The sequence below is a fragment of the Rhodanobacter koreensis genome, assembly GCF_054782855.1.
Genome location: NZ_BAAGRR010000012.1, coordinates 572,666 through 625,517 on the forward strand (window position 1 = coordinate 572,666; position 52,852 = coordinate 625,517).

62 protein-coding genes and 1 pseudogene (2 of these 63 cut by a window edge) are annotated in these 52,852 nt (G+C 64.6%); 31 read left to right on the forward strand and 32 right to left on the reverse strand.

Features of this window, described 5'->3' with window-relative positions; genetic code table 11:
- Positions 1-372: the final stretch of a cytochrome c oxidase assembly protein gene (locus ACYVKM_RS16165; RefSeq protein WP_460878636.1), read on the forward strand. Its footprint begins 507 nt before the window's first position; only the last 372 of its 879 coding nucleotides appear in the window; its start codon lies off the left edge, out of view; the stop codon is at positions 370-372.
- Positions 373-391: 19 nt separating this feature from the next.
- Here the strand turns inward: ACYVKM_RS16165 and ACYVKM_RS16170 are convergent, their stop codons facing one another.
- On the reverse strand, positions 392-844 hold the full coding sequence (locus ACYVKM_RS16170) for a copper chaperone PCu(A)C (protein ID WP_460878637.1): 453 nt from the start codon (positions 842-844) through the stop codon (positions 392-394).
- On the reverse strand, positions 841-1,458 hold the full coding sequence (locus ACYVKM_RS16175; protein WP_460878638.1) for an SCO family protein: 618 nt from the start codon (positions 1,456-1,458) through the stop codon (positions 841-843). Before ACYVKM_RS16175 ends, ACYVKM_RS16170 begins: the two co-directional genes overlap by 4 nt.
- A 79-nt stretch (positions 1,459-1,537) precedes the next feature.
- Here ACYVKM_RS16175 and ACYVKM_RS16180 point away from each other — a divergent pair, with 79 nt between their 5' ends.
- Both ACYVKM_RS16180 and ACYVKM_RS16185 read left to right on the forward strand, forming a co-directional pair.
- Positions 1,538-1,933, forward strand: a complete 396-nt coding sequence (locus tag ACYVKM_RS16180) for a DUF423 domain-containing protein (RefSeq protein WP_460878639.1) — start codon at positions 1,538-1,540, stop codon at positions 1,931-1,933.
- 51 nt (positions 1,934-1,984) lie between these two features.
- Complete coding sequence (locus ACYVKM_RS16185; RefSeq protein ID WP_460878640.1) at positions 1,985-2,347, forward strand: hypothetical protein; 363 nt, start codon at positions 1,985-1,987, stop codon at positions 2,345-2,347.
- 10 nt (positions 2,348-2,357) lie between these two features.
- Here ACYVKM_RS16185 and ACYVKM_RS16190 read toward each other — a convergent pair whose 3' ends face one another.
- The 5 genes from ACYVKM_RS16190 to ACYVKM_RS16210 form a co-directional block, all read right to left on the reverse strand.
- On the reverse strand, positions 2,358-3,137 hold the full coding sequence (locus ACYVKM_RS16190; protein ID WP_460878641.1) for a CPBP family intramembrane glutamic endopeptidase: 780 nt from the start codon (positions 3,135-3,137) through the stop codon (positions 2,358-2,360).
- The gene (locus ACYVKM_RS16195) at positions 3,134-3,427 is read right to left on the reverse strand and encodes a DUF3887 domain-containing protein (protein WP_460878642.1); all 294 of its coding nucleotides are present in this window, start codon (positions 3,425-3,427) and stop codon (positions 3,134-3,136) included. The genes ACYVKM_RS16190 and ACYVKM_RS16195 overlap by 4 nt, the downstream gene beginning before the upstream one ends.
- 121 nt (positions 3,428-3,548) lie before the next feature.
- The gene (locus ACYVKM_RS16200) at positions 3,549-3,743 is read right to left on the reverse strand and encodes a DUF4177 domain-containing protein (protein ID WP_460878643.1); all 195 of its coding nucleotides are present in this window, start codon (positions 3,741-3,743) and stop codon (positions 3,549-3,551) included.
- Between the two features lie 22 nt (positions 3,744-3,765).
- On the reverse strand, positions 3,766-3,957 hold the full coding sequence (locus tag ACYVKM_RS16205) for a type II toxin-antitoxin system antitoxin (protein ID WP_460878644.1): 192 nt from the start codon (positions 3,955-3,957) through the stop codon (positions 3,766-3,768).
- Between the two features lie 50 nt (positions 3,958-4,007).
- Entirely contained in the window at positions 4,008-4,877 is an 870-nt protein-coding gene (locus ACYVKM_RS16210; protein ID WP_460878645.1) for an SPFH domain-containing protein, read from the reverse strand.
- Positions 4,878-5,026: 149 nt separating this feature from the next.
- Between ACYVKM_RS16210 and purT the strand changes: the two genes are divergently transcribed.
- Positions 5,027-6,208, forward strand: a complete 1,182-nt coding sequence (purT, locus tag ACYVKM_RS16215; protein WP_460878646.1) for a formate-dependent phosphoribosylglycinamide formyltransferase — start codon at positions 5,027-5,029, stop codon at positions 6,206-6,208.
- A 75-nt stretch (positions 6,209-6,283) separates the two neighbouring features.
- Positions 6,284-7,804 carry an FMN-binding glutamate synthase family protein gene (locus ACYVKM_RS16220; protein WP_460878647.1) on the forward strand — a complete coding sequence of 507 codons (1,521 nt, stop codon included), beginning with the start codon at positions 6,284-6,286 and terminating at the stop codon, positions 7,802-7,804.
- An 82-nt stretch (positions 7,805-7,886) separates the two neighbouring features.
- Here ACYVKM_RS16220 and ACYVKM_RS16225 read toward each other — a convergent pair whose 3' ends face one another.
- The 4 genes from ACYVKM_RS16225 to ACYVKM_RS16240 all read right to left on the reverse strand — a co-directional run bounded on the left by ACYVKM_RS16225 (position 7,887) and on the right by ACYVKM_RS16240 (position 10,659).
- The gene (locus ACYVKM_RS16225; protein ID WP_460878648.1) at positions 7,887-8,594 is read right to left on the reverse strand and encodes an arginyltransferase; all 708 of its coding nucleotides are present in this window, start codon (positions 8,592-8,594) and stop codon (positions 7,887-7,889) included.
- A gap of 141 nt (positions 8,595-8,735) precedes the next feature.
- Positions 8,736-9,128, reverse strand: coding sequence for a hypothetical protein (locus tag ACYVKM_RS16230; protein ID WP_460878649.1), 393 nt, complete (start codon positions 9,126-9,128; stop codon positions 8,736-8,738).
- A gap of 35 nt (positions 9,129-9,163) precedes the next feature.
- Entirely contained in the window at positions 9,164-10,030 is an 867-nt protein-coding gene (locus ACYVKM_RS16235) for an acyl-CoA thioesterase (RefSeq protein ID WP_460878650.1), read from the reverse strand.
- Between the two features lie 68 nt (positions 10,031-10,098).
- Positions 10,099-10,659: an N-acetylmuramoyl-L-alanine amidase gene (locus ACYVKM_RS16240; protein ID WP_460878651.1), complete on the reverse strand. Its 561-nt coding sequence runs from the start codon at positions 10,657-10,659 to the stop codon at positions 10,099-10,101.
- Between the two features lie 104 nt (positions 10,660-10,763).
- Between ACYVKM_RS16240 and ACYVKM_RS16245 the strand changes: the two genes are divergently transcribed.
- The 5 genes from ACYVKM_RS16245 to egtD all read left to right on the forward strand — a co-directional run bounded on the left by ACYVKM_RS16245 (position 10,764) and on the right by egtD (position 16,431).
- Positions 10,764-11,288: an alpha/beta hydrolase gene (locus ACYVKM_RS16245; RefSeq protein ID WP_460878652.1), complete on the forward strand. Its 525-nt coding sequence runs from the start codon at positions 10,764-10,766 to the stop codon at positions 11,286-11,288.
- The gene (rlmKL, locus tag ACYVKM_RS16250; RefSeq protein WP_460878653.1) at positions 11,285-13,471 is read left to right on the forward strand and encodes a bifunctional 23S rRNA (guanine(2069)-N(7))-methyltransferase RlmK/23S rRNA (guanine(2445)-N(2))-methyltransferase RlmL; all 2,187 of its coding nucleotides are present in this window, start codon (positions 11,285-11,287) and stop codon (positions 13,469-13,471) included. Before ACYVKM_RS16245 ends, rlmKL begins: the two co-directional genes overlap by 4 nt.
- Before the next feature lie 63 nt (positions 13,472-13,534).
- A complete protein-coding gene (locus tag ACYVKM_RS16255) occupies positions 13,535-13,942 on the forward strand; it encodes a hypothetical protein (RefSeq protein ID WP_460878654.1) in 408 nt (135 codons plus the stop codon).
- Positions 13,943-14,194: 252 nt separating this feature from the next.
- Positions 14,195-15,445: an ergothioneine biosynthesis protein EgtB gene (gene egtB, locus ACYVKM_RS16260; RefSeq protein ID WP_460878655.1), complete on the forward strand. Its 1,251-nt coding sequence runs from the start codon at positions 14,195-14,197 to the stop codon at positions 15,443-15,445.
- On the forward strand, positions 15,442-16,431 hold the full coding sequence (gene egtD, locus ACYVKM_RS16265; RefSeq protein WP_460878656.1) for an L-histidine N(alpha)-methyltransferase: 990 nt from the start codon (positions 15,442-15,444) through the stop codon (positions 16,429-16,431). The genes egtB and egtD overlap by 4 nt, the downstream gene beginning before the upstream one ends.
- Positions 16,432-16,486: 55 nt before the next feature.
- On the opposite strand, the gene ACYVKM_RS16270 is transcribed toward egtD, so the two are convergent.
- Positions 16,487-17,992: a S10 family peptidase gene (locus ACYVKM_RS16270; protein ID WP_460878657.1), complete on the reverse strand. Its 1,506-nt coding sequence runs from the start codon at positions 17,990-17,992 to the stop codon at positions 16,487-16,489.
- An 84-nt stretch (positions 17,993-18,076) separates the two neighbouring features.
- Positions 18,077-18,520, reverse strand: a complete 444-nt coding sequence (gene trxC / locus ACYVKM_RS16275; protein WP_460878658.1) for a thioredoxin TrxC — start codon at positions 18,518-18,520, stop codon at positions 18,077-18,079.
- Positions 18,521-18,621: 101 nt separating this feature from the next.
- Between trxC and ACYVKM_RS16280 the strand changes: the two genes are divergently transcribed.
- Positions 18,622-19,110, forward strand: coding sequence for a hypothetical protein (locus ACYVKM_RS16280; RefSeq protein WP_460878659.1), 489 nt, complete (start codon positions 18,622-18,624; stop codon positions 19,108-19,110).
- 98 nt (positions 19,111-19,208) lie between these two features.
- Here the strand turns inward: ACYVKM_RS16280 and ACYVKM_RS16285 are convergent, their stop codons facing one another.
- The 6 genes from ACYVKM_RS16285 to ACYVKM_RS16310 all read right to left on the reverse strand — a co-directional run bounded on the left by ACYVKM_RS16285 (position 19,209) and on the right by ACYVKM_RS16310 (position 25,950).
- On the reverse strand, positions 19,209-19,928 hold the full coding sequence (locus ACYVKM_RS16285; RefSeq protein WP_460878660.1) for an SH3 domain-containing protein: 720 nt from the start codon (positions 19,926-19,928) through the stop codon (positions 19,209-19,211).
- A 115-nt stretch (positions 19,929-20,043) separates the two neighbouring features.
- Complete coding sequence (locus ACYVKM_RS16290; RefSeq protein ID WP_460878661.1) at positions 20,044-21,348, reverse strand: amino acid permease; 1,305 nt, start codon at positions 21,346-21,348, stop codon at positions 20,044-20,046.
- Positions 21,345-22,448 (reverse strand): aromatic ring-hydroxylating oxygenase subunit alpha, encoded by a 1,104-nt coding sequence (locus ACYVKM_RS16295; RefSeq protein WP_460878662.1) that lies wholly within the window; start codon positions 22,446-22,448, stop codon positions 21,345-21,347. Before ACYVKM_RS16295 ends, ACYVKM_RS16290 begins: the two co-directional genes overlap by 4 nt.
- A gap of 130 nt (positions 22,449-22,578) precedes the next feature.
- The gene (locus tag ACYVKM_RS16300) at positions 22,579-23,391 is read right to left on the reverse strand and encodes an SH3 domain-containing protein (RefSeq protein WP_460878663.1); all 813 of its coding nucleotides are present in this window, start codon (positions 23,389-23,391) and stop codon (positions 22,579-22,581) included.
- A gap of 121 nt (positions 23,392-23,512) precedes the next feature.
- Entirely contained in the window at positions 23,513-24,115 is a 603-nt protein-coding gene (gene msrB, locus ACYVKM_RS16305; protein ID WP_460878664.1) for a peptide-methionine (R)-S-oxide reductase MsrB, read from the reverse strand.
- 113 nt (positions 24,116-24,228) lie between these two features.
- Entirely contained in the window at positions 24,229-25,950 is a 1,722-nt protein-coding gene (locus ACYVKM_RS16310) for a cytochrome c biogenesis protein DipZ (protein WP_460878665.1), read from the reverse strand.
- A gap of 126 nt (positions 25,951-26,076) precedes the next feature.
- Between ACYVKM_RS16310 and ACYVKM_RS16315 the strand changes: the two genes are divergently transcribed.
- Both ACYVKM_RS16315 and ACYVKM_RS16320 read left to right on the forward strand, forming a co-directional pair.
- A complete protein-coding gene (locus ACYVKM_RS16315; RefSeq protein WP_460878666.1) occupies positions 26,077-26,742 on the forward strand; it encodes a sigma-70 family RNA polymerase sigma factor in 666 nt (221 codons plus the stop codon).
- Between the two features lie 5 nt (positions 26,743-26,747).
- Positions 26,748-27,401 (forward strand): NrsF family protein, encoded by a 654-nt coding sequence (locus ACYVKM_RS16320; protein WP_460878667.1) that lies wholly within the window; start codon positions 26,748-26,750, stop codon positions 27,399-27,401.
- Positions 27,402-27,405: 4 nt separating this feature from the next.
- Here ACYVKM_RS16320 and ACYVKM_RS16325 read toward each other — a convergent pair whose 3' ends face one another.
- The gene (locus tag ACYVKM_RS16325; protein ID WP_460878668.1) at positions 27,406-27,888 is read right to left on the reverse strand and encodes a YajQ family cyclic di-GMP-binding protein; all 483 of its coding nucleotides are present in this window, start codon (positions 27,886-27,888) and stop codon (positions 27,406-27,408) included.
- Between the two features lie 96 nt (positions 27,889-27,984).
- On the opposite strand from ACYVKM_RS16325, the gene ACYVKM_RS16330 reads away from it, so the two are divergent.
- The gene (locus ACYVKM_RS16330; protein ID WP_460878669.1) at positions 27,985-29,202 is read left to right on the forward strand and encodes a BaiN/RdsA family NAD(P)/FAD-dependent oxidoreductase; all 1,218 of its coding nucleotides are present in this window, start codon (positions 27,985-27,987) and stop codon (positions 29,200-29,202) included.
- A 91-nt stretch (positions 29,203-29,293) separates the two neighbouring features.
- Complete coding sequence (locus ACYVKM_RS16335) at positions 29,294-30,184, forward strand: NAD(P)-dependent oxidoreductase (RefSeq protein ID WP_460878670.1); 891 nt, start codon at positions 29,294-29,296, stop codon at positions 30,182-30,184.
- A 47-nt stretch (positions 30,185-30,231) separates the two neighbouring features.
- Here the strand turns inward: ACYVKM_RS16335 and ACYVKM_RS16340 are convergent, their stop codons facing one another.
- Positions 30,232-31,110, reverse strand: coding sequence for a PhzF family phenazine biosynthesis protein (locus tag ACYVKM_RS16340; protein WP_460878671.1), 879 nt, complete (start codon positions 31,108-31,110; stop codon positions 30,232-30,234).
- A 207-nt stretch (positions 31,111-31,317) separates the two neighbouring features.
- On the opposite strand from ACYVKM_RS16340, the gene ACYVKM_RS16345 reads away from it, so the two are divergent.
- The 5 genes and pseudogenes from ACYVKM_RS16345 to ACYVKM_RS16365 all read left to right on the forward strand — a co-directional run bounded on the left by ACYVKM_RS16345 (position 31,318) and on the right by ACYVKM_RS16365 (position 34,418).
- Complete coding sequence (locus tag ACYVKM_RS16345; protein WP_460878672.1) at positions 31,318-31,923, forward strand: rhomboid family intramembrane serine protease; 606 nt, start codon at positions 31,318-31,320, stop codon at positions 31,921-31,923.
- A gap of 135 nt (positions 31,924-32,058) precedes the next feature.
- Positions 32,059-32,406 (forward strand): annotated as a pseudogene (locus tag ACYVKM_RS16350) (histone H1-like repetitive region-containing protein); the annotation flags it as partial.
- A 117-nt stretch (positions 32,407-32,523) separates the two neighbouring features.
- A complete protein-coding gene (locus tag ACYVKM_RS16355; RefSeq protein ID WP_460878938.1) occupies positions 32,524-32,763 on the forward strand; it encodes a hypothetical protein in 240 nt (79 codons plus the stop codon).
- Positions 32,764-32,890: 127 nt separating this feature from the next.
- Positions 32,891-33,277, forward strand: a complete 387-nt coding sequence (locus ACYVKM_RS16360) for an LptM family lipoprotein (RefSeq protein WP_460878673.1) — start codon at positions 32,891-32,893, stop codon at positions 33,275-33,277.
- Between the two features lie 94 nt (positions 33,278-33,371).
- The gene (locus ACYVKM_RS16365) at positions 33,372-34,418 is read left to right on the forward strand and encodes an aminopeptidase (RefSeq protein ID WP_460878674.1); all 1,047 of its coding nucleotides are present in this window, start codon (positions 33,372-33,374) and stop codon (positions 34,416-34,418) included.
- A 1-nt stretch (position 34,419) separates the two neighbouring features.
- Here the strand turns inward: ACYVKM_RS16365 and ACYVKM_RS16370 are convergent, their stop codons facing one another.
- Positions 34,420-35,229 (reverse strand): c-type cytochrome, encoded by an 810-nt coding sequence (locus tag ACYVKM_RS16370; RefSeq protein WP_460878675.1) that lies wholly within the window; start codon positions 35,227-35,229, stop codon positions 34,420-34,422.
- Positions 35,230-35,597: 368 nt separating this feature from the next.
- Between ACYVKM_RS16370 and pncB the strand changes: the two genes are divergently transcribed.
- Positions 35,598-36,782 (forward strand): nicotinate phosphoribosyltransferase, encoded by a 1,185-nt coding sequence (pncB, locus tag ACYVKM_RS16375; protein ID WP_460878676.1) that lies wholly within the window; start codon positions 35,598-35,600, stop codon positions 36,780-36,782.
- Positions 36,783-36,786: 4 nt separating this feature from the next.
- On the opposite strand, the gene ACYVKM_RS16380 is transcribed toward pncB, so the two are convergent.
- The 3 genes from ACYVKM_RS16380 to ACYVKM_RS16390 form a co-directional block, all read right to left on the reverse strand.
- A complete protein-coding gene (locus tag ACYVKM_RS16380; protein ID WP_460878677.1) occupies positions 36,787-37,578 on the reverse strand; it encodes a MetQ/NlpA family ABC transporter substrate-binding protein in 792 nt (263 codons plus the stop codon).
- Positions 37,579-37,796: 218 nt separating this feature from the next.
- Entirely contained in the window at positions 37,797-38,474 is a 678-nt protein-coding gene (locus ACYVKM_RS16385; protein ID WP_460878678.1) for a methionine ABC transporter permease, read from the reverse strand.
- A complete protein-coding gene (locus tag ACYVKM_RS16390; protein WP_460878929.1) occupies positions 38,471-39,481 on the reverse strand; it encodes a methionine ABC transporter ATP-binding protein in 1,011 nt (336 codons plus the stop codon). Before ACYVKM_RS16390 ends, ACYVKM_RS16385 begins: the two co-directional genes overlap by 4 nt.
- A 102-nt stretch (positions 39,482-39,583) precedes the next feature.
- On the opposite strand from ACYVKM_RS16390, the gene ACYVKM_RS16395 reads away from it, so the two are divergent.
- The gene (locus ACYVKM_RS16395; RefSeq protein ID WP_460878679.1) at positions 39,584-40,069 is read left to right on the forward strand and encodes a glutathione peroxidase; all 486 of its coding nucleotides are present in this window, start codon (positions 39,584-39,586) and stop codon (positions 40,067-40,069) included.
- Positions 40,070-40,088: 19 nt separating this feature from the next.
- Here the strand turns inward: ACYVKM_RS16395 and dacB are convergent, their stop codons facing one another.
- Positions 40,089-41,636 (reverse strand): D-alanyl-D-alanine carboxypeptidase/D-alanyl-D-alanine endopeptidase, encoded by a 1,548-nt coding sequence (gene dacB, locus ACYVKM_RS16400; protein WP_460878680.1) that lies wholly within the window; start codon positions 41,634-41,636, stop codon positions 40,089-40,091.
- 119 nt (positions 41,637-41,755) lie between these two features.
- On the opposite strand from dacB, the gene ACYVKM_RS16405 reads away from it, so the two are divergent.
- Positions 41,756-42,238, forward strand: coding sequence for an FKBP-type peptidyl-prolyl cis-trans isomerase (locus ACYVKM_RS16405; protein WP_460878681.1), 483 nt, complete (start codon positions 41,756-41,758; stop codon positions 42,236-42,238).
- An 82-nt stretch (positions 42,239-42,320) separates the two neighbouring features.
- Here ACYVKM_RS16405 and ACYVKM_RS16410 read toward each other — a convergent pair whose 3' ends face one another.
- Both ACYVKM_RS16410 and ACYVKM_RS16415 read right to left on the reverse strand, forming a co-directional pair.
- Positions 42,321-43,415, reverse strand: coding sequence for a phospholipase A (locus ACYVKM_RS16410; RefSeq protein ID WP_460878682.1), 1,095 nt, complete (start codon positions 43,413-43,415; stop codon positions 42,321-42,323).
- A gap of 147 nt (positions 43,416-43,562) precedes the next feature.
- Entirely contained in the window at positions 43,563-43,958 is a 396-nt protein-coding gene (locus ACYVKM_RS16415; RefSeq protein WP_460878683.1) for a hypothetical protein, read from the reverse strand.
- Between the two features lie 191 nt (positions 43,959-44,149).
- Between ACYVKM_RS16415 and ACYVKM_RS16420 the strand changes: the two genes are divergently transcribed.
- Complete coding sequence (locus tag ACYVKM_RS16420; protein ID WP_460878930.1) at positions 44,150-45,397, forward strand: winged helix-turn-helix domain-containing protein; 1,248 nt, start codon at positions 44,150-44,152, stop codon at positions 45,395-45,397.
- A 21-nt stretch (positions 45,398-45,418) separates the two neighbouring features.
- Here ACYVKM_RS16420 and ACYVKM_RS16425 read toward each other — a convergent pair whose 3' ends face one another.
- The gene (locus tag ACYVKM_RS16425) at positions 45,419-45,889 is read right to left on the reverse strand and encodes a hypothetical protein (RefSeq protein WP_460878684.1); all 471 of its coding nucleotides are present in this window, start codon (positions 45,887-45,889) and stop codon (positions 45,419-45,421) included.
- 357 nt (positions 45,890-46,246) lie between these two features.
- Here ACYVKM_RS16425 and ACYVKM_RS16430 point away from each other — a divergent pair, with 357 nt between their 5' ends.
- The 6 genes from ACYVKM_RS16430 to ACYVKM_RS16455 all read left to right on the forward strand — a co-directional run bounded on the left by ACYVKM_RS16430 (position 46,247) and on the right by ACYVKM_RS16455 (position 50,341).
- A complete protein-coding gene (locus ACYVKM_RS16430; protein ID WP_077553745.1) occupies positions 46,247-46,456 on the forward strand; it encodes a cold-shock protein in 210 nt (69 codons plus the stop codon).
- Between the two features lie 264 nt (positions 46,457-46,720).
- On the forward strand, positions 46,721-46,930 hold the full coding sequence (locus ACYVKM_RS16435; RefSeq protein ID WP_077438969.1) for a cold-shock protein: 210 nt from the start codon (positions 46,721-46,723) through the stop codon (positions 46,928-46,930).
- Between the two features lie 80 nt (positions 46,931-47,010).
- Positions 47,011-47,967 carry an alpha/beta hydrolase family protein gene (locus ACYVKM_RS16440; protein WP_460878685.1) on the forward strand — a complete coding sequence of 319 codons (957 nt, stop codon included), beginning with the start codon at positions 47,011-47,013 and terminating at the stop codon, positions 47,965-47,967.
- Between the two features lie 52 nt (positions 47,968-48,019).
- Positions 48,020-49,081, forward strand: coding sequence for an NADH:flavin oxidoreductase/NADH oxidase (locus ACYVKM_RS16445; protein WP_460878686.1), 1,062 nt, complete (start codon positions 48,020-48,022; stop codon positions 49,079-49,081).
- A 16-nt stretch (positions 49,082-49,097) separates the two neighbouring features.
- Positions 49,098-49,967: a pirin family protein gene (locus ACYVKM_RS16450; protein ID WP_460878687.1), complete on the forward strand. Its 870-nt coding sequence runs from the start codon at positions 49,098-49,100 to the stop codon at positions 49,965-49,967.
- Positions 49,968-50,038: 71 nt separating this feature from the next.
- Positions 50,039-50,341, forward strand: a complete 303-nt coding sequence (locus ACYVKM_RS16455) for an Mpo1-like protein (protein ID WP_460878688.1) — start codon at positions 50,039-50,041, stop codon at positions 50,339-50,341.
- A gap of 46 nt (positions 50,342-50,387) precedes the next feature.
- Here ACYVKM_RS16455 and ACYVKM_RS16460 read toward each other — a convergent pair whose 3' ends face one another.
- On the reverse strand, positions 50,388-50,777 hold the full coding sequence (locus ACYVKM_RS16460) for a cytochrome c (RefSeq protein WP_460878689.1): 390 nt from the start codon (positions 50,775-50,777) through the stop codon (positions 50,388-50,390).
- A gap of 192 nt (positions 50,778-50,969) precedes the next feature.
- Here ACYVKM_RS16460 and ACYVKM_RS16465 point away from each other — a divergent pair, with 192 nt between their 5' ends.
- Positions 50,970-51,755 (forward strand): tRNA threonylcarbamoyladenosine dehydratase, encoded by a 786-nt coding sequence (locus ACYVKM_RS16465; RefSeq protein WP_460878690.1) that lies wholly within the window; start codon positions 50,970-50,972, stop codon positions 51,753-51,755.
- 165 nt (positions 51,756-51,920) lie between these two features.
- Here the strand turns inward: ACYVKM_RS16465 and phbB are convergent, their stop codons facing one another.
- Together phbB and gluQRS are read right to left on the reverse strand one after the other, a co-directional pair.
- The gene (gene phbB / locus ACYVKM_RS16470; RefSeq protein WP_460878691.1) at positions 51,921-52,661 is read right to left on the reverse strand and encodes an acetoacetyl-CoA reductase; all 741 of its coding nucleotides are present in this window, start codon (positions 52,659-52,661) and stop codon (positions 51,921-51,923) included.
- Positions 52,662-52,774: 113 nt separating this feature from the next.
- Positions 52,775-52,852: the 3' portion of a tRNA glutamyl-Q(34) synthetase GluQRS gene (gene gluQRS / locus ACYVKM_RS16475; RefSeq protein ID WP_460878692.1), read on the reverse strand. Its footprint extends 789 nt past the window's final position; only the last 78 of its 867 coding nucleotides appear in the window; the start codon falls outside the window, past its right edge; the stop codon is at positions 52,775-52,777.

The following is a 52,852-nucleotide window of genomic DNA, read 5'->3' on the forward strand; positions in this document are numbered from 1 at the left end:
TTCGCTTACTGGTCGCTGGTGCTCGATCACCGGCCACATCCGCCGGGACGGATGACAGCCGGCCTGCGCGTGCTGTCGCCTGCGGTCACCATGACGCCGCAGATCCTCGCCGGCGCCATCGTCACGTTTTCCAAGACCGATCTTTACCCGATCTTCGAGATCTGCGGTCGCGCGTTTACCTTCAACGTGCTGACCGGGCAGCTGATCGGTGGCGTGATCACCTGGGTGCCGGCAGCCCTGATCGAGTCGATCGGCGGACTGCTGGCGCTGCGCCAGTGGCTGCGGTTGTCGCGCAATGGGCGTCTGCCGCGCCGCCCATTGTGCCGACCGGCGCTGCGCTCGTCGGCGACCACCAGCCCATTCGCGGAATGAAGCAAGGCCGCGGTGTTTTTCAGTGGCTGTCGTCCACGGCATTGGCCGGGCGCGCGAGAAAGTCGGTGGCCACGGTGCTGCCGTCGGTGAACTGGAGGATCAGCCTGATCGAGTCGCCGGGCTTCACCGGCCGCGTCGGCTCCATCAGCATCAGGTGGTAGCCGGCCGGTGCCAGCACGGCCGAACCATGGGCCGGAATGCCCAGCGAGTCGACCATCGCCATGCGGCTCATGCCGCCTTCGCTGGAACTCTGGTGCAGCATCACGTCACCGTATGCCGCACTGCTCGCGCCGCTCAGCGTGGCCGCCTTGTCGCCATCGTTTGCCAGCGTGACATAGGCGCCCGCAGGCAGGTTGCCAGGCAGCACGCGGATCCAGGCGTGGCTGGCATGGACGTGTTCGGCAACGCCGGCATGCGCACCGCCGGTCAGCAACAGGCCGGCGAACAGAAACGACAAGGGGTGTGGTCTCATGGCGCGGCTCCGGTGTCGAGCAGCAGATGCAGGTCATGAACGATGTCATCCTGCGAGGCTGCAGGGGTGGCCAGTGCGCGCGCGTGGCCGTCACGGTCGAACAGATAGATGGCCGAGCCGTGGCTGACCTCGTAGTTGCCGCCGGTGCTGGCCGGCTCGCGGGTGAATGACGAGCGATAGCGCTTGACCAGCGCCTCCACCATGCGCGGGTCGCCGGTGAGGCCGACTGCGCGCGGGTCGAACGCATTGACATAGGTACGCATCACGTCCGGCGTGTCGCGGGCCGGATCGACGCTGACGAACAGGATGCGTGCGCCATCGGCCAGTGGCCCGAGTCGCTGCATCACCACGTGCAGGTGCGCCAGGGTCAGCGGGCAGACATCCGGACAATGGGTGTAGCCGAAATACAGCACCACCACCTTGCCGCGATAGTCGGCGCCGGTAACTGTCTTGCCGTGGTCGTCGGTGAGTTTGAAATCGAGATCGGGCATGTGACCGCTGACATCGGTCAGCCGCAGCGGAAGCGGCTCGCTGCGCTGGCAGCCGCCCAGCAGAAGGCCGAAGGCGAACAGCAGTAACAGCAGGGCGACGCGCGGCGGGTGATGGAACTTCATGCGAGAATCCGGGCTCTTCAACCCGTCAAGCATACGACAGCGGCTGCAATGCCGGGTTCGACAACCGGAGAATTCACCCATGCTGCGACAACCTGTCAGTACCCGGGGCATGTCGACAATGGCCGGTCTGCTGATCGGTTTGGCGGGTGCCAGTGCGGTGCTGCTGGGCGCATTCGGTGCACATGCCTTGCGTGGTGTACTCGACGCACGCGGCAGCGAGCTGTGGCATACCGCCGTGAATTACCACGCCTTGCATGCACTGGCGCTGGTGCTGGCGGCAGGTATGGGTCAGGGCCGAAGCGGGCGCGTGGCGATCGCTGCGTTCGCGATCGGCATCGTGCTGTTCAGCGGCAGCCTGTACGCACTTGCGCTGGATGCACCGCGTTGGGTCGGCATCATCACTCCGTTTGGCGGCGTGGCTTTCATCAGTGGCTGGATCGCGCTGGGCCTGTCGCTGCGTACACACACGGATTGACCACGGCGAATTCGTCATTCGCCTGTCATGCCGCTGCGTCAGCATGCCGGCATGAATCTCGCCACGATCCTGCGCACCCATCCGTGGTTGGCCGCCGCCGGCATGCTGGCGGGGCTGTTCGTGATTGTGCTGAACGGTTTCGGTCTGGTTCGCCCACTGCCGGGTTCCGGCTCGCTGATGCGCTGGCACGACGCAAGCCACGACTGGCTGCTGGTTGCCGATGACCAGGCCAATCAGCTGACCGTCTACGACGCCACCGATGGACGGCCGTTGCATCGATTCGGAGCAGGAGCCGTGGGCGATGTCGCGACGCTGGCGCAGCGTGATGGCCATCTGTTCATTATCGACGATGACGGTGCGCGCAATGAACTCAAGTTGCCGCAACTGCAAAGGGTCGCTTCCAGCAATCCCTGAGGCATGACGCTCAGAGGCTGGCCGCCAGTGGCAATGCCACGTGCAGTACCAGGTCCGCGCAGAAGTGCGCCAGCATCGCGTGCTCCAACCCGTATTTCCAGAACAGCGTGCCAGTCACCAGTCCGACCAGTGCATTGAGCAGCACGATGCGGGCGATCACGAGTGGCGCATGCGCCATGCCCATCGCAAACGCGGTCGGCAAGTGGCCGGCACCGAACAACAGCGCCGCCAGCACTATCGCCACGACGAACATCCATGAGCGCGCCTGTCGCCGGTTGAGCCACGCCAGCAGCCACACGAACAGGCTGACCAGCAACAGGCGGCATTCGGTTTCTTCGACGATGCCGCCGTAGAACGAGGCCAGCGCACCGCGCCACGCCGAGCCAAGGGCGGTATCCGTGCCGATGGCATGCCAAGGTGAGCCGACCCGCTGGATGCCGATCACCAGCAGCGCTGCCAGCACACCGAGCAGGGCGGCCAGCCACCAGCGTACCTGCCGGGTGGGATCGCGCGGTCGGCGATAGACCCACGCCCGCAGCCACGGTGCATCGAGACCATGGCGTGCGCCGAGAAACAGACCCAGCCAGCCGAGCAGCAGGCACAGCACGCCGGTCTGCAGCGCTTGAGCCGGCAGCAGCATCCACAACGGCAAGGGCGATTCGGCCAACTTCAGTGGCATCAAGGCGACGAGATAGGGACTTAACGCCAGCGTTGCCAATATCCCGGCGACACCAAGCAGCAGTGCCAGTTTTAGATGATGGCCGCGTACCGGCTGCTCATGTTGTGTCATGGCATCGTTCCGTGATGCGGCTTGATGTAGAACCCGCCGATCCTGCCGTCTGCATCGCAGGACACCCGCACATCGATCAGGCGCTGGCCGTAATGCAGCGGAGTGACCACCAGGGTACGGCCGTCTTTCTGACTGAGCTGCGGCCGTTCGCGTGCGCCGCGCGTGCCGAACTGTTGCGAAACGGCCGGCCAGATTCTGGCTAGGCGGTCGGCGCCGAGGTCGACTTTCATGCTGTCATCGAAGTCGGCAGTGGCGCCTGCGTAGTCGCCTTGGTCCAGATGATCGAGCATCCTGGTAGATGTGGCTTGGCAGTCAGTGCCTGCAGCGTGTGTCAGGCCGACTCCGAGACCAAGTGCGATACAGATGGCGCAGGCAAGTTTCAGCATGGCGATTCCTCCTGGATATGGCTGTTCAGCGCGGGCGCTTGAGGTACAGCACCGTCGGTTGGGATGGCCCGACGCAGACGGCGTTGACCAGCTCCCAGCCCAGCGCGCCCTCACGGTTGAGTGCCGCGATGGCCTCGTCGTCGGTCGGCGTCAGGCTGAGCTTGAGGCCGCCACCACCGTGTTTCAGCGTCACGACCTTGTATTCCCATGTTGCAGCCATTGGATTTTCTCCCAGGATCGATTCAGTGGTTGTCGTCATCGATGGGTGGTGCGGTCTTTTCGGGCTTCAGGCGTCCGCTCTTGCGCAACGCTTCGCGCAGCACGTATTCGATCTGTGCATTCACGCTGCGCAGCTCGTCGTCGGACCAGCGCTGCATCGCGTCGAGCACGGCAGCGCTGATGCGCAGCGGATAGGCTTTTTTCTCGGCAGCCATGCGGTCTCAGTATTGCCGTGGTTGGCTGGCGGCGTGGCTGATGGCGTCCATCAACCGCTGTACAGCGTGCCGGTATTCAGCACCGGCTGGCTGCCGCGTTCGCCGCACAGCACCACCAGCAGGTTGCTGACCATCGCTGCCTTGCGCTCTTCGTCCAGCTGCACCACGCCACGCTGGCTGAGCTGATCGAGTGCCATCTCGACCATGCTCACCGCACCTTCGACGATCTTGGTGCGCGCGGCGATGATGGCGCCGGCCTGCTGGCGTTGCAGCATGGCCTGGGCGATTTCCTGGGCGTAGGCGAGATGGCTGATGCGTGCCTCGATGACTTCTACGCCGGCCTTGCCGAGACGGGTCTGGATCTCGTCGCGCAGATGCGTGTTGATCACGTCGCCGTGGCTGCGCAGCGACGGGATGCTGTCGTCGTGCGAGTCGTAGGGATAGCTCTGCGCCATCTGTCGCAGTGCCGACTCGCTCTGGATGTGCACATAGTTCTCGTAGTCGTCCACGCAGAACACGGCCTCGGCGGTATCCACCACCTGCCACACCACCACCGCGGCGATCTCGATCGGGTTGCCGTCGCTGTCGTTGACCTTCAGCTTGCTGCTCTCGAAGTTGCGCACGCGCAGCGAAAGCCGTTGCTTGCTGTAGAACGGGTTGGTCCAGCGCAGACCCGCCTCGCGCACGGTACCGACGTACTTGCCGAACAGCTGCAACACCTGACCTTCATTCGGCGCCACCTGGAAAAAGCCCTTGAGCATGAAGGCCTCGATGAACAGCGAGGCGACGGCGCCAAGCACACGTCCCGCGGGCGCACCCGAGTCGGGTGAGAGCAGCAGCACGATGCCGATGCCGGCCAAGACAATGCAGAAACCAATGACGGGAATGCCTGCGAAGGAAAAACCATTGCGTTCGTTCATGGTGCTGTCTCCCTGAGATGCGCAAAGTAGATATCAAAAAGATATCATATGCAAGTGCCTCCCATGAGCTGCCTGATCAGGCGGCTCATGGTGGCCTGATCGGCATGCGAGCCGCATACAATGCCGTTTTGCCTGCGCCGGAGAACCCGATGAAGCCGTTTGGTACGCCCCATTCCGATCACGCCCTGCGCGTCCTGTTGCTGGGTGCCGGCGAACTGGGCAAGGAGGTGGCGATCGAGTTGCAGCGCTACGCGGTGGAGGTGATCGCGGTGGACCGCTACGCCAACGCCCCGGCGATGCAGATCGCCCATCGCAGCCACGTGATCGACATGCTCGATGGCAAGGCATTGCGCGCGGTGATCGAGCTGGAAAAGCCCGACCTGGTGGTGCCGGAGATCGAGGCGATCCACACGCCCACCCTGATCGAGCTGGAGAAAGAGGGGCAGCGGGTGATCCCGACCGCCCGCGCGGCATGGCTGACGATGGATCGTGAAGGCATCCGCAAGCTGGCCGCGGAGGAACTGAAACTGCCGACCTCACCCTACCGCTTCTGCGACGACGAGACGCAATATCGCGAGGCGGCGGCCGTGATCGGCTACCCGTTCGTGATCAAGCCGGTGATGAGTTCATCCGGCAAGGGCCAGAGCGTGGTGCGCAGCGCGGATGAATTGCAGCATGCGTGGGATTACGCGCAGTCCGGCGGCCGCGCCGGCAAGGGACGGGTGATCGTCGAGGGTTTCGTGGATTTCGATTACGAGATCACCATGCTGACGGTACGGCACGCCAGCGGCGTCAGCTTCTGCGCGCCGATCGGCCATCGCCAGGAGGACGGCGACTATCGCGAGTCGTGGCAGCCGCAGCCGATGAGTGCGGTTGCATTGGCCGAGGCGCAGCGGCAGGCCGCGGCGGTGACCGGTGCGCTCGGTGGCTGGGGCGTGTTCGGTGTGGAGTTCTTCGTCAAGGGCGACGCGGTGATCTTCTCCGAGGTCAGTCCGCGGCCGCATGACACCGGCCTGGTCACGCTGATCTCGCAGGAGTTCTCGGAATTTGCGCTGCACGCGCGCGCCATCCTCGGCCTGCCGATTCCGGTGATCCATCAATACGGACCATCAGCCTCGTGCGCCGTGCTGGTCGAGGGTGACGGCAGCGGACCGCGCTATCACGGTGTGGCGGAGGCACTGGCCGAACCGGATACCCAGTTGCGCATCTTCGGCAAGCCGGCAGTCAAGGGGCGTCGCCGCATGGCGGTGACACTGGCGCGCGCCGATACGCTGGAAGCTGCGGTGACCAAGGCGGTGAGTGCTGCAAAATGCCTGCGCATCGAGCTGTGAGCACCAGCATGGATCTCGGTACGATGCGCTAGCCTGACTGCCGCAAGGCGATTGAACCGCTAGAGAGGAAACAGCATGGAATCGACGGGATTTGCACACTGGCTGGTCGTGGTGGTGGAACTCTGCACGGCACTCGCGCTGCTTTTGCTCGCACTGGCGGTGGTGATCGTGCTGGCGACCTGGGTCGCCGACCGCAACCAGACCGGCAATGCGGTGCTGCGCAACTTCCCGGTGATCGGCCACTTCCGCTACTGGTTCCTGCATCTGGGCGAATTCTTCCGCCAGTACCTGTATTCCAGCGACCGCGAGGAGATGCCGTTCAACCGTGCGCAGCGCACCTGGGTGTATCGCGCCGCGAAGGACGTGGACAACACCAACGCGTTCGGCTCCAGCCGCGACCTGCGCGCCGAGGGCGTGCCGTTCTTCGTCAACGCGCCGTTTCCGGACCTGGGCATGGACCATGTGAAACCGGTGCCGGTGATGATTGGCCCGTATGCACGCGAGCCTTACAGTCACGCGCCGTTCTTCAATATCTCGGCGATGAGCTTCGGTGCGCTGTCGGCGCCGGCGGTGCGTGCGCTGTCGCGCGGCGCGGCCAAGGCCGGGATCTGGATGGATACCGGCGAAGGCGGCCTGGCGCCGTATCACCTCGAGGGTGGCTGCGACATCATCTTCGAGATCGGCACAGCCAAATACGGCGTGCGCACGCCCGACGGCAAGCTCGACGACGGCAAGCTGCTGGCGATCTGCGCGCATCCGCAGGTCAAGATGGTCAGCATCAAGCTGGGGCAGGGCGCCAAGCCGGGCATGGGCGGCCTGCTGCCCGGCGCCAAGGTCACCGCGGAGATCGCGGCAATCCGCGGCATTCCGGTCGGCGAGGATTCGCAGAGTCCGAACCGCCACCTCGACATCGGCAACGTCTCGCAATTGATGGACAGCATCCACCATATCCGCGAGCTCACCGGCAAGCCGGTGGGCTTCAAGGCGGTACTCGGCGGCGTGGAGTGGATCGGCGAACTGTGCGACGAAGTGCATCGGCGCGGCATCGAGAGCGCCCCGGACTTCATCATCGTCGATGGCTCCGAAGGCGGCACCGGCGCGGCACCACAGACGCTGATGGAAGGCGTCGGCCTGCCGCTGCACGAGGCGCTGCCGGCCCTGCTCGACATGCTGATCGTCAAGGGCCTGCGCGAGCGCATCAAGGTGGTCTGCTCGGGCAAGTGCATCACCGCTTACGACGTTGCGTGGGCACTGTCGCTTGGCGCGGATTTCGTCAACTCCGCGCGTGGCTTCATGCTGGCGCTGGGCTGCATCCAGTCACTGCAGTGCAACCGCAACACCTGCCCCACCGGCATCACCACGCAGAACCCGAAACTGCAGCGTGGCCTCGTCGTCACCGACAAGAGCGAGCGCGTCTACCACTACGCCACCAACGTGATGAAGGAAGTCGGCATCATTGCGCACAGCTGCGGTGTCAGCGAGCCGCGTGAGCTCAACCGCAGCCATTGCCGCGTGGTGGGCGATGACGGATTGTCGATACCGCTGGAGAAGCTGTATCCGTATCCGCAGGTGGCGAAGCCGACCGAAGCCGCATGACGGAAGTGGAGGTCAGGATCAGCGAGGGCGAACCCCAGAGGCGGGCGCGGAGAAGTCGTGATTCGCTGTGCTCGTCATCAACCTACGCCATCTCCACCCAGCCCTCGGCCGTGCGGATCTGCAGCGGTTTGAAGCGTCGCTTGTAATCCATCTTCGGATGGCCGTCGATCCAGAAGCCCAGATACAGCCACGGCATGCCGCGGCGCCGGGCCAGTGCCAGCTGCTGAAGGATCGCGTAGGTGCCGAGGCTGCGCGCGGTTTCGTCGGGGTCGTAGAACGTATAGACGGCTGAAACCCCGTTGGTGCAGACGTCGGTGACGGCCACGGCGAGCAGGTGCTCGCGCCGACGCAGTTCCAGGAACAGCGTGGGACTCCACGGTGCGGTGAGGAAGCGGCGGAAATCGCTGGCTTCGGCATCGTCCATGCCGCCGCCGGCATGGCGGCTGTGCAGGTAGCGTTCGTACAGGCCGTGGCGCTCGCGGTTGTAGCCGGGGACCGACTCGCTGACGACGAGGTCGGCATTGCGCTTCAGGCAGCGGCGTTGCGCGCGGTCCGGCTGAAAGTTCGCCACGTCGATGCGGCAGGGCGTGCAGGCGCGACACTGCGGGCAATGCGGGAAATACAGGTGACCGCCTGCTCGCCGGAAGCCGCGCTCCAGCGCTGCGCCGTACAGCCGGTCGAGATGGGGTGCTGCCGGATCAAGCACCAGGTTCTGCGCCGTGCGCTCGGCGTAGTAGCCGCAGGCATGAGGCAGCGTCTGGAACAGGCGGACAGGGTCGGAGCGTCGCATGGCCCCGATTCTATGCTTGACTGTCGCAACACGCACGGCGCTGTTTTCGGGCCAGAGATCGCTCGCGCGAATCGAGCACGGCTGTGCCGGATCCGGCACCCTCAGGCAGGTCCAGGAGGGACTTGCCCGAAGTCTTCCGGACTAGACCACGTGCATGTAGCGCAGCACCACCATCGCGCACGCAGCGAGCACCACCAGCATCACGATGCGGCGTACACGGGCCACGGTGCGCTCGCGGCGCATTTCCGGTGTGGGGTTGCGGGCGGCGGCGAGTTCCTCGCCGTGGCGGATCACCGGCTCGATGCCGATCTCGCGCAGCAGTTCACGCGCTTTGGTGTAGTCGTCGGCATGGGTGATCCACACCTGCGCCCAGCTGTCGCGGTCGCCCTGCCGCTGCTGGTAGCTGAAACGCTGCCAGCTCTGTCGGTTGTAGTTGGATCGGTTGGCCACGCTGGCCTCGATGCCGTGTTCGGCCATCAGGGCGACCACACGATCGATGTTTTCCGGCCGGGGTGAGGTATAGATCTGGCGCATGCGCGCAGTTTACGCGATCGGACCTGGGCAGGCTCTCAATCGCCACGTACCCGGATCAGCCCTTCCTGCGCGGTGGAGGCCGCCAGCCGGCCGTCGCGGCTGAAGATCTGCCCGCGCGCGAGCCCACGGCCGCCCTGTGCCGTCGGGCTGTCGAACGAATACAGCAGCCATTCGTCGACGCGGAACGGGCGATGGAACCACAGCGCATGATCGAGGCTGGCCATCTGCACGTTGTGGGTCAGGTAGGAAATGCCGTGCGGCAACGTCGCGGTGCCGATCAGGTGGAAGTCCGAGGCATAGGCCAGCAGCGCGCGATGCAGGATCGCCGAATCGCTGATCGGCGAAGTCAGCTTGAACCAGATGTGCTGGATCGGTGGACGCTTGGCCGGATGACGCTCGTCGCGTGGCCACACCTGGCGGAACTCGAACGGACCGTCGATGCCCAGCCAGCGCTGCAGCTTCACCGGCAACCGTGCCAGTTCGTCCGGTGGCAGCGGATGCAGCGGCTCGATGTCTTCCGGCGCCGGTACTTCCGGCATCGATGTCTGGTGCTCGACGCCACGCTCGGGCACCTGGAACGAGATCGAGCCATTCAGGATCGGCTGGCCGTGCTGGATCGCCACCACCCGCCGCGAGGAGAACGTGCCGCCGTCACGGGTGCGCTCCACGCTGTACACGATCGGTGCCTCGATATCGCCGGCGCGCAGGAAATAGGCGTGCAGCGAATGCGCCTCGCGCACCGGGTCCACCGTTTCCTGCGCCGCCGCCAGCGCCTGCCCGAGCACCTGGCCGCCGAACACGAAACGGGTGCCGATGTCGCGGCTCTGGCCGCGGAACAGGTTGTCCTCCAGCCGTTCAAGCTGCAGCAGCTCGACCAGTTCGGTGACGTGGTTGGGTGACATGGAGGCAACTCGTGGCAACGACGAAGGCGCGATTATAGAGGCTGCCGGCCCGGATCCATGCCGTGTGGCTAGTGCGCAGCGATTCGTGTCAGGCCGCTACCTTCCAGCACCGCGGACCAGGGAAACAGCGGGCCGGGATCGAGTTTGCGGTGAATTTCCTTCGCCGGATCGTCGCTGGCCGGCATCAGCGCGGTATCCAGGTGCTCGTGGCCGGCAATCTGGCGCAGGCCGGGAAAGTCCTGGCGCAGCTGGGCCAGCAGGGCACGCAGCGCATCGATCTGGGCGGCGGTGTATGACTCGGTCATCTGCTGGTGATGCGAATCCCACCAGTGTGGGTAGCGGCCGAGATTCACCAGTTCGATGCCGATCGAGTTCGGGTTGTGCCCGCGCACATGATTCGCAACACGGGTGCCGGGCACGTAGCGATATACCGCGCCGTCGCGGTCGATGTAGTAGTGACCACTGTTGCCGCTGCCGTTGTCGTACAGCGCCTTCTCGCCGTAGCTGCGGGCTGTGGCCAGGTCCGGCAGCTCGGTGCAGTGGATCACCACCAGCTCGACGGCGCCGGCGGGGCGCTCGGGCAGGTGGGCGACGTAGGGCAGTGGCTGGTCATGGATGATCAGTGGCATCGCTCAAGTCTCGCACGTGGCAAGGCAGGGCGCACAAGGCCGATCGGACAAGGCCGCCTGTTACCATGCACGTCTTGCTTTTCGAAGTTTTCACGGAGACCGCCATGCGCGGCCAGATCATTCTCTCGCACGGCTCGGATTCCGGCCCGGACGCCACCAAGGTCAGCGCGCTGGCTGCACTGGCCGACTCACTGGGCTGGCGCACGCAGCGGCCGGATTACCGCGCCGACGATGCGCGTGGCCATGCGGGCTCGGTGGCGCCGCGGATCGCCCGCCTGCGCGCCACCATCGAGGCGCTGGATGCGCCGCCGCTGCTGGTCGGCTCCAGCATGGGCGCGTTCGTGTCCGGTCTGGCATCGCTGGATGTGCCGGTGGCTGGTTTGCTGCTGCTGGCCACGCCCAGTGCAATCCCCGGCTATCCGCGCGCGTTCGACCTGCGCCGCGAAGTGCCGGCCATGTTGATCCATGGCTGGCGTGACGAGGTCTGCCCACTGGCGGGCATCCATGCGTTCGCGGCACAGCATCGGCTGCCATTGCTGGTGCTGGACGATGACCACCGGCTGGGTGCCAGCATGGACGTGATCGCTGCGCAGTTCCGCCAGATGCTCGATCGGCTGGCCGCCGCATGAGCCACTACTTCGCCACCTGTCCGAAAGGGCTGGAATATCTGCTGCGCGATGAGCTGATCGCGATGGGCGCCACGGACGTGCGCGAGGCGCTGGCCGGCGCGCATTTCTCGGGTGCGCTGGAAACCGCGTATCGCGCCTGCCTGTGGTCGCGCCTGGCCAGTCGCATCCTGCTGCCGCTCGCCGAATTCGATGCGGCCGATGACGACGCGTTGTACCGCGGTGTGCAGGAGCTCGACTGGAGCCAGCATCTGGCCGCACACGCCACCTTCGCGGTGGATGCCGGTACCGCGATGAGCAAGCTCACCCACAGCCAGTTCATCGGCCTGCGCGTGAAGGATGCGGTGGTCGACCAGTTCCGTCAGCGCGATGGCACGCGGCCCGGCATCGACACCGACGAGCCGGACATCCGCATCAACGTGCGCCTGCGCCGCGACCGCGCGACCGTGTCGCTCGATCTCGCCGGTTCCCCACTGCATCGACGCGGCTGGCGCGAAGTGCAGGGCGAGGCGCCGCTGAAGGAAAACCTCGCCGCCGCGATGTTGCTGCGTGCACGCTGGCCGGAGGTGTATGCCGCGGGCGGCGCCTTGCTCGATCCGATGTGTGGTTCCGGCACGCTGCTGATCGAAGGCGCGTTGATGGCGGCTGACGTGGCCCCCGGCCTGCGCCGCGAATATTTCGGCTTCCTCGGTTGGCAGCAGCACGACATCGCGTTGTGGCGAGGCCTGCTGGATGAGGCGAGGCAGCGTGCCGAAACCGGCCTGCGCGGATTGCGCAGCGCGTTCTTCGGCAGCGATGCCGACCCGCGCATGGTGCAGACAGCCAAGCGCAATGCACAGGAAGCGGGCGTAGCCGGCTTCTTTACGCTGGACCGGCAGGACATGGCGCACGCCGCACCACCCCCGGGCATCGATTACGGTCTGGTCATCACCAACCCGCCGTACGGCGAGCGCCTGGGCGAACGTGCCGAGATGCCGAAGCTGTACCGCGCGCTGGGTGACACCTTGCGGGCGCGCTTCACCGGCTGGCGCGCGGCCGTGCTGGCTGGGGATGTGGAATTGGGTCGTGCCATGCAACTGCACGCTGACAAGCGTTATGCCTTGTACAACGGTGCGCTGGAAACCGTGCTGCTGACGTTCGACCTGGCCAGGCGCGAAGAGGCGCCGCGCGAACCGAAGCCGTTGTCGACCGGCGCGCAGATGCTGAAGAACCGGCTGGAGAAGAATCTCAAGCACCTGCGCAAGCGGCTGACTCGCGAAGGCATCCATTGCTGGCGTGCCTACGACCAGGATCTGCCCGAATACGCGGCGGCGATCGACGTCTACGGCGACACGAACGGCGACGATCACCTGCACATCCAGGAATACCGTGCACCGGCCGACGTGCCTGCCGATGTCGCCCGTCTGCGGATGCGTGAGATCGCCCGTGTCGCCGGCGAAGTGCTGGGCGTGCCGCGTGAGCGCATCGCACTGAAGACGCGCGAGCGTGGCAAGGGCGGTTCCAAGTACGGCCAGCTCGACCAGCGCAACGAGTTCATCGAGGTGGAGGAGGGTGGCCTGAAGTTCCTGGTCAACCTTACCGACTATCTTGATACAGGCCTGTTCCTCGATCATCGACTGGTGCGCGCGAAAGTGCGCGAGCTGGCAGACGGCAAGTGCTTCCTCAACCTGTTCGCCTATACCGCCACCGCCAGCGTGCACGCAGCGGCCGGCGGCGCGGTGGAAACCACCAGCGTGGATCTGTCTGCAACCTACCTGGAATGGGCTTCGCGCAATCTGGCGCTGAACGGTTTCAGCGGTGCGCGTCACCGGTTGATGCAGTTCGATGCGCTGGACTTCCTTCAGCGCGACCGCGGCCATTACGGGCTGATCTTTGTCGATCCGCCGACATTCTCCAATTCCAAGCGGGCCGAGGATTTCGACGTGCAGCGCGATCACGTCAAACTGCTGCATGCATGCGACGAGCGGCTGACCCGCGATGGCGTGATCGTGTTTTCCAACAATTTCCGACGCTTCAAGCTTGATCGCGCGGAGCTGGAACAGCGCTTCGAGATCGAGGACTGGAGTGCCCCCAGTATCCCGTTCGACTTCGCCCGCCGCGCCGATATCCACGGCTGCTGGCTGCTGCGGCGGCGCAAACCTGAGGCCGGGATTAACCCCTGGGATAGCGCCCGTATCAAAAAATGAACCCTTCAGTCCACATTAAGCGCAGCGAGACGAGCATAGGCAGCGTCTCAACGGAGAAGTGTCATGACCAAACGTTTCGGTAATCTGGGCAAGCTGGCAGTCCTGGGCCTGGCGATCGCGGCAACTGCGGCGATGCCGCTCTCCGCATCAGCCCGTGGCTGGGGCGGTTATCACGGCGGCTACCATGGTTACCATGGTGGCTACTATGGGCATGGGCGTGGCGGTTACTGGAGCGGCGGTCGCTGGATTGCAGGCGCGATCGTCACCGGTGCCGTGGTCGGACTGGTGGCGAATGCCCTGAGCCCGCCGCCGGTGTATTACGGCCCTCCGGTGGTTTACGCGCAGCCGGGTGTGGTCTATGCACAGCCTGGCGTGGTCTACCAGGACGGTCCGCCGGTGGTGAGCCGTACGGTGATCTACAACAATCCACCGCCGGGCAGTTACGTCCGCGATGACGGCTACAGCAACTAAGCCAGTATGTTTTAGAAGCGATTGAAGAGCCCGGCGAAAGCCGGGCTCTTTTGTTTTTGATGTTGTGCAACATGCCGGACGGAAGGTGCTGCCTGCGCGCTGCCCTTGTCCATGGCTGCGATGAAACGTCATCTGCGTATCACACGATTTGAACGATGCGCACGGCATGCTGGCGGGCATGTTTTTGAGCCACTCACGCCGCAAGGTACCCCGTGCTTCAACTCTGCTGACAGCTGCTCGGTGGGAGGGCTGATGGCGAGTACGCAGCTGTCCGGGCCGGTGGGGATCGCCGCGCGATTCCGGCAGGTACGGCAACGGACCCTCGATCTGTGCGCCAGCCTCAGCGCCGAGGATCTGCTGGTGCAGTCGATGCCGGACGCCAGCCCGGGCAAGTGGCATCTGGCGCATACCAGCTGGTTCTTCGAGCAGTTCGTGCTGGCGCGCGATCCGACCTGGCGGCCGCGCGACCCGGCGTGGCATTACCTGTTCAACTCCTACTACCAATCGGTCGGCCCGATGCATGCGCGCCCCCAGCGTGGCCTGCTGTCGCGGCCGTCGCTGGACGAAGTGCATGGGTACCGGCATGACATCGACGATGCGGTGAGCAGGTTGCTGGCCCGCAGTGAGGATGCGGAACTGGCCACGCTGGTGGAGCTGGGTATGCAGCACGAGCAACAGCATCAGGAACTGCTGTTGACCGACATCAAGCATGCGTTCTGGTGCAATCCATTGCAGCCGGCGTATCGGGCTCCTCTTGCCGGCGCGACGAACACGAAAGCGCTGCCGTTGCGCTTTGTCGATGGTCGCGACGGCATCGTCGAAATCGGCCATCGTGGCGGGAACTTCGCGTTCGACAATGAAACGCCACGCCATCGCACCCTGCTGCAACCGCATGCACTGGCCAACCGGCTGGTGACCAATGCCGAATACCTGGCTTTTGTGCGCGAGGGGGGCTACCGCGAACCTGGCCTGTGGCTTTCCGACGGCTGGGCGACGGTGCAGCGCGAGGGCTGGCAGCATCCGATCTACTGGCAGGCCGACCTGGTCAGCGAGTTCACCCTGGCCGGCGTGCGTGCGCTCGATCCGCATGAGCCGGTGTGCCATCTGAGCTATTACGAGGCCGAGGCGTTTGCCCGTTGGGCGGGCGCGCGGCTACCGACCGAGGCCGAGTGGGAATCGGCGGCGCAGGGTGTCGGGATCATCGGCAATCTGCAGGACGACCAGCGCTTCCAGCCAAGTGCGGCGACAGCCGGCGACGGTTTGCAGCAGCTGTATGGCGATGTGTGGGAGTGGACCGCCTCGCCGTACGTCAGCTATCCGGGCTTTCGCCCGTTGCCCGGTTCGCTGGGCGAATACAACGGCAAATTCATGTGCGGGCAGTGGGTGTTGCGCGGTGGCTCCTGCGTCACGCCACGCAGCCATATCCGCGCCAGTTACCGCAATTTCTTTCCGCCTCATGCCCGCTGGCAGTTTGCCGGGCTACGACTGGGACAGAACCGATGAGCAGTGTGCAACCTTGTGGCGTCAGCGACGACGATCGTCGCCCGCCGGTAAACGATTTGCTGGAAGTCGCCCAGCGCGGCCTCGCGCTCAAGCCCAAGCGGCTGCCTTCGTGGCTGTTCTACGACGAGCGCGGCTCCGCCCTGTTCGAGCAGATCTGCGAGCAGCCGGAGTACTACCTCACGCGCTGCGAAATCGAGCTGATGGCCGAACACGCGGAAAACATCGCCGATACCCTCGGCAGCGAAGTACGCCTGGTCGAATACGGCAGCGGCAATGCACGCAAGACCCACATGCTGCTGCAGCATCTGCATGCGCCGGTCGTCTATGTGCCGGTGGAAATCTCGCCCGAGCCGTTGCGCCAGAGTGTCGCGCGGCTGGCCGGGGAATTTCCGCAACTGTCATTGCAGCCGCTGTGCGCCGACTTCAGCAAGCCACTGCGCCTGCCGATACCGCCGCGCGCTCCGCGGCGCACGGTGGTGTACTTCCCGGGCTCGACCATCGGCAATTTCGAGAACCGGGAGGCAGCGGTCTTGCTGCGCAAGATGCGCAACGAGATGGGCGATGCTGGCGGCATCCTGATCGGGGTGGACCTGAAGAAGGATCAGGCGCTGATCGAAGCTGCCTACAACGATCATGCCGGCGTCACTGCAGCATTCACCCTCAACATGCTGACCCGGCTGAACCGCGAGATCGGCTGCAACTTCGAGCTGTCGGCGTTTGCCCATCGGGCGCATTACAACCCGATGGCCGGGCGCATCGAGACGCATATCGTCAGTCGGCGGGAACAACAGGTGAAAGTCGGGCGCGTGAACGTGGCGTTCCGCGAAGACGAGGCGATGCAGGTCGAATACAGCTGCAAGTATTCGATGGCCGACTTCGCTGCGCTGGCCGCCAGGGCCGGGTTGGCCGTGTTGCGCACATGGACCGACCCGGCGCAGATGTTCAGCCTGCAATATCTGGTGCGCGCCAGCACCGTGGCGCGCTGAGCTTCTTCGTGCATCCATCTGCCGGGGCATGCATCGCATACCCCGGCACGACCGGTTACTTCACGCCGTACAAGGCCCGCACGTCGGCGGTCAGCGCTGCCTGGCTGTCCTGGCGCGCGTAGAACATATGGCCGCCGGGATATTCCTTCACCTGCACGCGGGTCGGATCACCCATCGCCGGCATCTGGTCGACGATCAGCACCGAGGCCATGAACGGGCAGGACAGGTCGTCCCAGCCGTGGGCGATCAGCACGCGCAAGCCTGGATCGTTCGCGACGGCTTCGCGCAGTTGCGAGACCGAACCCTTGTTGGCGTCGTCGTCCTCGTGCCAAAGCTTGTTCACCTCGTAGCTGAGCGCGTTGTAGCGGCCCTCGTATTTCCAGCCCACGGTCTGGGTGACGAAGTTGACCATGGCGCTGGTGGTCGGCGCGATGATGCCGTTGAGGATCGGGTCGCCGGTCTGCTGATGGGGTGCGTACGGGAACGGATCCCATGCGGTGACGTTGGAATCGTAGCGGCTGCCCAGGCGGCCTTCGGCACGGTAGACCTCACGCAGGTAGGCCTGGGTTTCCAGTCGGCCGCCCGAGCGTTTCACGAACAGCGGATCGAGTCCGGTCAGTTCGGTGACCTTCTTCACCACGCGTTCGGTGGCCTGCGGATCGGAACGTCCGCGCATCAGGTCGCTGGCGTATTCGCCGCGGGTGTATTCGATGACCGGCGCCATCGCCTCGGCGGTGAGCTTGTGCTCGCGCTCCAGGTGCGCGGCGGCGATCGAAGGCAGGGTCTGCATCCACGGCAGCGGCGACACGTTTTCGTCGTCGGATGCGGCGGGATCAAGATAGGGCGACAACAGCACCACGCCGTTCATCGCCACGCCGAGCTGGGTCTGCAGGTAGTCGGTGATGCGCGGGCCGCGGAAGCCGCCGTAGCTTTCGCCGACCAGGTATTTGCGCGAGGTCATGCGGCCGTTCTTCACCAGCCAGTCGTAGACGATGCGCGACAGATACTTGATGTCCGTGTCGGTGCTGTAGAACTGCTTGGTCGCTTCCTTGTCGTCCACCAGCGCGCGGCTGAAGCCGGTGCCGACCGGATCGATGAACACCAGGTCGGTGAAGCCCAGCCAGGTACCGGGATTGTCGTGCAGGGTCGCGGGGTCGGACGGGTTGTCGCCCTCGACGCCGAAGTTCACCTTCTTCGGGCCGATCGCACCGAGGTTCAGATACACCGACGAGGCACCCGGACCGCCGTTTAGCGCGAACGTCACCGGGCGATCCTTGCCGGCCATGGTGTAGGCGGTGAACACCACTTCGCCGGTGATGTCGCCTTTCTCGTTGCGCACCGGCAGCGAGCCCACGGTGACGGTGTACTTGAGCGTCCTGCCATCCACCGTGGTGGACTGCGTCACGTGCGCGTCGGCCGGAAACGGCGGCAGATGGAAGCCATTGCTGCTGGCTGCATCTTGGGTCGCCGGCGGCTTGTGGGAGTCGGCCGCCAGCGCCGATGTATTGAATCCGGCCAGCACCATGGCTGCCAGCAGGGCCGTTTGCAGGGACTTGCGCACGGATATTTCCTCGTGGGTTAAAGGTCCAAGCGTAGCGGCCCGCGACGCGGCCGGAGTGTGCACAAAGGCATGGGTGCGGGCGGCTCAGGGCCGTGCAAGCGCCGTCTGGACGAATTGCTGCAGTTGTGCCGCATTCAGCGCGCCGGACTGCCGCGCAACCTCGTGGCCCTGACGGAACAGGATCAGGGTGGGGATGCTGCGGATGCCGAATCGCTGGGCCAGCTGCGGCTGTGCCTCGGTGTCGAGCTTGGCCAGTCGCAGGCGAGGCTCGAACCGGCGTGCGGCCTGCGCGAACACCGGCGCAAAACCGACGCATGGCCCGCACCAGGGTGCCCAGAAATCCACCAGTACCGGCAGGTCGCCGCGTCCGGCAATGGCGTCGAAGTTCGCGGTCGTCAGTTCGACCGGGTGCCCGTCAAACAGGGCCTGCCTGCATCGACCGCAATTCGGTTGCTCGCCCACGCGCGCAGCGGGCACGCGATTGAGCGCGCCGCAATGCGGGCAGGGGATCGTCAGTGGCGTGCTCATGGCAGACTCCGGCATGGGACGGGGTATTTCGCGCGATACCGGCAAAATGGCGGCAGCCTTGGGCAAACCCAAGCCGGCGACAGGTGCCGAGGCGGATGAGCATGAAAAGACCTTTGCATGACACCGGCGAGTCGATGCCACGGCTGCTGTTGCGTGGGCTGGTGGCACTCGGCATGTGCTGGACCTTGCCGAACAGCCTGCTCGGGTTGCTGGCCGGAATCATCGGCTGCGCATTCGGTGCGCGCATGCACTGGCAGGCGGGTGTGCTGGCTGTAGTGGTGTGCCGCTGGCCATGGCCATGGGGATCCGGCGGCGCATTGACGCTCGGTAATGTGATCCTGCATACCGGCGAACGGCTGGACACGCTCTGCTTCACCTATGCGCATCGCGCCGGCCATGGCATCGAGCCACCGGTGTCGCTGGCCGATCATGAGCGCGCGCATGTGCATCAGTACATGCTGTTCGGGCCGCTTTTCCTGCCGTTGTACCTGCTGTGCGGCGGCGTCAGTGCACGCAATCCGTTTGAACATGCAGCGGATCGCTATGCGCAGAGCGGGCGGGGTTGGTGCCCATGGGGCAGCCACGATTGACCGCCTGATGCCGCGCTTGCGCCGATCGCGACGAAGCTCCGATTGCAAAACGCCGCGGGTTGGCCGCGGCGTCTGGCGAAGGTGCTGGACAAGCGCAGTCAGTTGCCGTTCTTGCTCTTGTCGGCAGGCGCTGGTCGGGTCTGTGGCTTGGGACGATTGCCTTGGCCGGGCTTGCCTTGCGTCGGCGGTGGGCGATTGCCCTGTCCTGGTTGAGGACGATTGCCCTGGGCCGGTGGCGGTCTCTGTCCCTGGCCCGGGTTCCCGGTACCCGGCCGCGGCCTGTTCCCGTTGCCCGGCTGCGGGCGAGGCGGCGGCCTGTTCCCATTGCCTGGTTGTGGGCGCGGTGGCGGCCTGTTTCCATGACCCGGCTGTGGGCGCGGCGGTGGGCGATGAATCGGCCGCGGTGGCGGACGACTGATGATTGGACGGCGGTACCAGTCATTGCGCTGACGATAGAACGGACGATTGCTGTAGTAGTTGCTCCAGTACGTGCCGATCACGAAGCTCACGATCGGTATGCCGATGTTTGCGCCGTACTCCTGCACGATCACCGGCTGGTTTTGATACTGGTACTGGATGTAGGTGCCGGCCACCCAGCCGCGCGTGCCCATGGTGATCACATCGCACCACTCCCAGCCGGTGGTGCAGCCCTGGATATTGACCGCAGTGCCGGCGGGAACCGTGGTGATGAGCGGGTAGCTGGCATCCGGGCCGGCGCGAAGATTGAGGTTGCCGGTGACGTAGCCATCGGCAGCCTGCGCCAGGGCGGGTACGGCCAGTGCAAGGGAAGCAAGAACCAACCAGGCAAGACGTTTCATCGAGGACATCTCCCGTGTAGCCGCCCGGCAACGATCGTTGCCGGGTTCGCGTTCCATCAGGTGCCGAAGGGCCTGGTTACTCTGGACCGGATGCAGTGACGGCGCAAGCGCCTGGTCAGCCTGGCTGGATCTTCTTGTGAGGCCTGGCGTTGATGCGCTGCCAGACATGGATCGGCAATCCGGCGATCAGCAGCACCAGTCCCCACCACAGGGACTCCGCGCCCGTGCCGACCAGTGCCCACAGGCTGTACAGCAAGGCGCCCGAGGCAATCAGCTTGCGCCACCCCTGCGCGGAGACATCGATGCGCCACCATGCCAGCACGCTGATCACATACGGCAGCAGGCAGGTGGCGGTGGACAGCAGGATCGAGAAGGTGAACAGCGCGACCAGGCTGCGACTGTAGTTGGCAGCAATCAGTGCGCTGGCCAGCACGCTGCTGAGCAGCAGGCCGAAACGTGGCGTGCCGTGACGATCCACTCGCGCGAACGCTGCAGGAAACACCCGGTCCTGTGCCGCCGCCAGCGGTGTCTGCGCCTGCAGCAACACCCAGCCGTTGAGTGCACCGAAGCAGGAGACCGTGGCGACCACGCCGACGCCGACGCCGGCCAGCGGCCCCCACAACTGGCTCGCTGCATCGGCCATCGGCGCCGCTGAATTGCGCAGCACGTCGATCGGCAACAGGCCGATCACCACGGTGCAGGCGAGCATGGTGGTGATGCCGGCAATCAGCATGCCGATCACGGTGGCGCGCGGCACCGTGCGTTCGGGATCGCGCACCACGCCGGTCGGAACCGTCGCCGACTCCAGCCCGAGCAATGCCCACAGCGTCAATGCCGCCACGGCGGTGGTGACTTGGAGCAGAGGCTGGCCGCTGGGGTTGAACGGTCGATAGGCATCGAGATGGACCCAGCCCAGCCCGATCACGCCGAACAACAGCAACGGCACCAGCTTGAGCACGGTGGCGACGAACTGCATGCGCGCGGCCTCGCGTATGCCGGCCAGGTTCACCACGGTGCAGAACCACAGCGCTCCCAGCGCGCAGGCGGCACCACGCCATGGTGTTGCGGTGGCCTGCGGCCACACCGCGCCGAGACTGCCGGCAAACGCCACGGCGATCGCCGCGTTGGCCGTCCATACGCTGACCCAGTAGCTCCACGCCGCCACGAAACCCATGCCGTCGCCGAACGCCTTGCGCGCATAGCCGTAACCGCCACCATGGTTGCGCATCGCCTGCGCCAGCCATGCGTAGACCAGTGCCAGCAACAAGGCACCACCCAGGGTGAATGCCCAGCCGAGCACGCTTGCCGCACCGTACGGTGCCAACGCAGCCGGCAACAGGAACACGCCGGAGCCGATCATGTTGCCGACCACCAGCGCGATCAGCGTCCACAGGCCGAGTACGCGCGTGTCGCGACTCATGTGGGTGCGCGTGCGGTGCGGTAGGTACGGCGCAGCAGTTCGTGGAAGTGGTGCACGGCGTTCTCGCGCAGCGGATTCAACCGGCCGGCTTCGTAGGAGCCGGAGGCGAGGCCGCGCTGCACGTCCTCGCAGATCGTCACGTCCTCGTCCTGCACTTCGTCGCTGAACGCGATGTCCTTCGCGCGCCGCGCCAGCGCTTCGGGGCTGGCCGCCGGAGCGTAGTAGAAATCGAATTCGACGCGGCAGCGATCGACGCCCAGCGGCAGCACCCGGTTGGTCTGCAGGCGGCCGGGCAGGATGTTGAGCATCGCGTTGGGATACAGGAAGTAGTACAGCGCCTCGCCGCTGCCGTACAGGTCGTCGCCGCTGTCCAGCGGGCTGAACTGGAACGAATACCATTGCGCCGTCTCGGTGATGTAGCTGCGGTAGTCGAGCACGCTGTTGAGGCCCGGATGGATGTGCGGCACGTGATAGCCCTCCAGGTAGTTGTCCACGTAGACCTTCCAGTTGCAGGCGACTTCCCAGCTGGCGCGGTGATGGAATTCGAAACCGGCCAGCGAGCGTTCCGGGCCGAGCCGCGCGTCGATGCCGGCGACGAATTCGTCGAACGGCGGAGCCTCGCCGGTGGCGACAAAGACCAGTCCCTGCCAGACCTGCACGCGCACTTCAGGCAGGCGGATCGTGGCCGGGTCGAAGTCCGGTGTGCGGCCCATCTCCGGCGCGCCGCGCAGCACACCGTCCAGTCCGTAGGTCCATCCGTGGTAGCGGCAGCGCAACGCGGTGGCGCCGCGGCCATCGCAACTGGCGATCGGCCCGGCGCGATGGCGGCAGACGTTGTGGAAGGCGCGAATCGTGGTGGCATCGCTGCGCACGATCAGCAACGGCAGGCCGGCAATCGCCGTCACCACATGGTCGCCTACACCGCTCAGCTGCGACTGATGGCAGACCAGCTGCCAGCTCTGCGCGAACACCGCCGTGGCATCCAGCGCCGGCATGCGTGGGTCGGTGTAGTAGCGTGCCGGCAGCGCCAGTGCATGATCCAGCGGCTGCGCAGCGAGTACGTCCGCTGAGAACAGGTCGGGAGAAAGCAGGTCAGTCATGGCCACACGCCGGTCGGATGCGATGCCGCAGTATCGACCGCCGCGCGCGCCACGGGAAGGGCGCTACGAGAACGAGTGCGGCGGGATGAACAGGTTCACCCCGCCGCACCATCATCACGTGATCCAGCGATCAGTGAGTGTCGTGGTCGTCCTTGCGCTCGGCCGGCCTGGCCTTGTCATTGGCTGGCCGGGCCGGCTGGCCATGGTTGGCGGCTGGCGGATGGTTCCCGCTGAATTGCGGCCTGGCATTCTGGACCGGCTGGGCATGATTGGCTTCCGGCTGGCGGTTGCCATATTGCTGCGGCCGGCTGTTCTGGACCGGCTGGGTACGATTGGCCTCCGGCGGACGATTGCCGTACGACTGCGGCCGCCCATTCTCGGTCGGCTGAACCGCGTGTTCCGCTCTGACCGGCCCTGGATGACCCGGCTGTGATCCGCGGTACGAAGGGTTGTAGTGATTGCCCGGGCCGCCGCGTACCGGTCCGCGGTACAGCTCATTCCGCGGCGGTGGCGGTCGGCGCGGAATGTCGCGGTGGTACCAGCTTTCGCGTTCGCGATAGAACGGCCGGCCGCGATAGTAGTTGTCCCAGTACGCACCGATCGTGAAGGCGACAATCGGAATGCCGATCTGCGCGCCGTACTCGGGCAGCAGCACGGGCTGGTCCTGGTATTCGTACTGGATGAAATTGCCGGCGATCCAGCCGCGACTGCCGTCGTTGGCGTTGATCACATCGCACCACTCCCAGCCATCGGTACAACCTTGCACGTCGACTTCGGTGCCGGCGGGAAGCTGGTCAACCAGCGGATAGCTTGGGTCGGGGCCGGCACGCAGATTGACGTTGCCGGTGACATAGCCATCTGCTGCCTGTGCGAGCGCGGGGAAGGCCAGCGAAAGTGAAGCCAATGACAGTGACGCAAGAGCAAGACGTGTCAGCCGATTCATGCGCGCGATCTCCCGCGGGTGGATGTCGTCTGCAGTATATGCGCGCGCCAGCATGCCGATGTCGAGGGCTGCCCGGCGGCGGGTTATATCCGGTACATCACCGGTATATCGACTGTACAGCTCAGCCTGCCGTTAGTGCCACGAAGCGCAACGCCACCGAGTTCATGCAGTAGCGCAGGCCGGTCGGCCGCGGACCGTCGTCGAAGACGTGGCCGAGATGGCTGTCGCAGCCGGCGCAGCTGATCGCGGTGCGATCCATGCCGAAACTGTTGTCGCGATTCTGGATCAGGTTGCGTGCCGCGATCGGCTGCCAGAAGCTGGGCCAGCCGGTGCCGGAATCGAATTCGGTGGCCGCGTCGTACAGCGCCGTGGCGCAGGCGGCGCAGCGGAACAGGCCGGCATGGGCGGGTTTCTCATGCTCGCCGCTGAAGGCCCGTTCGGTGCCGTCGCGGCGCATCACGTCGAACGCCGCCGGCGACAATCGCTGCCGCCATTGCGCATCGGTCAGCACCAGCTTCGCTACCTGGCGTGGACCGAGATCGCGGCCGTCGTCGGAAAAGATTTCCAGCAGCACGTTACCGGGCTTGCCGACCGACGTGGCGTCGGCGGCAAACAGGCGCGGCACGACCAGACTGCCGCCGACCGCCAGCAGCGCACCGCCGGCTGCCGCCGCGCGCAGGAAGCGGCGGCGATCCATCGCGAGGGTTTCATCAAGACGTGACATGGCAGCCTCCGTTGAAATGCATTTTTTGTGGTGACGACTTCAGCCGCGATCGCTCTTTCTTGAATGATGCGGAAGCGTCGCGACTGAAGTCGCTCCCGCAACGGACATCCGAATCAGCCGAACGTGAAGGCGTATGCCTGCACACCGGGGTCGAGGAAGGTGATCTCGAACAACCGCTCGCCGCTGCCGCTGGCCTGGCGCACAAGCTGGTACAGGCGCTGGCTGTCGACGCTGCCGTTGCCATCGGCATCCGTATCCATGCCGTGGTCGGCACCGGGTGCCTTGCCGTCGATGGTGACGCGGAAGCGGATCGGTTTGCCGTCGCTGCCCGGACCGAGCACCAGGTGCAGGTCACGCCCGCGGAACCGGTAGATGATGCCGCCGCCAGCGGTGTCGAGCTGTGCACTTTCGCCGTGCACGGTCCAGTGTCCGTCGAGCGACCACTGATCGGCGGTCAGCGCGCTTGGAGCGTGGTAGTCCCAGGTGTCGTCATGTGCCACCTTGCCGCCGGCGAAGTTCATTGCGCGGGCATAACCGACATAGGTTTCCGGCGAGCGGGTGGGGTCGTTCGATGCGGCGGCTTCGACGCCATGATGGTCGTCGCTGACATAGCCGCCGGGCAGGTTTTTCTGGCCGGCCTCGGTCAGCAGCTGGCGGATCACGTCTTCGCTTGCCTGGTAGCCGCCTTCGCCGAAATGGTGGTGGCGGATCTGTCCCCGCGCGTCAATGAAGTAATGCGCCGGCCAATACTCGTTGTGGAAGCCCTGCCAGATCGCGTAGTTGTCATCCAGCGCGACCGGGTAGTCGACGCCCAGATCCTTGACCGCCTTGGCGACGTTGGCCGGATCCTTCTCGAAGGCAAACTCCGGCGAGTGCACACCGATCACCACCAGGCCGTGGTCCTTGTACTTGTCGGCCCAGCCGCGCACGTACGGCAGCGAGCGGATGCAGTTGATGCAGGAGTAGGTCCAGAAGTCGACCAGCACCACCTTGCCGCGCAGCGATTCGGTCGTCAGCGGTGGACTGTTCAGCCACTGGGTGGCGCCGGCCAGTGACGGCATCTCGCCTTCCACCGGCAACGGTTCCCCGGCTTTCACCACCGGATCAGGTGCTGGTGCCGGACGCACCGCGTTGATCAGCTTCTGCTCGATACCGCCCGTGCTGGCCAGCGAGACGCGGGTGAGCAGCCCGGTATCCAGTCCAAGCGCGATGCATGCGACCCCGGCCAGCACCAGCACGCCAAGCACGCGGCGCACCCACTCGCCGGCACCCAGCGAGCGTTTCATCAAGCCGAACACCTTGCCGCCGATCAGCAGGGCGAGGCCGAGCGAGGTCGCCGCGCCGCCGGCATAGGTGAGCAGCAGCAGGGTGGTCTGCACGCTGGCGCCGTTCAGGGCGGCACCGGTCAGCAACAGTCCGAGGATCGGCCCCGCGCATGGGGCCCACAGCAGGCCGGTGGCGACGCCGAGACCGGCGGCGCCCCAGATCGAATCGCCATCGCCGGCCGAACGCTGCGACAGCCGGTTGCCCAGCGCCACGAACGGGCGGCTGATCCATTCGGCCAGATGCGTCGACAGCAGGGTCAGGCCCAGGAAGGCCAGCACCACCATCGCCACGTAGCGGCCGTACTGGTTCGCATGCACCGCCCAGCCACCGCCGAGCGCGGCCAGCGTGGCCACGGCGGCAAAGGTGATCGCCATGCCCAGCAGCATGGGGAAGCCATTGCGCATGAACGGCCGATCCGAGCGGGCAAACACGAATGGCAGCACCGGCAGGATGCAGGGACTGAGGATGGTCAGGACGCCGCCGAGGTAGGCGAGGATCAACACGAGCATGGGTTGCATCCACTGGGGGTTTGTCTGGTATTCGCCGGCCGGCCGCCGGCAGTTACATGCTTGTACGAGGTAACCCTGTCGGCGGACGCAGCGAAGACCTGTTGAGGAGCCTGCCCGGGAGCAAGCATGTCGCAAGCCTTGACCGCCACCGGCTTCATGGGTCTAGATAGTGGACTTTCCCGTTGGGCAAGTGTCCATCAGACCGTGACCGTCGAATCCACCGCTGCCAACGACAGCGAATCGCCCGAGCAGCGTCGGGCGGCGTGGATGGCGGCTGCCCAAGGGGGCGACCGGCGCGCCTATGAAAGACTGCTGGCCGATTCGCTGGGATTGATCCGCGCAGCCGCACGGCGGCAGGGCGTGGCACTTGATCAGCTGGATGACGTGGTGCAGGAAACCCTGATCACCGTGCATCGCGTGCGCCACACCTATGACCCGGCGCGCTCCTACGATGCGTGGCTCACCGCGATCGCCAGTCGCCGCGCGATCGACTCCCTGCGTAGCAGCGGTCGGCGTGATCGGCGCGAGATCCACGATGAATTCGCGATCGACAGCCACCCCGATGCTGACGATGCCAGTACCGCCACCGAGGGCCAGCAGCGCGCGCAACGATTGCGCGAAGCGATCGCCGAGCTGCCGCCGGGCCAGCGCGAGGCGGTGGAGCAACTGGGTCTGCACGAGCGCTCGCTGAGCGAGGCGGCCGAACTCACCGGACGCAACACCGGCGCATTGAAAGTCAACCTGCATCGCGCGCTGAAGGCGCTGCGCGACCGTTTCCACGGAGAACCCTGAGTACCATGTCCGACCCACGACTGCATGAGGCACTGATAGACCGCCTTGGTACCGAACTGGTGCCGGTGCGTCGTCTGTTGCCCCCGTGGCTGCGCACAGCCGGCTGGCTGCTGGCAGTCGCGGTCATTGCCGCCGTGTTGCTGAGGCATTACGGCGCGAGCGGCATGCTGCAACGCTGGGCCGCTGCGCCGGATCTGGCCTGGGCGGGCATCGGTGCGGTGCTCACCACGATCTGCGCCGCCTGGGCTGCGTTTGCGTTGGGCGTACCGGGGCATCGCGCCGCATGGGCATGGCTGCCGTTGCCGAGTGCCCTGCTGTGGATCGGTGCCAGCGGCCTCGGTTGCCTGCGCGAGTGGATCGTGCCGGGAACCCATGTCGCCAGCATGCATCAGTCAGCCGATTGCCTGATCTTCATCATCAGCTTCTCGATCCCGCTGTCGGCACTGCTGATCGTGCTGCTGCGTCGCGCCTTCCCGCTGCGACCGGTGCTTACGGCCGTGATGATCGGTCTGGCCAGTGCAGCGGCTTCAGCCAGCCTGCTGGAAATCTGCCATGCCTACGATGCCGCCGCGACCGACCTGCTGACGCACGCGCTGGCGGTAGTCATCGTGATCGCGGTGAATGCGGCGATGGGTGGCCGGCTGCTTTCGAAAGCCTGACAGTTCAGTCGCGGAAGTTGTCGAACTGCAACGGCAGCTCGACATCAGCCTTGCGCAACACCGCCATCGCCAGCTGCAGGTCGTCGCGCTTCTTGCCGCTGACACGCAGCTTGTCACCGTTGATCTGCGCCTCGACCTTGAGCTTGGCTTCCTTCAGCGAGGCAACCAGTTTCTTCGCCACCGGCTGTTCGATGCCCTGCTTGATGGTGATCTTCTGACGCGCACCGCCCAGATTCACCTCGGGTTCGCCGGCGTCCAGGGCACGGATGTCGATCTTCCGCGCCACCAGCCGGCCGCGCAGGATGTCCAGCATCTGCTGCAACTGGAAGTCGCTCGGTGCGCTTTGCGTGATGACGAAGTCATCCAGGGCGTACTTTGCGTCCACCCCCTTGAAGTCGAAACGCGTCGTCAATTCACGGTTGGCCTGGTCGACCGCATTGGTCAGCTCGTGCTTGTCGACTTCGGAGATCACGTCAAAGGAGGGCATGGCGTCAGCTCGATGGAAAGCGAAGTGGGGAGTGTAAGCGATACCCCTGGTGGATAATGCCGGATTTCCACGCTCGTCTTCCTGGCGGAAGCCGGAATGACCACCCGGGCACGGTGTCGACAACATGGTGAAATCTTGAGAACAGACGTGTTGATCATCGGCGCCGGCGCCGCCGGGCTGATGTGCGCGATCGCCGCGGGCCAGCGCGGGCGCCGCGTATTGGCGGTCGACCACGCCAACAAGGTCGGCAAGAAGATCCTGATGTCCGGTGGTGGCCGCTGCAATTTCACCAATACCGGCGCGACGCCGGCGAACTACCTGTCGGCCAACCCGCATTTCGCCAAGTCCGCACTGGCGCGCTACACCCCGGCTGATTTCATTGCGCTGGTCGAGAAACACCGTATCGCGTACCACGAAAAAGAGCTTGGCCAGCTGTTCTGCGATGACTCATCCAAGCAGATCGTGCGCATGCTGCTCGACGAATGCGCCGCGGCTGGCGTCACGGTGGAAGCAAACTGTGGTGTGCGGCGCGTGCGCAAGACGCCAGAAGGTTTCAGCGTGTTCACCGCGCGCGGCGAAGTGCATGCCGAATCGCTGGTGGTCGCCAGCGGCGGTCTGTCGATACCCAGCATGGGTGCCAGCGGTTTCGGCTACGAACTGGCGCGTCAGTTTGGTCACAACGTACTGCCGACGCGCGCGGGCCTGGTGCCGTTGACCTTGAGCGGCAAGCATCAGGAGCATTACCAGGATCTGGCCGGCGTGGCGCTGCCTGCGGTGGAAGCACGCATTGGCAAGCAGAGCTTCCGCGCCGGCCTGCTGTTCACCCACCGCGGCATCAGCGGGCCGTCGATCCTGCAGATTTCTTCCTATTGGCAACCGGGCGATGACCTGCGCATCGACTTGCTGCCCGATCAGGATGTGAGTGCGTGGCTGATCGAGCAGCGCGCCGCACGGCCACTCGCCGAGCTGAAGACCATACTCGGCGACGCGCTACCGAAACGGCTGACGCAACGCCTGTGCGAACAATGGTTCGAGAATCGGCCGATGCGTCAGTATCGCGAAGCGGAGCTGATGCAGATCGGCACGCAACTCAACGCGTGGCCGATCACTGCCAGCGGCAGCGAGGGCTATCGCACCGCCGAAGTCACCCTGGGTGGCGTCGATACCGATGGCCTGTCCTCCAGCACGATGCAGTCGAGGCTGGTACCTGGCCTGTATTTCATCGGTGAGGTGGTCGATGTCACCGGCTGGCTCGGCGGTTACAACTTCCAGTGGGCGTGGGCCTCGGGGCAGGCCGCGGGCGAAGTGGTTTAGCGGTCCGTGTTTTCGTTGCAGGTGGACGTTTCGCGTGCCCTGAACGCACGGGATGTTCCACTGCGCCATCGTTGACGATGAGGAAGCCTTCATGAAAGTCGGATTTATCGGCCTGGGCGCCATGGGCAGCGCGATGGCCAGCAACCTGGTCGCTGCCGGCCACGCGGTGACGGTGTGGAACCGTTCCGAAGCAGCCACGGAGCCGCTGGCGTCACTCGGTGCGAAGGTGGCCCGCACGGCTGACCGTGCCGCGCAGGGTGAGGTGCTGTGCAGCATGCTGGCGAACGATCAGGCAGTGCGCGAGGTATTCCTCGACGGCGACCTGCTCGATGCGATGGATCGCGGCATGGTGCATGTGAATCACGCAACCATCTCGGTGGCGCTGGCCAAGCAGCTCGTCGAGGAACACGCGAAACGTGGGCTGCAATATGTCGCCGCGCCGGTGTTCGGGCGTCCGGACATGGCGGCCGCGGCGAAGCTGAATATCCTCGCTGCCGGCCCGCCCGTGGCCATCGAGCGCGTGCGGCCACTGCTGGAGGCGATGGGCAGCAAAGTGTGGCCGCTGGGTGAGGCGCCCGAGCGGGCCAACGTGGCGAAGATTGCCGGCAACTTCATGCTGGCTGCGGCGATCGAGGGCATGGCCGAGGCAACGGCGCTGACCCGCGCGCACGGCATCAGCGCAGCGGATTTCCTCGAAGTGATGACGAATACCCTGTTCGCCGCGCCGGCCTATCAGGGCTACGGCAAGCTGATTGCCGAACAGCACTTCAAGCCGGCGGGGTTTGCGCTGCCGCTTGGCCTGAAGGATGTCGAGCTGGCACTGACGGCAGGTTCGGCGGCACGCGTCCCGTTGCCGTTCGCCGGCGTGCTGCGCGACAGCCTGCTGGAAGCTCTGGCTGCCGGCGATGCGGAACTGGACTGGTCGGCACTGGCTCTGGTGGCGGCGCGACGCGCCCATCTGGACGAGCGCAAACAAGGCTGACTGTACGAGTTCGTCATCCCGGCCTGCGCCGGGATGACGAGGCGGGATCACTCGTGCGGCAGCCAGTCGAGCGATCCGTCCACCACGGTGTGACTGCGCCCGCCGACCCAGGTCGCGCTGCCATCGATCTGCACGACCAGGCGCGCATCGTGGCCGATCTCGCGGCCCTGGCTGACGTGGTAACCGCGCGCCAGCGTGCCCTGCGGTTCGGCGTGGGCGATGTAGGCGGCGATCAGGCCGTTGGCGGCGCCGGAGGCAGGATCCTCGACGATACCGACGCCGGCCGGGAAGGCGCGCACGACGAGCTGGTAGTCCGCATCACGAGTTCGGGCGAATGCACACAGGCCCATGCTGTCGCTGGCCTGCGCCAATGCAGCGATCGCCGCATGATCGGGTTGCCATGCACGCAGGCTGGCCTCGTCGGCGACTTCGGCCAGCCACCAGCGACGGCCTCCGTCGACCAGTGCCGGCGGCAGTACGCCGGTTTCGATGCCGGTCAACGCTGCTGGCAGCAGCGGGTGCGCCGTGCGGCCGGTGTCCAGTACGCGCTCGCCGGGCGACTTCAGCAGCAGCTCACGGCTGGCACCGCTACCTTCCACCCGGATCGGCAGCACGCCGGCACCGCATTCCTGCCACAGCAGGCCATCGCGTGGTTCGGCCAGCCTGCATTCAAGCGCCGCATGTGCACTGCCGATGCTGGGATGGCCGGCGAACGGGATTTCCTTGTGCGGGGTGAAGATGCGCACGCGGTAGCTGGCTTTCGGATCGGTCGGCGGCAGCAGGAAGGTGGTTTCGACCAGGGCGGTCCAGCGCGCGAAACGCTGCATGGCCTCGTCGCTCCAGTCTTCAGCGCCGATGACCACGCCAAGATGATTGCCGCCGCCGAGAGTCGCAGCAAAGACGTCCAGATGCAGGTAACGAAGCAAGGTCGTGGTTCCGTGACGCAGCAGGAAGCTGCGTGAAACGGCGGATGATAGCCGTGCCGCCGCGTTCAGGGCAGTGACCTTTCGGAATATCGGCGCGGGTCATGGGACATAAGAACTGGTCGAGCGGGGCGACGTGTGCGGAAAGTCGACAAGCGCGGGCCGGAGCGCCAAGATGCCGGGGTTTGTTCACTTGCTGCGGAACTGTTCATGCTGATTACCCTGGCCATCATCGCCATCACCTGCATCGTCTCGTTCATGGCCTTCAAGAACACCCGGCTGATGAACGACCTGATCCTGTGGCCGCCGGCGATCACCCGTCATCGCGAATACCACCGGCTGGTGACCTACGGATTGGTGCATGCGGATTTCAACCATCTGCTGTTCAACATGATCACGCTGTTCTTCTTCGGGCGGTCGATGGAGGGGTTCTTCGCCGACCGACTGGGCATGCTCGGTTTCGCGTTGTTCTATATCGGCGGCCTGGTGATATCGATCCTGCCGACCTATCTGAAGAATCGCGGCAACCCCAATTACCGCAGCCTCGGCGCTTCGGGTGCGGTGTCGGCGGTGCTGTTTGCATACATTCTGCTGGCGCCGTGGTCGCGCATCATCGTGCTGGTGGTGCCGATGCCGGCGATCGTCTACGCCGTGCTGTACACCGGTTACTCGATCTACATGGATCGGCGCGGCCAGGGCAGCGTCAACCATAGTGCGCATCTGTGGGGTGCGCTCTATGGCGTGATCTTCACCTTGCTGATGGAGCCGCGGGTGTTGCCGTATTTTCTCAATGCGCTGATGCGCCCAAGTTTCTGATGTGCGGGTGCACCGACAGTCGATGCATTCATTCGATGCGCCGAGACTGAACGGCATTTGCGGCGATGGGTGCCGACGGCGATCGAGGCGCGCATACTGGCTTGGCCCCATCGACCACCGCAGGAGAAAGCACGCATGGCCACGACCCGCAAGTCAGCCGCGAAGAAATCCGCGGCAAAGAAGGCGCCTGTCAAAAAGGCGGCCACCAGAAAAACGTCTGCAAAAAAGACATCCGGACGCAGCACAGCCCCTCGCAAGACAGCCGTGAAGAAGGTCGCCGCGAGCAAGTCAGCGACGAAGAAGCGGGCGCTGAAGAAGTCGGCGGCGAAGAAAGCCGCCGCCAGAAAGCCTGCTGCAAAGAAAACGGTAGCGAAGAAAGCCGCGGCCAGGAAACCGGCGGCGAAGAAGGTCGGTACCAGGAAAATCGCGGCCAAAAAGGTCAGTACCCGCAAGGTCGCTGCGAGGAAGGCTGTCGCGAAGAAGCCGGTCGCCCGAAAGGTCGCCAGGAGTCCAGTCAGCAAGGCCGCTGCCAGGCCGGCTGCGGGCAAGCCGGCGAGCAAACCGGCAGTCGTCAGGAAGGCAGTCGCGCGCAAACGCCCGGTGGCCGAGGCGCCGATCAAGCACATCAGTCCGGAAGAAGCGGTAGCACATATCCAGGCGCTGCTTGAAGCCAAGCAGGAGCGGGTACGGCAGGGACCAAGCTGGCCAGGCGCCAATCCGGCGCAGCCAGGTGCGAATGGTGCAGAGTTGCATCCACCCGTGGCTGCAACAGGTGGCGAGTACGGCGATGGTCGCGTGCTGGCCGCCCAGCGCGGGGAGCAGGGCCGGCGCAAGGACTGATCACGCCTGCAGCCTGTCCACACTACATGGCTGGCGGGTAAACACCGTCCGGTCACGCATCAACACTCAGTACGTGTTCAAGCACCACGTCGCAGCATGGTGTCGTCACTCCAGAAGGAGACGGATCATGAAACGCCTTTTCGCCGGTCTTGCCCTGATTGTCGCTGCGGCGACACTGTCAGGCTGTTATTACGACCCGGGCTATGTGCGAAGCGCCGGCTACGGCGGTGCCTACTACACGGGTACCGCGGTTTATGGTGACGGCTACTACGCGGGGCCGGGCTATTACGACGGCGGCTACTACGGTTATTACGGATGCTGCTACGCGCCAGGCGTGAATCTCTGGTACGGCGGGCCAGGTTATTACCGCGGTGGCTATGGCTACCGTGGTTATTACCATGGCTATCATGGTCAGGGTGGACACTGGCAGGGAGGCCATGGGCCTACCGCTACTGGGCACGGCCACGTTTCGAATGGCGGCGGACACAGTGGCGGCTACACCCATCACCACTAGGCAAGCCTGACGCTTCAGGCACAATCGCGGCATGCTCCGATTCCGGTATGTGCCGCGACGCATTTGCTTTCCAGGGCTCATCGTCATCACGGCGGTGAGCCTTGTGTTATGCGGTTGCAGCAGCCTGCGCTATTACACGCAGGCCGTGCACGGTCAGGGCGAGCTGGTCTTCCATCGGCACACCGTGAGCGCGATGGTGAGCGACCCGGTGACCGCCCCGAAACTTGCCGCCCGCCTGCAACTGGCGCAGCAGGCACGCCGGTTCGCCTCGCAACGGCTGGCCTTGCCGGACAACCGTAGTTACACCAGCTACGTCGACCTGCACCGGCCGTACGTCGTGTGGAACGTGTTTGCCACGCCGCGATTTTCGATCGACGCGGTGCCGCAATGCTTTCCGGTCACCGGCTGCGTCGCCTATCGCGGCTGGTTCAGCGAGGCCGACGCGAAGGCCGATGCGGCGAAACTGCAGGCCCGTGGCGACGATGTATGGGTCGGCGGCGTGCCGGCCTATTCCACGCTGGGCTGGTTCGCCGATCCGATCCTCAGCAGCATGTTGAGCTGGGACGACGACGAGCTCGACAGCACGATCTTCCACGAGCTGGCGCACCAGCTGATCTACGTGAAGGACGACACCGCATTCAACGAATCCTTCGCCACCTTCGTGCAGACCGAGGGCTTGCGCGAATGGCGGCAGTCGCGGGGACTGCCACCCCAGGATGATGGCTACCAGACGATGGACGATGGTTTCACCCGGCTGGTGCTGGACCTGCGTGATCGTCTGAAGAACCTCTACGCCAGCGGTGTCGATGAGTCGGCGATGGAGGCCGGCAAGCAGCGCGAGATCGAGGCATTCCGCACGCGCTATACGCAGTGGCGCGACCACGGCTGGCCGAACGATCACCGCTACGACGCATGGGTGGCAGAGCCGATCAACAACGCGCGACTGCTTCCGTTCGGTCTGTACGACCAGTGGACGCCGGCGTTTGAGGTGCTGTTCACGCGCGCCGGGCGCAGCTGGCCGGCGTTCTATGCCAGTGTGCGTGCATTGGCGAAGTTGCCCAAGGCGCAGCGGGAGCAGCGGCTGCAGGGGTTGCTGGCTGACAGCCGGATCAATACAGCCGTCACGGAGAGGCGCAACTGACTCAGTGTGCCGATTTGTGGTTTGCCATGTAATGCAGGTACGCCAGTAGCGCATCCAGATCGGCATCGGACAACGTCTGCGTGTCGAAGCCCTGCATTTTCGCCTGTGGCCACTGCCGCAGTGACTGCGGGTTGCGAACGAAAGCGCGCAGCAGGTCGGCACGCAGGTATTCGGTGGGGCTGTGCGGAATGTTGAGATCCGGCCCGAGTCGTGCATCGCCCTGGCCGTTGAGCGTGTGGCAGGCGAAGCAGATGCGCTGGAATACGACGAAGCCGCGTTGCACTTGGCCGTCCGCCGGCAACGATGGATCGGGCACGATCGCGGGGAAGCGTGCGGCCACGCTGTCCAGCTTGCGGATCATCACCAATTGGTACGGCCATTGTTCCGGGCTGACATGGGCGGCTTGCGGCTGCGTCCACACCACGTAGAACGGTCCGGCGTGGCCGTGGTCCTTGCTCAGTGCGGGCCATGGATGGGCCGGGTCCTCGATCGCCAGCCACGCTTTGCTGCCGCGCTGGTTCAGGATGATTGCCGCTGGAATCTCTGCAGCAAAGCCATCGGCGGCAACGAACTGCAGGTGGTCGCCGGGGCCGATGTCCTTGAGCAGTGCGGCGAGTGGGACGGCGCGGTAATGCATCGCATGTCCGAACGCCACATCGGCGGGAATCGTGATGTCGCGCGCGTCGGTGCGAGCCAGCAGTTGCGCGGTGCCGTAGATGTGCACGCCATCGCCGAGATCGATCTTCAGCTTGGCCGCTGCCGCGGGCAGCGCCACGCTCAGTGCCAGCAGGCACAGGATCAGCAGCTTCATGGCGGGCTCCGGCAGGGATGTAAAGAAATTGTAGGGCCAGTCGTGGCGGCTGGGACACGATGGGCGTGTGCTGGCCTCATGCTTTCCAGCCTGTCGGCAAGCTGAACAAATTTCAGCATGCACGTTGAACTCACGTCATGGCAGCCACACTAAGCCCATGTATCGCCGTGATGGCGACAGGAAGTGGCACAGATCATCGTGACACTGAGGGGCCGGCCTTTCCTCCCCTGGAGGCCGCCTGACAAACCCCATCAGTCCTCCCCTGGCTGATGGGGTTTATTTTTGCGCGGATGAACGTGGTTCGCGTGAGATGCGCCCCGACATGGATAATGGCTGCGCGCACATCCCTTTCCCCGTCAGGGCGACTGATGATCATCGATTCACTGCTCGATACCGACCTTTACAAGTTCTCGATGATGCAGGTGGTGCTGCACCAGTATCCAGCCGCCCAGGTCGAATACCGCTTCAAGTGCCGCAATGCGGGCATCGACCTGGTGCCGTATATCGACGAGATCCGCAGCGAGCTGGTTGCGCTGTGCCAGCTTCGTTTCACGGTGGACGAGCTCGATTACCTGCGTACGTGGCGTTTCATCAAGAGCGATTTCGTCGACTTCCTCGGACTGTTCCAGCTCAACGAGAAGTATGTGGAGATCACGCCTGCAGCAGCAGGCAATGGCGAGATCGAGATACGCATCCGCGGGCCGTGGCTGCATACGATCCTGTTCGAGGTACCGCTGCTGGCGATCGTCAACGAGGTGTATTTCCGCAACACCAGCGCGGGGCTTGACCTCGCTGAGGGCCGGCAGCGCCTGCGCGCGAAGATCGCGCTGCTGCGTGACACGCCTGGCTACGCCGGTTGCCGCATTGCCGACTACGGCACGCGCCGGCGTTACTCGCGGGTATGGCAGGAAGAGGTGGTGACCACGTTGCGCGATGGGCTCGGCACCCAGCTGGCCGGTACCAGCAATGTGTGGCTGGCGCGCAAACTCAACCTGATCCCGCTGGGTACGCTGGCGCACGAGTACCTGCAGGCGCATCAGGCGCTGGGTCCGCGCCTGCGCGATTCGCAGGTGGCGGCGCTGGAGGCCTGGGCGAAGGAATATCGCGGCGATCTCGGCATCGCGCTGTCGGATGTCTACGGGCTCAGTGCGTTCCTGCGCGATTTCGACATGTATTTCTGCAAGCTGTTCGACGGCACCCGGCATGACTCCGGTGATCCGTTCGAATGGGGCGAGAAGGTGCTGGCGCATTACCGTGCAAACCGGGTCGATCCGCGCAGCAAGGTACTGGTGTTCAGCGACGGGCTGGATATCCCGAAGGTGATGCAGCTTTATGCGCATTTCCGCGATCGCTGCCTGCTCGCGTTCGGTGTCGGTACCAACCTCACCAACGACGCGGGGCCGACGCCGCTCAACATCGTGATCAAGATGATCCGCTGCAACGGCCAGCCGGTGGCCAAGCTGAGCGATTCGCCCGGCAAGAACATGTGCGAGGACGCGGCCTATGTGGCCTACCTGCGCCAGGTGTTCGAGATACCCGCAACGCAGGGGTGAGCGTTCAGAACGCGGGCAATACCGCCCCGTGGTACTTCTGCTCGATGAAGGCCTTCACCTCGGGGCTGGTCAGCGCCTTCGCCAGCTTCTGCACGCGCGGATCGTTCTGGTTGTCCGGGCGACCGACAAGGTAATTCACATAAGGTGAATTCTTGTCCTCGATCAGCAAGGCATCCCTGGTCGGGTTGAGACCGGCGGCCAGCGCATAGTTGGTGTTGATGAGGGCGAGATCCACTTCGTCCAGCGTGCGCGGCAACATCGCGGCCTCGAGTTCGCGGAACTTCAGATGCTTCGGGTTCGCGGTGATGTCCTTCACCGTGGACAGCTCGTTGGTCGGATCCTTCAGCGTGATCAGTCCGTTTTTCGCCAGCAGCAGCAGCGCTCGGCTGTTGTTGCTGGGATCGTTCGGGATGGTCACGCTCGCGCCGTCGGGCAGCTGGTCGATGCTCTTGTACTTGTGCGAGTACGCACCGAACGGCTCGATGTGCACCCCGGTGATGATCGTCAGATGAGTGCCGCGTTCACGGTTGAATGCATCGAGATATGGCTTGGTCTGGAAGTAGTTGAGGTCGATGCTCTTCTCGGCCACCTGGGTGTTCGGCTGCACATAGTCCGCGAACACCTTGATCTGCAGGTTCACTCCCTCCTTGGCCAGGATGGGCTGAACCTGCTTGAGGATCTCCGCATGCGGTACCGCAGTCGCGGCCACGGTCAGCGTGTGGTCGTCCTCTTTGGGCGCGGAGCAGCCTGCCAGCAGGATCAAGGCGGTGGCGAGGGTGGCAAGCAGTAGTCTCATGGTCAGTATTCACTTGTGCGTTGCACAATAATAAGCCGTCTAGACTGCCAAACACAAACGTGAGGTTTAACGAGTCACGTCTTCGGCGTGGCATAGCCAGCCAGCAAGAGCAGGGCCAGGATGGCGGCGACGGCGGCAAGCAGCAATCTCATGGCGGCGATTCTCATGGGCGGCCAACGAAAGTAGGCCGTCCGTACCGCCAAACACAAATAACCAAATCAGCGGCGGTTATAACGCGACACGATGTGGTCGCCGAGCATCTGCAGCAGTTGCACCAGCACCACCAGCAGCGCCACGGTGACTACCATGTAATCGGACTTGTAGCTGAGGTAGCCGTAGCGGTAGGCCAGGTCACCCAGGCCGCCGGAACCGATCGCGCCACCCATCGCGGTATAGCCGACAAGGGCGATCGCGGTGACGGTGATGCCGGCGAAGATGCCGCCGCGCGCTTCGGGCAGCAACACGTGGCGCACGATCTGCCACAGGCCGGCGCCCATCGCCTGGCTGGCTTCGATCACGCCCTGCTGCACCTCGCGCAACGCGGTTTCCACCAGCCGCGCGAAGAACGGCGCGGCGCCGATCACCAGCGGCGGAATGGCGCCGCGGATGCCGAGCTTGGTGCCGACCAGGAAATACGTCACCGGCATCAGCACGATCATCAGGATGATGAACGGCACCGAGCGCAGGATATTCACCAGCAGCGAAGTGACGGCGTAGAGCTTCGGCATCGGGCGCAACTGGCCCTTGCCGGTGAGGTACAGCAGCACGCCCAGCGGCAGGCCGATCAGCACGGTGAGCAGCAGCGAGCCGCCGAGCATCAGCAGGGTGTCGATACAGGCGCGACCGAGTTCGCTCCAGTCGTCGATGTTCGGGAACAGCCTTTGCAAGAGGTTCATCGGGGTAGCTCCTCGATCTCGATGCCCGCTTCGCGCAACGCGGCCAGCGCAGCGTCCACTTGTTCACCCTGCATGGCGAGGGTGAGCTGGCCGTAGGGCAGGTCCTTGATGCGGTCGATGCGCCCGGCGAGGATGTTGAAGTCGATGCCGGTCTCGCGGGCAATGCGGCCCAGTGCGGGTGTCAATGTGGTGTCGCCACGGAAACTGAGTCGAAGGATGCGTCCGGACACCTGCGCGAATGGCGCCAGTTCGCTGGCCGCCTCCTCGGGCAGGGCCTCGTTGACGAAACGCCGGGTTGTCGGGTGCTGCGGATGCAGGAATACATCGGCCACCGGGCCGCGCTCCACGATCACACCGGCATCCAGCACCGCCACGCGATCGCATACGCGGCGCACCACGTCCATTTCATGGGTGATCAATACGATGGTGAGCTTCAGTTCGCGGTTGATCTCGGCCAGCAGGTCCAGCACCGAGGCGGTGGTCTGCGGGTCGAGCGCGCTGGTCGCCTCGTCGCACAGCAGGATCGACGGCCGGTTGGCCAGCGCGCGGGCGATGCCGACGCGCTGCTTCTGCCCGCCGGAGAGTTGCGACGGGTACTTGTCGGCGTGCGCGGTGAGCCCGACGCGTGCCAGCAGCTCGTCGACGCGTGCACGGATAACTCCGGCATCGCGTTCACCGGCCAGTCGCAGAGGAAACGCGACATTGTCCGCCACCGTCTGCGAGGCGAGCAGGTTGAAATGCTGGAAGATCATGCCGATCCTGCGGCGTTGCGCGCGCAGTGCCGGCTCGGCCAATGCGGTCATCTCGATGTCGTCGACGAAGATGCTGCCGCCGGTGGGTCTTTCAAGCAGGTTGATCAGCCGTATAAGCGTCGATTTGCCTGCGCCGGACAGGCCGATGATGCCGAATACTTCGCCATCGGTGACGTCCAGGCTGAACGACTGCAGCGCGGGAATGTCCCGGCCGTCGACGCGGTAGGACTTGTGGACATCGACAAAGCGGATCACGGCGGAGGATTCGACCTGCGGGCGGAAACGCCATTCTATGCCACGGGCATGGCCGGTGATGGCGTAGACTGCTGGATTGACCAAGGCAACCGGAGCGCGACCATGTCCAGCGTCTACGATTTCACCGTCCGCGATATCGATGGCAACCCGCGCTCGCTGGCCGAATGGCGCGGCAAGACGCTGCTGATCGTCAACGTCGCGTCCAAGTGCGGTTTTACGCCGCAGTACAAGGGGCTGGAGACGCTGTGGCAGGACCAGCGCGATCGCGGGCTGGTGGTGCTGGGCTTCCCGTGCGACCAGTTCGGCCACCAGGAACCCGGCAGCGAAGCCGAGATCATGGATTTTTGCAGCACCCACTTCGACGTGACGTTTCCGATGTTCTCCAAGATCGAAGTCAATGGCGAGCATGCCGATCCGCTCTACCAGTGGCTGAAGAGCGAGGGCAAGGGCATCCTCGGCAGCGAATCGATCAAGTGGAATTTCACCAAGTTCCTGGTCGATGAGCAGGGGCATGTGGTGAAGCGCTATGCACCCACCGATACGCCGGAGAAGATCGCCAAGGACACGCTGGCGCGACTGGCCGGCTGATGACGATTGGCGGTGGCGTTCAATCGCTGCCGCGATACTCCGCCAGCATCACGGCGATCGCGTCCAGATCGCTGCTGGCGCTGGGGCCGTCCACAGGCGGCTCATAGTTGTTGAGCATGATCGCGAACGCCAGCCGTTCACCCGTGGCCGTGGTGACGTAGCCGGCCAGGCAATGCACGTAGGCCATGCTGCCGGTCTTCGCATGCACGTTGTTTTCGGCAGGTGTGCCGCGCATGCGTCCGATCAGGGTGCCGTCCACGCCGGCAATCGGCAGTGCGTCGCGCAATGCGGCTGCATAGGGCTGGGCGGCCATATAACCAAGCAGGCGGATCAGCGCAGTCGGCGTCGCCAGATCGCGTCGGGACAGTCCGGTGCCTTCGCCGATCAGGCTGGTCGAGGGTGGAATCCCGATCTGCGCCAGCCACTGCTGCAGTGCCTTGATGCCGTAGCTCTCGGTGCTGGTGAAACCCGCCGGTGGCTTCGAGATAGTGGCCTGCTCGTGCGCGCCGACATTCAGCAGCAGGTTCTGCAAATACAGGTTCTGCGAGCGTTTGAGGCCCCGCTTGAGGATCTCCAGCAGCGGAGGCGACCCTATCTCGCCGACCATCTGGGTATGTGCCAGCAGGCCGGTGTCATCCTGGGGCCAGTGCAACGCCTGCAGTTGACCGATGACGTGGATGCCGCGGCGCTGCAGTGCATTGTTCAATTCTCGTCCGGCCTGCAGGGCAGGGTCCGCCATGGCCAGCTTGAATTGTTGTGGCGGCGCCTGTGCGGGCACATTGCCGAAGGCATGCAGCGTGTCGGAACCCGGTGCGCGGTACAGGTTTATGTCACCCGTTGTGCGTGGCAGGGTGGTAGTGATCTGGCCGGACACGTGCGGCCGCGCGTCGATCGGCGTGAAACTCAGGCTGGCCGGCAGGCCAGGGGCACCCCCGGGGGTCACCGTGATATCGACGATGTTCTCCTGCACGCTGAGTGCCGAGGAGGGCACGGCAAACGAGCTCTGCAGATCGCCGGCTTCCCAGCCGGTGCCGAAGGTCGGACCAGTGAAATAGCTGTCGTCGACGATCAAGTCGCCATGCACCGAGCGCACGCCGCGAGCAGCCAGCTGATCGGCCAGCTGGTCGGCCCAGGCGATGCTGCCGGCCGTGCCCAGGGTGGGATCGCCCATGCCGTAAAGGATCAGCGGGCCATTCAGGCGGCCGTCGTGACCGCACCCGCTGCTCAGTAGCCGGGTTGGAATACGGTAATCGGTACCGAACGTGGCCAGGCTCAGCCCGGCGGTGAACAGCTTGGCGGTGGAGGCCGGCTGCAGCAGTTGGTCGGCATGGTGCGCATAAAGTGTACGGCCGCTGTCCAGTGAGGCCACGGCAATGCCCCAACTGGCTGCGGCAAAACGGGGCTGTCCGATGTATGCATCGATCCGCGCCGCCAGTGGCGATGCGCTGGCCGTGATCGTACTTGTCTGCGGCGTCGACGCGGCCGTCGGCAGCGTGGTGAAACATGCGCCAACCAGCAGCAGGAATGAGGCGAGACGGTGTCGGTGACAGCTGGGCGGCAGGCTCATGGCCCCAGTATCGCCAATCCCGCCATCGCCTGCAGGGGGCGGCATGTCGCGGTTCTGCTAACCTTGCCGGTTCGTGTCGGCATCTGGCCGGCGGACTTGAACCTATTCGCGAGACTCCCATGCAGATTGCCCAGAACGCCGTTGCCGCCTTCCATTACACGCTGACCGATGACCAGGGCCAGGTCATCGACAGCTCCGAGGGGCGCGAACCGCTGACCTATCTGCACGGCAGCGGACACATCGTGCCTGGCCTGGAAAAGCAGATGGAAGGCCGTGCGGCCGGTGACAAGTTCATTGCCGACGTGGCGCCCGAGGAAGGCTACGGCGTGCACCACGCCGAGCTGATGCAGGAAGTGCCGCGCGAGGCGTTCCAGGGCGTCGAGGACATCCAGCCGGGCATGCAGTTCCAGGGCCGTGGCCCGCAGGGCGAAATCAACGTCACGGTCACCAAGGTCGAGAATGACAAGGTGTTCATCGACGGCAACCACCCGCTGGCCGGCAAGACCCTGCATTTCGCGATCGAGGTGACCGATGTGCGCGCGGCCAGTGAGGAAGAACTGGCGCACGGCCATGTGCACGGTGCCGGTGGTCATCACCACTGATACGCGCTATGGCGACATGACCGCGATCCGGCAACGCAAGGGCCCGGTGATGAAGAATCACCGGGCTCTTGCGTTGGTGATCTCAATACCAGTCGAGCAGCGAGATGCCGACGCCGAGATAGGTGGCGTTGTGGTTGTAGTCGATCATGCTTTCGCCATAACCCTTGAAGGCTTCCATGTAACCGCGCAGATTGCCGACCAGCGGAAAGCTCCAGGTGAACTGGGCGGCACCATGGCTTTCGCTGCCGCCACGCAGCGAGTGGCGTAGCATCAAGCCGAATTCCTGACCATGCCATTCGTGGATGATCTGCATGTCGCCGCGGCCCATGTAGTTGCTGATGTCGGGGTTGTTGTCGTCCGCGCGTGATTCGGGAATGCGCCACCACGGGCGCAGCATCACGGTCCAGCCGTCGCGCTCGAAACCGATCTCGGCCATCACCCGGTTCCAGCTGCGCGAGAGCGGATCGGATTGACCATTGGACTGGTGATCGACGCCGATGCCAAGCAGTCGTCCGTCCCAGCCGAACACCTCATAGTGGGTGTTGAACATCAGGATGGCTTCGGGTTCGTAGTTGGTTTCGCGGAAGGGGCGCGAGGCCTGCGAGTTGTAGACCTGCCAGTGCGAGTCCTGCGTATAAGCCACCCAGAGGTCGCCGGCATCACCGAACACACCCTGCCATACCTTGGTCTTCAGGCTGAGCTGGAATTTCGACTCGACATTGTCCAGTTGCCGCGGTGAGGTCACCGTATTGACCGGGTTGGGGCTGTGCGGCTCATCGTTCTGATTGCTGGTGGCAAACACCGGCATGACATAGACCGGTTTGTAGCCGCGCACGTTGAACGTGCCGAGCTTGCTCTCGGGCGAGAGCTCCCAGCGGCTGTCAAGCAGCGACAGCGGTTGCGCAACCTCGCTATTGGCTTGCGTCGAAACCGTCGATGTGCCGTTCCTGTCACGACCGAAAACCCCCGTGGTGACGGCTTGCCGATCGACCCGCTTTTGCGCGGCGGGCAGATTGACCCGGCCAGTGGCCTTGTCATAGCAGGCCAGCCGCTGGGCATCGCTTTCGATCCCGGTGCAGGCGCGGATATCGGTAGGATCCGGATTCTGCGCATGGCTGGAACTGGCAAACAGGCAGGCGGCCAGTGCCAGGTGTACCGCAACGGAATGAGGCTTCATCAAGCGCTCCGCATCGGATGATCGGGTCCGGAGAAATCGAGTTCGGAGTTTAGGCGACACAGATCGATTGACGGGATGGGGCCGCGCATGTCGCCGACAAAAAAGCCGGCCACAAGCATGCTCGTGGCCGGCTCCATACATCAGACCTTATTGAAGCTGCTTTATCCACTGCTCGTATTGGGATTTGCTGACACGAGTACCGTTGTGGCTGGCATTCAGGAAGTCATTGGCCAGTGGCGGATAGGCGCTGGCCTGGTCGGCGGTGATCCATTTGCTGCCACCCGACAGTTGCTCGAATGACGGTGCCGGCCCGACCGACGGTGCCGGGGGTTGAACACTTCGCACGGTGACCTGTGCCTGGGCGGCCGGAGCAGGCGCTGCATTGTTCATGGATTGGTCGGGGGCAGGAGGCGGCGCCATGGGCGCGCTGGTTGCAGGCGGCGGCGGAGGCGGTGGAGGCGGGGTGTCCTGGGCCAGCAACGTGCCGGCGAAAAAGAATGCGCCAATGGTGATGGTCGATAGCAGTGGCTTGCGGAATTTCATCGTGGATACTCCATGCCAGAATAGTGGAAAGTTCGTATGCGCCCGGAAGCGTTCAATGCGGGGAGAACACTCGTCGCGGCTACCGGACTCGAGATCACGCTAGCAGAGCCTTTGTAAATGCCCGCTCAATATCCTCGTCGTGAATCCGTGAAGATGCCGTGTCGTTGAGCGCAGCTTCAGTCAATGGCCGCATGCTGACCCTGTCGCAGGCGCGTTTGCTGCAGCTGTCTGCGCAGGGTCTCTTGCAGCCGTTGCGCCGCCGCCCTCGACGCAGTGACGTGGTGGCAACGATCGAGCGCATGCGTCTGCTGCAGATCGACACCATCCATGTAGTCGCACGCAGCCCGTATCTGGTGTTGCATGCCCGTCTCGGCGATTACCCGATGGCATGGCTGGACGAAGCGCTGGCGCAGGGACAACTCGCCGAATGCTGGGCGCACGAGGCATGTTTCGTCGCCGCGACCGATGTCGGCCTGCATCGTGGCTGGCTGGGTCAGCGCGGGAATCACTGGGCGCACCGGCATGCCCAGCGCATGCATCGCGAACAACGCACCCACATGGACGCACTGCTGGATGGCATTCGCGCTACCGGTCCGGTGCGCGCTGCGGACTTTGCCCGCAAGGATGCCGGCGCAACGGCGGCAAAGACGGGCTGGTGGGAATGGAAACCGGAGAAGCGCTGGCTGGAAGCGTGGTTTGCACTTGGCGAGCTCATGGTGGCGCGGCGCGAGAACTTCCAGCGTGTCTACGACCTGGCTTCAAGCGTGCTGGCCCGGCTCGATCCACCGCTCGATACCCGTGCTGCGGCGCTTTCCGCGGCGGATCTGCGGCAACGCTTCATTCTCGACAGCGTGCATGCGCTGGGTGTGACCCAGGCTGGCTGGATTGCCGACTACTATCGGTTGAAACCGGCCGTGACCGAACGGGAACTGGCGCCGCTGCTGGCCCGTGGCGACCTGCTGAGCGTGCCGGTACAAGGCTGGAAGGTGCCGGGCTACGTCCATCGTGATCATGCCGAAATGCTGAGCCGGGCGATGCAGGGTCGCCTGCGTGCCACCCATACCACCGTGCTGTCGCCGTTCGATCCGCTGGTATGGGATCGGGCGCGGGCGTTGGCGATGTTTGACTTCGAGTACACCATCGAGTGCTACACGCCGGCAGCGCGACGACGCTATGGCTACTTCGTGCTGCCGATCCTGCATCGCGGCCGGCTGGTCGGCCGGCTGGATGCCAAGGCCCATCGTGGCGAGGGCGTGTTCGAAGTCAAGGCACTGTTCCTGGAATCAGGGGTGACACCCGAACCCGGGCTGGTGCAGGCGGTGGCCGCAGCGATTGCCACCACGGCGCGTTGGCATGGCACACCCGAAATCCGACTGGGGCGCACGCAGCCCGCAGACCTGGCGAAGGTGCTGCGGGCCTCCTGGCGAGTTGCAGGATAGGCGCAACTCTCCTATGTGGCCTTATGGCGTGCTGCTGGCGGATGCAGGGTTCGCCGCACATGACTTGCCATGCAGGGCCTCACGCAATGAGGCGGCCAGCGAATTGCAGCGAGCGGCCAGTTGCGGGCGGATATCCGGATTTTCCGAATCCCGCAGCAAGCTGGTGCGCATGGCCTGGTAGCGTTCCGGTAGCTGGCTTGGCGTGAAGACGCCTGCAGCGCGGTGGCAGGCCATGTAGCTGGACAGATAGTCGTCACAGGCGGGGATGCCGGTATGGTCGGGCAGGTTGACCTCCTCGACCGTGATATGGCCCTTGGGAGTCGCGTTGTGGTGCGGATGGTGTGTGCCGGTACCGGCCCCCGATGGGGTCGAGGCCGTTGCCGCTGAGGTTGCAGTCTTTGACGTGGTCGAGGTCGTGGTTTGATGGGCGCAGCCGGCCAGCAGCAGGATGGCAATCATGCCGGCCAGGGTCAGACGGGGCAGGGTGGGCATGCTGGGTGCTCCTTGGTGATGATTCTGCGGAAGGTGTAACTATCCCGCAGTATCGGTGGGGTGGCTGGACTCACACTAGACCGGGTTCGAGGTAAAGAAAATCTGAATTTGTCATCCTGTGGACAAAATCAGTGCAAACGTTTTCATTCCATGTCGCACTGCGCAATCTCGCATCCCCTCAATTCTGCCGTTATGATTTGCCTACTGTGTTTGCCGGGGTCAGCAGAGTTTGTGACCCGATGCAGCCGATCCACGATCTGCCTCATCGTTCACCCCAGGGTTGTTTCCTTGCACACCAGTAAGCCGTCCTGTCGCAGCATGCAGGTCGAGTCTTCAAACCCAATGGAGTGATTAACTATGTCTGATCGTCAGATCGGTACCGTCAAATGGTTCAACGACGCCAAGGGCTTTGGTTTCATTGCCCGCGACAATGGTCCGGATGTTTTCGTGCATTTCCGCGCGATTGCAGGCTCTGGCTTCAAGAGCTTGCAGGAAGGCCAGCAGGTTTCCTTCAAGGTGGTGCAGGGCCAGAAGGGCCTGCAGGCCGATGAAGTAACCCCGGCCTGATTGCCATTCGGGCGCAAGGGAAACCGGGCAGCGATGCCCGGTTTTTTGTTGCCCGGATAATGGCCACGACAGGCTGCTTGACAAATCACTTGCAAACTGAAAATCCGTTATGCTTTGGGTACTGCGTTTGCTCGGCCACGTGCGTGCCCGGTACGGGTTTCCTGTGAATCCTTATCGTTACACCCGATCACCCTGCATGCCCAGTAAACCGTCGGCCCGTTGGGGCCGGTTTGTCTCAGCGTCTGGAATGGATCGGAGTGAGTCATGTCGGATCGTGAAGTGGGTACCGTCAAGTGGTTCAACGACGCCAAGGGTTTCGGCTTTATCAGCCGGGAGAATGGCCCTGACGTGTTTGTGCATTTCCGCGCCATCAGCGGCACGGGATTCAAGAGCCTGCAGGAAGGGCAGAAAGTGAGCTTCAAGGTCGTCGATGGCCAGAAGGGCTTGCAGGCCGAAGACGTCACACCGGCTTGATGGGGGTGATGGCATCCGGAAGAGGCCGGCGCAAGCCGGCCTCTTTTGTCGTGGCCGCTGCAATTCGCTAGCCTGCCCGGATGCCCGATTTCCTTTCCAACAAAACACCCAGCCCGACGCCGGCGGCAACGGCCGCACCGATAGAGCAGACCATCATCCCGGTTTCGGTGGAGGACGGTTCGCGTTTCGAACTGCTGTGCGTGCATCCCGCGGGAACATGGCACCAGTTGCTGTATTGGCTGCCGGCGATGGGCATTCCTGCCCGGCATTACCTGCCGCTGGCCGAGGCGCTGGCCGCGCGGGGCATCGCGGTGGTCGTGCACGAATGGCGCGGCATCGGTTCGAGCAACCGACGCGCAGGTCACCATGACGACTGGGGTTATCGTGAGTTGCTGACCCAGGATCTGCCGGCAGCCCGGGCCGTCGTGCACGTGCGCTGGCCGCAGGCGGCTTGTTGGCTGGGCGGGCACAGCCTGGGAGGACAGCTGGGCTCGATGTATGCCAGCCTTCATCCGTTCGGGCAGGCCGATCCAGTACCGGCCGGTCTGGTGCTGGTGGCCAGCGGCGCGCCGTACTGGCGCCGCTTTCGCTGGGGCGTATTGATCGGCATGGCCTATGTGCTCGCCCCGTGGCTGGCGCGCCTGTTCGGCTATCTGCCCGGGCGGCAGATCGGTTTCGGCGGCAACGAGGCACCTGGCGTGATTGCCGACTGGGCGCGCACCGGCCGCACCGGCCGCTATGCCGCCGCCGGAATGACGCAGGATTTCGAGCAGGGGCTGGCCGCGTTGTCGCTGCCCATCCTGGCACTGCGCCTGCACGATGACTGGCTCGGGCCGAAAGCCTCGCTGGACTGGCTGCTCGGCAAGATGCCGCGGGCCAGCCGCAGCGTGGAAGTCATCACGGCGCAGGATCTGGGCAGCAAGGCGGCCGATCATTTCGGCTGGATGAAGACGCCGCAGGCGGTCGCCACGCGTATCGCCAGCTGGCTTGCCGCACAGGACGCCACTTCCGCCGGGCACGACGGCACCGCGGGTTGATTCCGCGGAAATCCGCCAGCATGTCGGGAAGTCCGCTCCCCAGGATGTCCCGATGAAACTGTTCGATCCGTTCGTCCAGCGCAGTCTGACCTTGCGCAACCGCATGGTGATTTCGCCGATGTGCGAATACTCGGCCACCGACGGCGTGCCGAACGACTGGCATATGGTCCACCTGGGCAGCCGCGCCGTAGGCGGGGCGGCGGTGGTGATCGCCGAGGCCTCGGCGGTGTCGGCGCAGGGGCGCATTTCGCCGCAGGACACCGGCCTGTGGAACCAGGCCCAGCTCGAGGCATGGCAGCCGATCACCCGCTTCATCAAGGCACAGGGTGCGATCGCTGGCGTGCAGCTGGCGCATGCCGGGCGCAAGGCCAGCACGTTGCGCCCGTGGGAGGGGCATGGCCCGATACCGGCTGGACAAGGCGACTGGCTCACCGTGGCGCCGTCGGCGCTGCCGTTCGACAACAGCTGGCACACGCCGCAGGCGCTGGACGAGGCCGGCATCCAGGCGGTGATCGCGGATTTCCGTGCCGCCGCGCTGCGTGCGCTGGCAGCCGGCTTCGAGCTGGTCGAGCTGCATGCGGCGCACGGCTACCTGCTGCACCAGTTCCTGTCGCCGCTGAGCAACCGGCGCGACGACCGCTACGGCGGCAATTTCGAGAATCGCACCCGGCTGGTGCGCGAAGTCATCGCCGCCGTGCGTGAGGTGTGGCCGGCCGAGTTGCCGCTGTGGTTGCGCATCTCGGCCACCGACTGGGCCGACGAGGGCGGTTGGGATGTGACGCAGAGCGTCGAGCTGGCGCGCCAGGTGAAAGCGTTGGGTGTGGACCTGATCGATGTCTCCAGCGGCGGTCTGTTGCCGCACGTGAAGATTCCACTGGAACCGGGGTATCAGGTGCCGTTCGCGGCGCAGATCCGCCACGAGGCCGGCATTGCCACCGGTGCTGTGGGCCTGATCACCGATGCCGGACAGGCCGCCCAGATCGTCGCCAATGGCGCTGCCGACGTGGTGCTGATTGCCCGGGAGAGCCTGCGCGACCCGTATTTCCCACGCCGCGCGGCACGGCAGCTGGGTGCGAAGATCGATGCGCCGGTGCAGTATCAGCGCGCCTGGTAACCAACGGAGAACGATGATGGAAGCGAGTCCGACCCTGATCGAAGGTCGCCTGCATGACCTCGGTGACGGCTTCACCGTGCGGCGCATGTTGCCGGTGTTGCAGGCGCGCCATGTCGGCCCGCTGGTGTTCTTCGACCACATGGGTCCGGCGACCTTCGCGCCCGGCAGCGGCATGGACGTGCGGCCGCATCCGCATATCGGGCTGGCCACGGTGAGCTGGTTGTTCGAAGGGGCGATCCGTCATCGCGACAGCATCGGCAGCGTGGCCGACATCCGTCCTGGCGAAGTGAACTGGATGACCGCCGGCCGCGGCATCGTGCACTCGGAGCGCACGCCGCCGGATGAGCGCCGCGACGGGCAGGCCCTGCATGGCGTGCAGATCTGGGTGGCGCTGCCGCAGGCCGATGCCGAGATCGAGCCGGAGTTCCACCACCATGATCGCGCGGTGTTGCCGACGATCCGCCAGCCGGGCATGCAGGCGGTGCTGATCGCCGGCAGCGCGTACGGGCAGCAATCGCCGGTCAAGGTGTTCGCGCCTATGTTCCTGCTCGAGGTGCAACTGGCTGCCGGCGCGGAACTGGCGTTGCCGCAGGAGCATCTCGAACGCGGCGTCTTCGTCGTCGAGGGTGCGGTTCGCTGGGGCGGGCTGGATCTTGGCGCGGCACAGATGGCCGTGCAGGCCGGGCCGTCGGCACCGTCGCTGCACGCGAACGCGGACAGCAAGCTGCTGCTGTTCGGCGGCGCGCCGCTGGATGGCGAGCGCCATCTGTGGTGGAACTTCGTGGCGGCGACCCAGCAGCGGATCGAACAGGCCAAGGCCGACTGGAAGGCGCAGCGCATGGGAACGGTGGTGGGCGACGAGGAGGAGTTCATCCCGCTGCCCTGACCGGCGTGGCCGGTTGCATCGGAGGCCGGCCCGGATCACGCTGACCGGGTCGATCCGTCAAGAGTTACCGCATGTCCGGCTTCAGCAATTTCAGCGAGTTCTATCCCTATTACCTGACCGAACACAGCAACCGGCGCTGCCGCCGCATGCATTTCATCGGCAGCAGCCTGGTCATCGTGGTGTTGCTGGTGGCGCTGCTGACCGGCCAGCGTGGCTGGTTGTGGCTGATGCCCGTGGCCGGTTATGGCTGCGCCTGGGTGGGCCACTACGTGTTCGAGAAGAACCGTCCGGCGACCTTCAAGCACCCGCTGTACAGCCTGCTGGGTGACTGGGTGATGTACGGGCAGATGCTGCGTGGGAAAGTCAGCTTCTGAGCGCCCTTGCTCCCTCCCTTGCGACCGAAGGGGAGGAGCAAGAGCTTCAACGATACTTCTGGTGGCAGCTCTTGCAGGTGTCGTCGATCGGCTTGATCGCGGCGGCCAGTGCCGCGCAATTCGCGGGTGCGGCCTGCAGCGCCAGTTGCAGGCGATCCTGCAACTGGCTCGCGTCGTCGGTGAAGTCCTTTTCGGTCACGCCGAACACCGGCACGATGTCGGTCGCGGTGGACTGCAGCCGCTGCATGTGATGCTGGATGTTGGCCGCTTGGCACTGCTTTGCTTTCAGCGCATGGCCCAGTTCACCCATGTGATAGCCCATGGTATGCATCACCGCTTTCGGCATCGGGTTACGCGCATTCAGCGTGCTCATGACGTTGACGGTGCCGATCACACCAATCACCAGGCCCAGCAGGATCAACAGAGCGACGCGCATCGTTTCGGTTCCGCAGGAGGCCAGGGAGACGACAAGAATAACCCGCGTCGCCGCGTTGCATCCATGCATGCGCGATAAAATGGTCATGCAGGCAGGATGGGATGCGTGGGAATTTCAGGAATTTCCCAGACCGCGCCGGGATGACGATACAAGACGGCATATTCGAGGTACTTCCATGTTTGGCAGCACGATATGAATGACGTGGCATTTCCGGCCGAGCGCTTCGCCGGTGTCGAACGCCTGTACGGCATCGGCAGCGTGGCGATGCTGGCGCAGGCGCATGTGTGCGTGATCGGCATCGGCGGCGTCGGCTCGTGGGCCGCGGAGGCGCTGGCGCGCAGCGGCGTGGGCCGACTCACCCTGATCGATGCCGACGAAGTCTGCGTGTCCAACACCAACCGCCAGCTGCATGCATTGGATGGCGAGTTCGGCAAGTCCAAGGTCGGTGTGATTGCCGCCCGTGCGAAGGCGATCAACCCTGGCATCCGGATCGAGGCGATCGAGCGTTTTCTTACACCGTCCACGCTGGACGAGCTGCTCGACCGCGGCTACGACGTGGTGCTGGATGCGTGCGATGCGTTCCGTGTAAAGCTCGAGACGATTGCCTGGTGCCGCCGACGCAAGCTGCCGATCGTCAGCGTGGGTTCGGCCGGTGGGCGTACCGACTCGACGCAGATCCGCGTGCGCGACCTGTCGCGCACCGAGCACGACGCGATGTTCAGCCTGATCCGCAAGAAGCTCCGTACGGATTTCAACTTTCCGCGCAACCCGGATCGCTACTTCGGCGTGTCGGCCGTCTATTCGCTGCAGAACGTGCAGTACCCGCAACCCGATGGCACGGTGTGCGGCAATCGTCCGCCGGGTGGCGATGCGCTGAATCTCGCCTGTGGCGGCGGCCTCGGTGCCGCCACGCACGTCACCGGGGCATTCGCATTCGCGGCGGTGGGCAAAGTGCTGGAGAAGCTGCTCGATCGGTAGGAGCGCATCCTTTGCGTTCCACATGGAATCTCGAAAAACCGGGCTTTTGCTCGTCATCCCTGCGAAAGCAGGGATCCAGTGCCTTTGGGATTCAGTCGCTGGATTCCTGCTTTCGCAGGAATGACGATGGTTTTACGAGGGTACCTACACAGTCCAATAACGCACTTACCAACCCATGTAATGCCCGCCGTTGATCGCCAGGTTGGCACCGGTGATCCAGCTGGCCTGGTCGCCAGTGAAGAAGGCAACCGCATGGGCGATTTCATCGGGGCGGCCGAGGCGGCCGACCGGGATCTGCGCCACGATCTTCTCGCGCACTTCCTCCGGCACCGCCATCACCATCTCGGTGCCGACGTAACCGGGCGACACGGTGTTGACGGTGATGCCGAACTTCGCGTTCTCCTGTGCCAGCGAGATGGTGAAGCCGTGCATGCCGGCCTTGGCGGCGGCGTAGTTGGCTTGACCGTATTGGCCCTTCTGGCCGTTGATCGAGCTGATCTGCACGATGCGGCCCCACTTGCGTGTGCGCATGCCGTCGATCACCGGGCGGGTGACGTTGAAGCAGGCGTTCAAGTTGGTGTTGATCACGTCCGTCCACTGCTGGTAGTTCATCTTGTGGAAGGTGGTGTCGCGGGTGATGCCGGCGTTGTTGATCAGGATGTCCACCGGCCCGCATTTTTCCTCGATCGCACGGATCATCGCGTCGCAGGCAGTCGGATCGCAGACGTCGCCCTGCACCATGCATACGTTGATTCCATCCTTGGCCATCGCGTCATGCCAAGCCTCGGCCTTGGCCTGGTCGCGGTAATTGGTGGCGACCCGGTGCCCCTGGCTGGCGAGGTAGCGGATGATCGCGCTGCCGATGCCGCCGGTGCCGCCTGTGACCAATGCCGTACGCTGCGTCATGTCCTTGATCTCCTGTGAGGTAAAGCCGAGGGCTGTGAAATCCCGCCATCATGGCAACGCATTGCTGCAATTCGATGCCATGGAGAGCCGGTTTGCCTTCGCTTTATAGCGTTTCAGGCGACAGAGTGACCGCTGCAATGCGGCAAAAGTGCCGGGTCGAAATCGGCCAGTGCCTGCGTCAGCAAATCCTG

What these genes read in the sequence shown, in the direction of transcription:
- msrB (WP_460878664.1), bottom strand. Translation starts at nt 24,115, where the DNA reads ATGTCACGTCTTGATGAAACCCTCGCGATGGATCGCCGCCGCTTCCTG.
- ACYVKM_RS16465 (WP_460878690.1), top strand. Translation starts at nt 50,970, where the DNA reads ATGAATGACGTGGCATTTCCGGCCGAGCGCTTCGCCGGTGTCGAACGC.
- ACYVKM_RS16220 (WP_460878647.1), top strand. Translation starts at nt 6,284, where the DNA reads ATGGAATCGACGGGATTTGCACACTGGCTGGTCGTGGTGGTGGAACTC.
- ACYVKM_RS16200 (WP_460878643.1), bottom strand. Translation starts at nt 3,743, where the DNA reads ATGGCTGCAACATGGGAATACAAGGTCGTGACGCTGAAACACGGTGGT.
- ACYVKM_RS16195 (WP_460878642.1), bottom strand. Translation starts at nt 3,427, where the DNA reads ATGCTCGATCATCTGGACCAAGGCGACTACGCAGGCGCCACTGCCGAC.
- egtB (WP_460878655.1), top strand. Translation starts at nt 14,195, where the DNA reads ATGGCGAGTACGCAGCTGTCCGGGCCGGTGGGGATCGCCGCGCGATTC.
- ACYVKM_RS16445 (WP_460878686.1), top strand. Translation starts at nt 48,020, where the DNA reads ATGAAACTGTTCGATCCGTTCGTCCAGCGCAGTCTGACCTTGCGCAAC.
- ACYVKM_RS16310 (WP_460878665.1), bottom strand. Translation starts at nt 25,950, where the DNA reads ATGCTCGTGTTGATCCTCGCCTACCTCGGCGGCGTCCTGACCATCCTC.
- ACYVKM_RS16185 (WP_460878640.1), top strand. Translation starts at nt 1,985, where the DNA reads ATGAATCTCGCCACGATCCTGCGCACCCATCCGTGGTTGGCCGCCGCC.
- ACYVKM_RS16285 (WP_460878660.1), bottom strand. Translation starts at nt 19,928, where the DNA reads ATGAAACGTCTTGCCTGGTTGGTTCTTGCTTCCCTTGCACTGGCCGTA.
- ACYVKM_RS16455 (WP_460878688.1), top strand. Translation starts at nt 50,039, where the DNA reads ATGTCCGGCTTCAGCAATTTCAGCGAGTTCTATCCCTATTACCTGACC.
- purT (WP_460878646.1), top strand. Translation starts at nt 5,027, where the DNA reads ATGAAGCCGTTTGGTACGCCCCATTCCGATCACGCCCTGCGCGTCCTG.
- ACYVKM_RS16290 (WP_460878661.1), bottom strand. Translation starts at nt 21,348, where the DNA reads ATGAGTCGCGACACGCGCGTACTCGGCCTGTGGACGCTGATCGCGCTG.
- ACYVKM_RS16345 (WP_460878672.1), top strand. Translation starts at nt 31,318, where the DNA reads ATGCTGATTACCCTGGCCATCATCGCCATCACCTGCATCGTCTCGTTC.
- ACYVKM_RS16330 (WP_460878669.1), top strand. Translation starts at nt 27,985, where the DNA reads ATGACCACCCGGGCACGGTGTCGACAACATGGTGAAATCTTGAGAACA.
- egtD (WP_460878656.1), top strand. Translation starts at nt 15,442, where the DNA reads ATGAGCAGTGTGCAACCTTGTGGCGTCAGCGACGACGATCGTCGCCCG.
- ACYVKM_RS16205 (WP_460878644.1), bottom strand. Translation starts at nt 3,957, where the DNA reads ATGGCTGCCGAGAAAAAAGCCTATCCGCTGCGCATCAGCGCTGCCGTG.
- ACYVKM_RS16440 (WP_460878685.1), top strand. Translation starts at nt 47,011, where the DNA reads ATGCCCGATTTCCTTTCCAACAAAACACCCAGCCCGACGCCGGCGGCA.
- ACYVKM_RS16315 (WP_460878666.1), top strand. Translation starts at nt 26,077, where the DNA reads ATGTCGCAAGCCTTGACCGCCACCGGCTTCATGGGTCTAGATAGTGGA.
- ACYVKM_RS16435 (WP_077438969.1), top strand. Translation starts at nt 46,721, where the DNA reads ATGTCGGATCGTGAAGTGGGTACCGTCAAGTGGTTCAACGACGCCAAG.
- ACYVKM_RS16325 (WP_460878668.1), bottom strand. Translation starts at nt 27,888, where the DNA reads ATGCCCTCCTTTGACGTGATCTCCGAAGTCGACAAGCACGAGCTGACC.
- ACYVKM_RS16235 (WP_460878650.1), bottom strand. Translation starts at nt 10,030, where the DNA reads ATGTCACCCAACCACGTCACCGAACTGGTCGAGCTGCTGCAGCTTGAA.
- phbB (WP_460878691.1), bottom strand. Translation starts at nt 52,661, where the DNA reads ATGACGCAGCGTACGGCATTGGTCACAGGCGGCACCGGCGGCATCGGC.
- ACYVKM_RS16430 (WP_077553745.1), top strand. Translation starts at nt 46,247, where the DNA reads ATGTCTGATCGTCAGATCGGTACCGTCAAATGGTTCAACGACGCCAAG.
- ACYVKM_RS16405 (WP_460878681.1), top strand. Translation starts at nt 41,756, where the DNA reads ATGCAGATTGCCCAGAACGCCGTTGCCGCCTTCCATTACACGCTGACC.
- ACYVKM_RS16190 (WP_460878641.1), bottom strand. Translation starts at nt 3,137, where the DNA reads ATGACACAACATGAGCAGCCGGTACGCGGCCATCATCTAAAACTGGCA.
- ACYVKM_RS16370 (WP_460878675.1), bottom strand. Translation starts at nt 35,229, where the DNA reads ATGAAGCTGCTGATCCTGTGCCTGCTGGCACTGAGCGTGGCGCTGCCC.
- pncB (WP_460878676.1), top strand. Translation starts at nt 35,598, where the DNA reads ATGATCATCGATTCACTGCTCGATACCGACCTTTACAAGTTCTCGATG.
- ACYVKM_RS16255 (WP_460878654.1), top strand. Translation starts at nt 13,535, where the DNA reads ATGACCAAACGTTTCGGTAATCTGGGCAAGCTGGCAGTCCTGGGCCTG.
- ACYVKM_RS16240 (WP_460878651.1), bottom strand. Translation starts at nt 10,659, where the DNA reads ATGCCACTGATCATCCATGACCAGCCACTGCCCTACGTCGCCCACCTG.
- ACYVKM_RS16295 (WP_460878662.1), bottom strand. Translation starts at nt 22,448, where the DNA reads ATGACTGACCTGCTTTCTCCCGACCTGTTCTCAGCGGACGTACTCGCT.
- ACYVKM_RS16300 (WP_460878663.1), bottom strand. Translation starts at nt 23,391, where the DNA reads ATGAATCGGCTGACACGTCTTGCTCTTGCGTCACTGTCATTGGCTTCA.
- ACYVKM_RS16360 (WP_460878673.1), top strand. Translation starts at nt 32,891, where the DNA reads ATGAAACGCCTTTTCGCCGGTCTTGCCCTGATTGTCGCTGCGGCGACA.
- ACYVKM_RS16425 (WP_460878684.1), bottom strand. Translation starts at nt 45,889, where the DNA reads ATGCCCACCCTGCCCCGTCTGACCCTGGCCGGCATGATTGCCATCCTG.
- ACYVKM_RS16335 (WP_460878670.1), top strand. Translation starts at nt 29,294, where the DNA reads ATGAAAGTCGGATTTATCGGCCTGGGCGCCATGGGCAGCGCGATGGCC.
- trxC (WP_460878658.1), bottom strand. Translation starts at nt 18,520, where the DNA reads ATGAGCACGCCACTGACGATCCCCTGCCCGCATTGCGGCGCGCTCAAT.
- rlmKL (WP_460878653.1), top strand. Translation starts at nt 11,285, where the DNA reads ATGAGCCACTACTTCGCCACCTGTCCGAAAGGGCTGGAATATCTGCTG.
- ACYVKM_RS16385 (WP_460878678.1), bottom strand. Translation starts at nt 38,474, where the DNA reads ATGAACCTCTTGCAAAGGCTGTTCCCGAACATCGACGACTGGAGCGAA.
- ACYVKM_RS16230 (WP_460878649.1), bottom strand. Translation starts at nt 9,128, where the DNA reads ATGCGCCAGATCTATACCTCACCCCGGCCGGAAAACATCGATCGTGTG.
- ACYVKM_RS16320 (WP_460878667.1), top strand. Translation starts at nt 26,748, where the DNA reads ATGTCCGACCCACGACTGCATGAGGCACTGATAGACCGCCTTGGTACC.
- ACYVKM_RS16410 (WP_460878682.1), bottom strand. Translation starts at nt 43,415, where the DNA reads ATGAAGCCTCATTCCGTTGCGGTACACCTGGCACTGGCCGCCTGCCTG.
- dacB (WP_460878680.1), bottom strand. Translation starts at nt 41,636, where the DNA reads ATGAGCCTGCCGCCCAGCTGTCACCGACACCGTCTCGCCTCATTCCTG.
- ACYVKM_RS16170 (WP_460878637.1), bottom strand. Translation starts at nt 844, where the DNA reads ATGAGACCACACCCCTTGTCGTTTCTGTTCGCCGGCCTGTTGCTGACC.
- ACYVKM_RS16460 (WP_460878689.1), bottom strand. Translation starts at nt 50,777, where the DNA reads ATGCGCGTCGCTCTGTTGATCCTGCTGGGCCTGGTGATTGGTGTGATC.
- ACYVKM_RS16180 (WP_460878639.1), top strand. Translation starts at nt 1,538, where the DNA reads ATGCTGCGACAACCTGTCAGTACCCGGGGCATGTCGACAATGGCCGGT.
- ACYVKM_RS16380 (WP_460878677.1), bottom strand. Translation starts at nt 37,578, where the DNA reads ATGAGACTACTGCTTGCCACCCTCGCCACCGCCTTGATCCTGCTGGCA.
- ACYVKM_RS16420 (WP_460878930.1), top strand. Translation starts at nt 44,150, where the DNA reads ATGCTGACCCTGTCGCAGGCGCGTTTGCTGCAGCTGTCTGCGCAGGGT.
- ACYVKM_RS16245 (WP_460878652.1), top strand. Translation starts at nt 10,764, where the DNA reads ATGCGCGGCCAGATCATTCTCTCGCACGGCTCGGATTCCGGCCCGGAC.
- ACYVKM_RS16225 (WP_460878648.1), bottom strand. Translation starts at nt 8,594, where the DNA reads ATGCGACGCTCCGACCCTGTCCGCCTGTTCCAGACGCTGCCTCATGCC.
- ACYVKM_RS16175 (WP_460878638.1), bottom strand. Translation starts at nt 1,458, where the DNA reads ATGAAGTTCCATCACCCGCCGCGCGTCGCCCTGCTGTTACTGCTGTTC.
- ACYVKM_RS16450 (WP_460878687.1), top strand. Translation starts at nt 49,098, where the DNA reads ATGGAAGCGAGTCCGACCCTGATCGAAGGTCGCCTGCATGACCTCGGT.
- ACYVKM_RS16395 (WP_460878679.1), top strand. Translation starts at nt 39,584, where the DNA reads ATGTCCAGCGTCTACGATTTCACCGTCCGCGATATCGATGGCAACCCG.
- ACYVKM_RS16415 (WP_460878683.1), bottom strand. Translation starts at nt 43,958, where the DNA reads ATGAAATTCCGCAAGCCACTGCTATCGACCATCACCATTGGCGCATTC.
- ACYVKM_RS16210 (WP_460878645.1), bottom strand. Translation starts at nt 4,877, where the DNA reads ATGAACGAACGCAATGGTTTTTCCTTCGCAGGCATTCCCGTCATTGGT.
- ACYVKM_RS16280 (WP_460878659.1), top strand. Translation starts at nt 18,622, where the DNA reads ATGAAAAGACCTTTGCATGACACCGGCGAGTCGATGCCACGGCTGCTG.